This is a genomic window from Ekhidna sp. (assembly GCF_039940915.1).
Classification (GTDB): Bacteria; Bacteroidota; Bacteroidia; order Cytophagales; family Cyclobacteriaceae; genus Ekhidna.
On sequence record NZ_JBDVFO010000003.1, the window covers coordinates 400,178 to 457,848 of the forward strand.

The window sequence follows — 57,671 nt, forward strand, 5'->3', positions numbered from 1 at the left end:
ATACATAAATCATTCCGATCGCAGGCTATTTACTGGGTTGGAAGTAGCTGCTTTTATGGAATGATAGCTTACGGTTGTAATCGCAATAATGGCTGCCAATAGGCTTCCAAGGACGAAAAAGTACCAGGAAAGATCTATTCGAAAAGCAAAGTTGGAGAGCCATTCATTCATAAAGTAATAGGCAATAGGTATACCCACTAAAACGGCTATTCCAACCAATTTTAAAAAATCTTTAGAAAGCATGCCTACTATGGTATGTTCGTGTGCTCCCAAGACTTTCCTAACCGCGATCTCTTTGATGCGCTGCTCTGCTACGAAGGAAGAAAGACCATATAGTCCCAGGCATGCAATGGCAATGGCAAGTAGGCAAAAGACGATGATGAATTTATTGAATTGCTCCTCGTCTTTATAGGCACCTTCAAAATAGGCATCTAAAAATTGATAATTAAAATCGGAAGGGACATTCCAGTTGTGCCATAAGTCTTCAATGCTGGAAATTATCTCGTTGGTTTTATCAGCTTGAACCTTTACCAATAACCTTCGACTAGGAGCATTGTGAATGACCAGTGGATCGATTGGGCGCTCCAGCGAATGATGGTGGAAGTCTTTTGCCACTCCGATGACCACTCCTTTTTTGTCTACAGCCCAGCTGCCACTGTGTGTGGTGTAGTATTCAATGGTCTTACCAATAGGATCTTCCCAGGATGCACCATAATCTTTGATTGCTTGCTTCCACGCACTTTCATTGAGGATGAATGCTGAGCTATCCGTTGGGATATCTTCTGAAAATGTGCGACCCAATACCATCTCTACCCCGAGCGCATCTAATGTGTTATGGCCTACATAATATCCTAGCCAGGCATCTCCATGCGGGTATTCATAGTCAGTGAAGCCTTCAAATTTATATCCCCAGTAAAAAGCGTTATCCCCTGGAATTTGTCGACTTGCCATAACGGATTTTACTCCCTGAATGGATTGCAGCTGATCTTTTACTATTGGCCATTTACTGCGCAGTGCATCGGTACTCCCAAAATGCATAACCAACGTATTTTCTGGTTCGAATCCCAAATCTTTCTGCTTTACAAAAAGCATTTGTTCATATACTACCAAGGCTCCAATGATAAGCGTAATGGAAATGGTGAATTGGAAAATCACTAGGGTTTTCCTTACCCATCCTTTCCCGCCACGCGCATCACTATTTCCGGATAAAATTGAGATCGGTTGGAAGGAAGAAAGGAACAAAGCTGGATAGCTGCCGGTAATCAGGATGGTAATAATTATGAGCGAAACCAAGCCAGCAAGAATTGAAAAACCATTGGTAAGGCCAAGAAGTAAGTCTATTTCTGCCAGCCTGTTGATAGGAGGGATAGCAACTAAGAGAATTAAAAGAGCCAGTATGACCGCAATGAACGTCATGATGGCGGATTCAGCAAAAAACTGGACAATTAGCTGTTTTCGAAAAGCTCCCATTACTTTCCGGACTCCTACTTCTTTGGAGCGTTTGGAAGCACGAGCGGTAGCCAAATTCATGAAATTGATGCAGGCAATCAATAAGATTATGATTGCTATTGCAGAAAATATACGTACCTGATTGATATTTCCATGTGTAGTATAGTCAGCTCTCAGATCGTATGATTTTAAGTATAAATCTTCGAGAGGCATGTAATCTATGGTGATCGAATCTGCTTCTGCATCATAGTACTTATTCCACATTTCCTGATACTTCTTCTCCATCATTTGAGGGTCTGTTCCAGGCTTGAGTTTTACATAACTTCCGATCCAGTCATTTGGCCAGAGGTTCATGATGTTTAGGGATCGATCATCGTGTAATAGTTCAAATGGCAGCACCATGTTGAATTGCAGGTGAGAATTGTATGGAATATCTTCAAATACTGCAGTCACTTTGAAAGGCATCTCCTCTCCATTGATAACGTTATCAATCTTGATTACCTGACCTATCGGATCATCATTGCCGAAAAATTTATCAGCATGAGATTTTGAAATGGCCACACTGTTTTTATTGCTTAAGCAAGTGTGCTTATTCCCTCGAAGCAGTGGAAAAGTGAAAAAATCAAAGAAGTTGGAGTCAGCGACCAATAGATCTTCGTAGTACGTTTCGGTATTGGTTAATGATACCTTAAGGTCGGTCTTCCAAAAATTGATGCGATTGAAAGCGACAACTTCAGAATAGTCCTTAGCATAGGTGGGAGCAGCTTGTGCATTGATGTATCCGTAAACATGCTGAAGTCGGTAAATATCCTCCCCACTTTCATGTTGCTTATCATAGCTCGTTTCAACTTTGATGAATAGAAATATCATGAAGACACATGCCAGACCTATTCCAAGGCCACTGATGTTAATCAGCGAGTATGACTTGTGTTTGAGGAGGTTTCTGAAGGCAATTTTTATGTAACTCTGTAGCATACTGAATGAGTTTGAAGATTGATAGGTTCTTTCGGATCTATACATGCGAGCATAGCGTATGACCTCTAACAGGTAAATTGCATTGGCAAATAGCCTCCCTTTTTCACGTGTATGTTCTTGGTATTCCTCTGCTAGGTCACCAGATATTTCCTCATACAACTCACTACTGATTAATCGTGCAAGCAAGGAGGAGGCAAACTTGGGAGGAGTGATTGGAGACATTCTTATTGAAGGTTAGGCATGAGTTGAATCATATTTCCCCAGAGGAGATCCCTCTTTGATTTGAGGACTTCAAGAGCTTTAAATCCCAGAGGTGTAATTTCAAAATAGCGTTTACGTTTGCCTCCCCGCTCAGGCGTAGACTCCCCGAAAGCACTTTTGACAAACTGCTTGTTTTCTAATCGATTGAGCACGGTGTGGATGGAGCTAAGAACCACTTTGCGTTCCATTTTTTCGGCCAATGCTTTTTTAATGGCAGGGGCATATGCTTCTGGATAAAGCGAACCAACAGTTAGCAGTACAAGCTCTTCAAGCTCTCCGAGATGATCTCCTTTCATGTAATTAAATTCTGATTTGTCGATTTAAATATACGGAGATAAAAATATAATGTTCTGATTTGTCGATAATAAGAAAGTAGCGTTACCAAAAAATCATCGGACATGCAGTGGGTATGTGAGGAGTTTGAACAGCGATCTGAAACGAATATGTGACAATACCATAATTGATCCAACGTCTTCCTCAATATGTGTATGTTTGAAAATATGAAAAAACTAGCCATTATTCTTCTCGTCTTGCTGGCTACATTGATGGTAGCATACTACACCTATTTGAAACCCAACTTTCTTGTGGTCAATGGATATGCGGCAAAAAATTTGTGTTCATGTGTGTTTGTGGCAGGAATCGATGAAAAGACAGTGAGACAAATCGATTTGGGTTTTTCTTTCATTGGGTTGACCAACACTCATGTGAATTACGCGACCCAATCTACAACCTCCAATGTGTGGGGTTTAGTACCCCGCAAGGCGGTATACAGAGACGGATTGGGGTGTGTTCTTGTGAATGAACTGCCTGAGGAAGAACTTAGAGAAAAGACCTTTGAAGCATCTATTAAACCAATGGATAGCCTAAAAAACTGGTTTGAAGATGATACAACAGCGGTAATTACAGGTGAGCAATCACGTCAAATCGAAAAGATCATAACCTCAGCTTTCGAAAACGATCCTGAAAACACCATCAATACGCGTGGAGTAGTTGTACTTTATAAAGGAAAACTCATTGGTGAGCAATATGCGCCGGAGGTTTCAAAAGATACACGCTTGTTGGGTTGGAGTATGACTAAGAGCCTGACGAGCACTATGGCAGGGCTTATGATTAGGGATAGTCTCTTCCGTCTGAATACGCAAGTACCTATACCCGAGTGGAAAAATACGGACAAAGAAAGCATCACCTATCAAGACCTTTTGCAGATGAGTAGCGGGTTGAGATTTGAAGAAGATTACGGTTCTTATTCAGATGCAAACATCATGCTTTGGATCAGTGATTCCATGGGGGAAGCGACAATAAGCAAGCCACTAGAAGCCGCTCCAGGAGAAAAATGGTACTACTCTTCCGGGACTACCAACCTGTTGATGCGACTGATGCGCAGTTACTTTTCGAATGATGATCAATACCTGGATTACCTCAATCAAGAGCTATTCAATCGCATCGGTGCTTATTCATTTCTCATTGAACCGGATGCTTCAGGGCACTTTGTAGGGTCTTCTTTTGGCTGGGCTACCGCCAGAGATTGGGCGCGTGTTGGGCAGCTTTATTTAAATGATGGTAGGTGGGGAGGTGAACAAATTCTTCCTGCTTCATGGGTTTCATTCGTGCAGCAGGCGCCTTTAGATTCAGAAGCGTTGGGACGATATGGTGGACAATTTTGGTTGCAGGCTTCCCACCCTGAGCTACCCAAAGACACCTACTACATGGGAGGATTTCATGGTCAACGAGTGTTTATAATTCCATCAGAGCAACTGGTGGTTGTACGCCTTGGTGTTACCTATAATGGTGATTTTGATTTTGACGATTTTGTGAACCGGCTGATTGATGTATTGGAAGAATAAAAAGTCAGAAATAGAAGACGACTATATGTCGTGATCATTCACTTCTCAGAATTTTCGCAGGATTCACTCGTGCCACCTTCAATAATTTATCACTTACCACAAGAAGAGTACAAATCAGGATTGTACCAATAGGCAGTAAGATGGAAAATAAGCCGGGCTGAATACGGTAGGCAAAAAGCTCAAGCCATTTGTTCATGAGAAACATTCCAATAGGAATTGAGATTGCAGAGGCAACCAGAATGAGCAATAGAAAGCGACTCAGCATGACTGAATAAATGTTTTGAGCAGAAGCACCCAGCACTTTTCGAATACTTATTGATTTAAGACTTTGCTGTACGGTGAAAGAAGTGAGTGCAAATATGCCTATGAGGCATAGGATCAGAGCAACAACTGTAAACAATACGATCACCTGACCAAATTTGATGTCTGTGACATAGCGCGCATTCAACTGTTGATCCAGAAAATCGAACTCAAAAGGAAGTGTAGGAAACATCTCATTCCAGCTTTTTTCCAGAGAGGAAAGAATTGGACGGTAGTCGTCTTTATCAATAGTTACGATAAGTGAACTCACACCTCTGCCTGGACGCATGGCAAACAGATAAGGTTCGATGGGACGATGGAGAGAGTTTGCATGGAAGTCCGCCACCACCCCAATGACACGATATCCGATGACGCCATCTCCTTCGGAGGTGTAAATCAATTGATCTACCACTTCATGTGTCTTTAAACCAAGTGCTTTAACGGCGGCTTCATTTAGGACAACCGATGAGTCGTTTTCTGCAAAATTCCGATCAAATGTTCTACCCGCCAAGACTTCAATGCCGAGTGTTTCTATGAGCTTAAAGTCAATGTCATTTTGACGAATAATCACCCCTTCGCCTACTTCAGAAAGTGTTGCTCGATAGCGATTATCACTTAAGACTACTTCAGCGGGTGTGTAGCTGGTTCCAGCCACGCTTTGCACGCCTGGCAGCGAAGAGAAAGCAAGCTTCACATTTTCCAACTGATTAATTGCTTCTTCTGCTTGAAGTGGTACTACTACCTGATTAGTACTTTGAAATCCTAGCTGTTTTGACTGTATGTAGCGTAGCTGATTGAAGGTAGTAAGCGAACCTACAATGAGTAGGATGCCAACGGCAAATTGAAATACCACCAAGACCTTACGTATCAGAAATGAGCCCGAGTTACCTGTAGACTTGCTGCCAAGGATGGATTGAAGCTTCATGGTGGAGAGGTAGAAGGAAGGGTAGCTACCAGCTAGCAAACTGGTAATTATCGCAATGGAAAGTAGCCAGGGAGTTTTTGAGAGAATGAGTGCAATTGGTACTTCTTTACCTGTTAGGTTGGTGTAATAAGGAGATAGAATGAAAATGCAAATCAGTGAAATGAACGTGGCTAGCAAGGTGATAATTGTAGACTCTCCCAAAAATTGAGCAATGATCATTTTTCGTTGTGCTCCAAAGGTCTTTCGCATTCCGATTTCCTTTGTTCTTTGAGAAGCCTGGGCTGTCGCCATGTTTGCAAAGTTTACGCAAGCCACGGCAAGGATTAGAATGGCGATGGTAATCAAAATGTAGATGTACTTGATGTCACCTCCTAAGCCTGCTTCATTTTGACTGTGGGAGTATAAATAAATATCAGAAACAGGTATAAAACCGTGCGTATGCTTAGCATCCTCAACATATTTAGCTAGAAAAGTAGGAACCTTATGCTTTAGCGCTGTGATATCTGTTCCTTCTTTCGTTTTGATGTATGTGAAGAGAAAGTTATTGCCTGACACCCGATCATTGTTGTACACAAATTCACCAATGGATCCACTATTCATGGAGCAGATGAATGAAGGGTTGAGATGAGATGAAATGCCTTCATTTTCGTAAACACCAGTCACCAGATAGTTGAAACTTCCATAGTCGTTGATTATGTTGATTACCCGCCCGAGCACCTCCGTGCTATTAAATATTTTCTTAGCGAGTGTATGAGATAAAACGATGCTTTGTGGTTTTTCCAACATGGTTTTTTTGTCTCCTGTAATGATGGGATAGGTGAGGATATCGAAAAAATTTGGATCGGCCAGATAACCTTTCTTTTCAAGAAAAGTACGATCATCGACTTTTAATATGTTCTTCTGAATACCAAGAAAGCCAACAATTCGGGTACTTGCTTCAATGTCGGGTAAATCTGAAATTAACCTTCTTGATAGACCTGGAGGGGAGGTTGCCATCTCTACAAATTTGCCATTGATGGTTGTCTCTGTGGATATCCGATATAGCCTGTCAACATTCTCGTGATGCTTATCATAATTCAGCTCCTTCTCGATGAAGATTAATATGAAGAATAGACTAACGATTCCTGTGGCCAGACCTGCAATATTTATAATTGCGTATGCTTGATTTCTTTTCAGGTTACGGAGGGCGATTTTTATGTAATTTCTAAACATATCTAAGCTGTTTATAGATGAAAGTTGAAATAGGTTTAACCCGATTAGATTAAGTCTTAGCAAAAGAATTACTTCCTTCATGTAGAGAAGATCAGCTACTTTTTGTGAGTGTTTGGATCGTTGCTTTTCATAGTATTCCTGTAAATCCCCACGAATGAATAGGTAGAGGTCTTTTCTACAAAACCATTTGAATAGCCAATCAGCAAAACGCTTAATCATAGCTGAGCTGTTGCGTTTTGCTTGGGATGGAATTCCAGAGATCAAGCCTGACGTTTTTGTTGTGGTCAAGCGCTTGCATACCATGCGCTGTTATATGAAAATACAATTTTGGCCTTCCTCCTCTAGCCGTGCTTCCTTCTCCCTTACGCGAAGTGAGGTATCCTTTGTCTTTCATTCGAGTGAGTGAAGATTGAAGTGCACCTATGCTTACAGATCGACCTAGCCGTGTCGAGATTTCTTCTTTTATGCTATAGCCATAAGCATTTTCATCCAGTACAGCTACGGTCAAGAGTACGATTTCTTCAAATTCACCAAGCTTAAACTTCTTCATGAGTTAAGTATTTTCCTATTTGTAGGAATACTAAGGTAATGGATTAATACGTATTTTCCTATTTGTAGTAATACCTATCATTTCGATAATGGTTTACATATGTCTTCTTGATATTTGCTCTCCATATTTGCTCTCTCTATTATTTGGGCTAAGCTGATTGGATACTTTGGGCCATCATGCCGGACTTGATCCGGCATCTTCTATTTCCCATCTATGAATTTTAAAATGGTTAACCTTGAGTTTGAGAAATCAATCCAATTGATGCTCTTACGCGTAATAAACTTTTTCACATCATTTCAACCAATTCATGCCACATTTTCTACTACACACAACCAAAGACACCATTTCTCCTGAGAAAGAAGAAGCCTTTTTGCAAGCAATTCATGAAGAGGCTGTTGCTAGTCAGTTGTTTGCTGAGCAGGACATTAAAGTGAGAATTGAGCGTTTTGAAAAGTCAATGGTGGGAGGGAAAGTAAATCAACCGTTTGTTCATGTATTTGGCTACATCATGCAGGGGCGTACGACAGAAAAGAAAGCAGCGCTATCTAAAGGAATAGTATCTAAACTGAACCAAATGCTCCCGGATGTGCCATCCATCGCCATGAATGTATCCGATTTCGAGGCGGCTACTTATTGCAATAAGGCGAAGTTGTAGAGAATACCACTTCCCTTTGCTATAGTCATTAAAGCGCATTTAAAAAGTTGATTAGATCATCCTCTTTCGCGAGATCCAGCTTTTGCTTAAGTCGATACTTAGATTTCAATATGCTGTCTGGGAGTACATTTTGCACTGAAGCAATTTCCTTTGTTGTTAGGTTCATGCGTAGAAAAGAAGCTAATCGAATTTCATTAAGTACCTGTCATCGCGAGGAATGCGAAGCGAAAACAACCGTTTCCATTACTCCTCACTTTTTTATCAATTGATAAACATGTAGTTTTACTAAAAATTTTAGTAAAACCATCATGAATATGCACATATCACGAAAGAGTGAAGGCCTGGATTTGGATGTATGGATCAATAAGGTGACTGAGACATATGATCAACATTCTTCCCTTTTTCCATTGGAACCGAAAGCTCTGATGCAATTGTACCAGCAGGACTACTCGGTAGAGGAGGCTGTTTTAAAATTTCGCTCAAAGGGAAGATTTTATACATACATGGAACTGCACGTTCATCACGAACATGGAAGATATTCTACTACATTTCGTACGGAAGATCAAGCACGTGAGTTTTTCAGTAAGTTTCCAGAGATAAGGAAGGGATTGGTGATGTGAGGTGGTCACCTGTTCTTTGTGAATTGTCGTGTTAATGGCTTTTAAGTAGATATCTATCTAACATTCTTAATATTTCGAATAAATAATGCAACACTGACGCTAGAATACGTTAATTATTCTCAGGACTAATTAATGGAATCATGAAGGCTAAGAAAATCTTACTCGTAGTATACCTCACCATACTTGCAATTACACTCTTTGCAGGGTAGTTACACCACTTAACTAATCAAGAAAAAGTTCATAGAGCCTCATTCTAAATGAAGCTCTAACTGATTTTTATCAGCCCAACTATTGGATAACATCATAACCTATGCCGTCGGTCTTTATAAGATTTGACGCCATGAAAAGATTAGCCCTCCTAACCCTATTCATTGCCTCATTCTTCTTCAGTCAGGCCCAATTCAAATTATCCGGTGAAATCCGCCCACGATCAGAATACCGTCATGGATTTCAGTCGCTCGTAGAGCAAGATCAGGACCCTGCTTTTTTCACTGAGCAGCGTACCCGATTAAATGCAGACTATTGGAGCGATAGATATTCCATCAAGATCGTCCTGCAAGACATCCGTGTTTGGGGTAGTCAAAGTCAGCTGGTGAATAATGGTGGAAACATTACAGCCGTCCACGAGGCCTGGGGAAAGTTGAAACTAGGCGAATCTTCTAGCATAAAGGCAGGTCGACAAGAAATTATTCTGGACGATTCCCGGATTTTCGGAAACGTAGCATGGGCTCAGCAAGCCAGGAGCCACGATGCATTGCTGTTCGAAACAAGCAAAAATGACTTTACTTTGAAACTGGCAGCTGCTTACAATCAGGATGGTGTTCAATCTGTAACCAACTTCTACTCTGTTCCCCGAAGCTACAAGACCTTACAATTTCTTTGGATGAAGAAGAAATGGAGCTCCATTACCGCCTCCTTTTTAATTTTAAATAATGGACAACAATCGGGTACACCTACAGATGGCGATACCTATTTCAGTCAAACGATTGGTGGGAATGCGGACTACCTGCAAGGGAAGCTTCAGCCAGGAGCTACCTTCTATTTCCAGGTTGGAGAAGATGGTGGAGGTAATGACCTTTCTGCTTTCCAATATCAGCTTGACCTTACCTATCAGATCAAAGAAGGTTCAAGTCTGATGCTAGGATATGAGGTGCTCTCCGGCAACAATGAGCTAAGCTCATCCACCGACAACAGTGCCTTCAACCCTTTCTTCGGCACCAACCACAAATTCAATGGGCTAATGGACTACTTCTACGTGGGTAACCACATTGGTACCGTAGGACTTCAGGATATTTTCTTACAGTGGAAAACCCCAATTGGCAAATGGAAATCAACCGTGGCGTATCATTATTTCGCTTCACAGGCAGATCAGCTGGATCCGGTTACCGCTGAAGCTGCAGACAAATATTTAGGGTCGGAAGTAGACCTTGTCCTTACCAGAAAGCTATATGAAGATGTACAGATCCACTGGGGATATTCTCAGATGTTTGGTTCTTCATCAATGGAACTTCTGAAAGGTGGCGATGGAGGGGCGAATAATAACTGGGCATGGGTGATGCTTACCATTAAGCCCACCTTCTTCCAAATAGACGGCAAGGAGTAGCTATCGCATGACAAATGTCATTTCATATGTTGAAAATGATTTACAACTTGAATAACAAACCTAACGCATGCCGATAAAGAGCTACATCATCATCCCTCAACCAGATCAAAAGCAACATTTGATGGAAGACATAGGGGGCATGAGTGGGTGTGAAATTCATCCTGCAGAAAATGAAGAGGTACTGGTCCTGGTTACAGATACTCAGGATGAAACAGCAGATAAAGTACTTCTTAAACAAATAGAGTCCAATCGAAACATCAAACACATTTCACTAGTGTCCGGATATGAATGATACAACAGAAAACAAAGAGCTGAGCAGGCGCCAGTTTTTACGAATGGCTGCACGTGCTTCTGCCATTGCCGCAGCTGCTACCATGTTCCCTGGAATTGTATTTGCTGAAGAGCAGGAGCGAATGATTGAAAAGCTGGGAGCTGCAGATGTGAAATGGACCAAGACTCCTTGTCGTTTTTGTGGCGTAGGATGTGGTTTAAAAGTGGGAATCACGGATGGCAAGGCGGTAGCCGTCAAAGGAGATACCAACAGCTCAGTAAACAAAGGACTATGCTGCGTGAAAGGCTATCATTCTGTGTTGGCCCTCTATGGCAATGACCGACTGACCAAACCTTTGATCAGAAAGAATGGAAGGCTCGTAGAATCGAGCATGGAAGAAGCGTTGGACCTGGTAGCTTCAAAAATGCAATCCACTATTGAAGAAAGTGGAAAAGATGCCATATCTATCTACGGCTCTGGACAGTGGACTATTCCTGATGGCTATGTGGCATCCAAGCTTTTCAAAGGGGCAATTGGAACGAACAACGTGGAGGCCAATGCCAGATTGTGTATGGCCAGTGCAGTAACTGGATTCCTTACATCGTTTGGACTGGATGAACCCATGGGTTGTTACGAGGATATCGATCACGCTGACGTATTTGTATTGTGGGGGAACAACATGGCAGAGATGCACCCGGTACTTTTTTCTCGTATCCTTGACAACCGGTTAAAACGACCGGTCAAAATCATAGATTTAGCTACCCGCACCACTCGTACTTCCCACGCTTCAGATAAGTCCATTCTTTTCAATCCACAGACAGACCTGGCCATCGCCAATGCGATTTGCTACGAGATTGTAAAGAAACGATGGGTGAATACAGGTTTCGTTGAAAAACATTGTGCGATTAAAGAAGGAAAGACCAACATCGGTTACGGCCTGGAGGAGCATTTCAAATTTAAGGATGAAGCAAAAAATATCGATTTTAAGGCTTTTGAAAACTTTCTCGAAGATTATACACCAGAGAAAGTAGCAGAATACAGTGGCGTTTCGGCCAAAGATATCAAGTACCTGGCATCTCTTTATGGCAATCCAAACAACAAGGTCATGTCGCTGTGGTGCATGGGTGCAAATCAGCATACAAGGGGTACATGGATTAATAATCTCATCTATAACATCCACTTACTTACCGGTAAAATTTCCACACCAGGGAATAGTCCATTTTCTTTGACCGGACAGCCGAGTGCTTGTGGTACGGTAAGAGAAGTAGGCACTCTCACACACAAGCTGCCGCATGGAGTGGTGATGAACGAAGAACACCGCAAGATGGCTGCTGAGATCTGGCAAGTGCCCGTGGAGAATATTCCTTCCAAACCGACCCATCACACCGTCTCCATGTTTAGAGCTTTAGATCGTGGAGACATCCGCTTCATGTGGATACAGGTGACCAATCCTATGGTGACTATGCCGCATCTTAATCGCTACCGCAATGGAGCCAAGAAAGATGATCGATTCATTGTAGTGTCAGATGTTTATCCTACTCCGACTACCGATATAGCAGACGTAGTGCTGCCTTCCGCGATGTGGATCGAACGAGAAGGGATGTATGGCAACTCGGAGCGAAGAACGCAACATTTTGATCAACTGCTGCAACCTCCGGGTGAGGCCATGAGTGATACATGGCAGCTCATCGAGGTGGCGAGAAGGCTTGGGTATGAGAAGCTCTTTCCCTGGAGTGAAGAGACACACATTGAAGAAATATGGAAAGAATATACCCGCTTCCATGAGGGCAAGAAGCATGCGATGGCACCATATGAAGAACTGAAGACGAATTCAGGTTTACAGTGGCCATATGTAGAGGGTAAAGAAACGAAGTGGAGGTACCATGGCAAGTACGACCCGGCTTGTAAGAGCGATACGTTTGATTTCTATGGTAAGCCTGAAGGGAAAGCCTGGATCTGGGCACGCCCTTATGAACCAGCACCGGAAGTTCCGGATGCCGAATATCCATTCTGGTTGAATACGGGCCGAGTGCTCGAGCACTGGCATACGGGTTCCATGACACGAAGAGTCCCTATTCTTCACCAGGCTGTACCTAAAAGCTATGTAGAGGTAAGCCCTGAAGATGCTAAGCGATTTAATATCCGCAATGGAGACCAAGTCAAGATCGTTTCTCGGAGGGGAGAAATTGTGATGGATGCTTCCGTGGATCAACGCGGTAAGCCTACCCCTGGACAGGTTTTCGTTCCATTTTTTGATGAGTCTTTTCTGATCAATGAGCTTACGCTGGATGCATTTTGTCCCATTTCCAAACAACCGGACTATAAAAAATGTGCGGTACGAATTGAGAAGGTATGAAGGGGAAAACAATCATATTCTTCATTATCCTCCTCATGATTTCAGCCATTGTGATCTTTGATTTAAGTATTCGTCAGTCCAATGTAAGTGCCTCGGTGATTCCGGAAGAGTCATCAGATGCTATACCTACCACGATGTTGGAAAGTGAAGTTTTCAATCTTCAGGATCTGGCGATTGACTTTAGCAAACTACAATCCATTGAAAGTGAGAAAACCCTCGCTGAATATTATGAGAATCGGGCGTATGACGGAGCTCCTCCAAAGATTCCTCATCCAGTGCTAAGTGAAAAAGGCATAGGTGGGAAGACGTGCTTGCAATGCCATTCTACCGGTGGATATGTAGATCGATTTAAAGCATTCGCTCCAATCACTCCACATCCAGATTTTCTGAATTGCAATCAATGCCATGTACCTAAGAAAACGGATCAATTGTTCGTTTCAAGTCAATTTAAAAGACCAACACCCAAGCGCATCGGGTCTGGTGTTTTGGATGGTAGCCCTCCACCCATCCCACATGATTTTCAGGTACGAGGCAGCTGCCTTTCTTGCCATGGAGCACCATCGGTTGCCAAAGAGATTCGGGTAAGTCACCCTGAGCGTGTCAATTGCCTGCAATGTCATGCACCTACAAATAGTCGTCAGATCACGTGGGAGCGAAAGTCCACAGAAGAAGAAGGGGGGACAGAATGAAAAATGTATTTACTTGTTTTATTCTGACGATTGTGAGTATTTCAATATGGAGCTGCTCCGGTGGACATAAGGAATCTAACCTGGACCTGATTGCAAGGCATACGGATACAATCGCTTATGATTTTGACAGCTTCGAGCGACTCGAGGATTTAGAAATAGCTACAGTGCTAACCAAAATTCAATCTCGGGATTCACAGTTTTTGGTGCCATCTCGCATTCAGGAAATGACCAAATTCCCATGCTCAAATTGCCATACAAAGCCAGTAGAGCAGTTAGAAAAGTTGAATGAAGGGAAAGGAGCACATTGGGATATTCAATTGACTCACGCCAACCCTGTTTCCATGAATTGCATGACATGTCACAACATGGACAAGCCCGACGAGCTTACTTCTTTGACGAAGACCAGCATCAGCTTCGATCATTCATATCAACAATGTTCACAGTGCCATTCGACTCAGTCTAAAGATTGGGAAGGAGGCGCTCATGGTAAGCGACTCAAAGGTTGGGTGCCCCCGAGGGTGTCACAAACATGTGTAGGATGTCACAATCCACACAAGCCGTCTTTTGAGAAGCGATGGCCTTCAAGATTAAATACGGAAAAAGTAAAAGCTGAAAATCACTAGACTATGGAAGAGAATAATTCATGTGGACATAACTGTAGCTGTGGAAGTAAGCAAGAACCTGCTCCGATAAATGATATGGGCTTCAGCCAGACAGGGGATGCTACAACGAGCCGAAGAGGAGCGCTGAAGAAACTCACACTCGGACTCTTGACGGGAGCAGGGATGGCCTCTACTTCCTGCAGCGTGGTAGGTGCTGATGATGTGAAAGAGAAAGGTGGTCTTCAGTGGGATGAGTTCTTTAAGAAAAACTACCGTGTGATGACCGAAAAGGAGCAGAAAGATACCGTGACACGCCTGGAAAGGCTCTATGAACTTAATACCGGGAAAAAGATCAGCGTGTCTTCCAAAGGCGCTACTGATAATGTCTTATATGGTTACGCATTCAATATTTCCAAGTGTCAGGGATACATGGATTGTGTCAATGCTTGTGTAGAGGAAAATAACCAGGATCGAAACTCGGAGATGCAGTACATCCGCATTCATGAGCATAAAAACGGACAAATCAATTTTGAGCTGGCCAAAGATGACTATTACCATGAAGTGCCTGCTGAAGGTCACTTCTATATGGGCACACAATGCTTCCATTGTGAGAATCCTCCATGTGTCGACGTGTGTCCGGTCAAAGCAACATGGAAGGAAGAAGATGGTATCGTTGTGATCGACTATGACTGGTGCATAGGGTGTAGATACTGCATGGCCGCCTGTCCCTACGATGGACGAAGGTTTAACTGGCAACAACCAGAGGTGCCAGAAGAAGAGGTCAATAAAGATCAACACTATTTAGGCAATCGATTGAGAAAGAATGGGGTGATGGAGAAGTGTACATTCTGCATTCAGCGCTCTCGAAACGGTAAAAATCCTGCATGCGTGGAAGCCTGTCCTACGGGAGCAAGGATTTTTGGTAACATTCTGGATCCTAAAAGTGAGATCAGGTGGGTGCTTGAAAATAAAAAGGTATTTAGACTCAAAGAGGACTTGGGTACAGAGCCTAAGTTTTGGTATTTCATGGATTAACAATTATGAACCAATTAAGAATATTCCGTTCTCTGGCTAAAGACAGCATCTCCAATGCGATGCAAGGTTCAAGATCCTATCATACGTGGATGGGTGTTTTAACATTCTTCATGCTCCTTGGTGCTTATTGTTATTACCAGCAGTTGAGTAAAGGGCTGGTAGTGACGGGTATGCACGACAATGTGAGTTGGGGATTATACATCTCTAATTTCACCTTTCTCGTGGGCGTAGCAGCAGCAGCTGTGATGCTAGTGATGCCCACCTACGTGCTTAAAGATGTTGATTTCTCTAAGGCTGTATTGATTGGAGAAGGACTGGCAGTAGCTGCGCTCATTATGTGTCTTGCATTTGTGACGGTAGATCTTGGAGGGCCTGGCAGGGCCTGGCACCTGATCCCGGGCATAGGTTTATTCAATTTCCCTCAGTCCATGCTTGCGTGGGATGTGATCGTGCTGAATGGTTATCTATTCATCAACATAACCATACCGCTCTACATCCTGATGTCCAGGTATCAAAACAAGGAGCCCAACAAGAATTTTTACATTCCCGGTGCAATGATTTCCGTTTTCTGGGCTGTTGGTATTCACATGGTGACAGCCTTCCTCTATGCGGGATTGCCGGCAAGACCCTTCTGGAATAGCTCCTTGCTCGGGCCGAGATTCCTGGCTTCTGCTTTCGCAGCAGGTCCGGCACTTATTATCATCATACTGGAGGTGATCAGCAGATATACTGATTATAAAATTGCTGAGAAGTCTTTTGCGAAATTGGCTATGGTGGTAACAGTAGCGGCGCAAGTCAACCTCATCATGCTCATTTCCGAATTATTCAAGGAGTTTTATGCGCAAACACATCACAGCTTGAGTGCGGTATACCTATTCTTTGGTCTACATGGTAAAACTGGCCTGGTACCATGGACCTATGCATCATTGACTTTGAATGTGGTTGCTACGGCTATTCTAACAATGCACCTGTTTATAAAAAGCTATCGCTGGCTTACGGTGGCTTGTGTCTGTCTGTTTATCGGCATTTGGATCGAAAAAGGTATGGGGCTCATTATTCCCGGATTCATTCCAGGTTCGTGGGGTGATATCGTAGAGTATGTACCCAGTTGGATAGAAGTAGGAGTGACAATAGGTATTTGGGCGATGGGTGCATTCATCTTCACGATCCTTGCTAAATCGGCTATTTCTATTGAAATGGGGAGAATGAGATACAAGGAGAAAGGAAAGGAAGCACCTGCAGCCGGTTAGCTTCATACTTTCCTCACATTCACACCTACAGACTTTGATGCTGGAGTATGGCTTCCTCGTGCATGCAGGTGCAATGGAACCAATGGATTTGCTTCAGGGAAATAAGTGGCAACACATCCTTTCGGAATCTCATAAGGCACCACACTAAATCCAGCTACTTTTCTAGAGACTTTGTAATTATTTGAGAGCTCAACGATATCGCCTTGTTTCATACCCTCGGCTTTCATGTCTTCCTGATTCATGAACACAACATTCCTACCACCAAATATCCCCCGATAGCGATCGTCCATTCCGTAAACAGTGGTATTGAATTGATCGTGGCTCCTGATCGTCATCATGATATATGAATGACCTTCTGGTATGGATTCAGCTAGTTGATTAATCGTAAAGACGGCTTTTTTAGATGGCGTGTTGAACTCGCCTATTCGGGAGCCATTGGGCAGCTCAAAACCATTGTCCTTTTTTAGCCTTTCATTGTAGCTCTCAAAGCCTTTTACTGCTTTAGCAATCAAATCACGAATGTTGTCGTAATCTTCAATCAGTCCAGTCCAGTTGATGTCTTCATTTTCCAAGGCGGAAGCAGCAATGGAAGCCACTATTTCGGGTTCACTCTTCAACTGTTTTGAGGGTGGAGTCAAACTGCCATGAGAACCATGCACGATACCCATGGAGTTTTCTACAGTCACTACTTGCTCCTTGCCATTTTGTATGTGCTTGTCGGTTCTGCCTAAGCATGGTAGAATGAGCGATGTTTTGCCGGGAGCTAAATGCGTACGATTAAGCTTGGTGCTGATGTGCACCGTCAACTCACACTTTTGAATGCCTTGTTCAGTATACATGGTATCTGGTGCTGCGGGGAGAAAGTTTCCACCTAAGGCCATGAAAAACCGAACCTTACCTTGGTTCATTGCCTCGATAGTTTCTACTACATTGTAGCCTGGAGATTCTGGTGGATCAAATTTGAATACCTCCTTCAGCCTATCTGTCCATGCTTTGGTGGGACGTTCCCAGATGCCCATGGTACGGTCGCCCTGCACATTGCTGTGTCCTCTTACAGGACAGGTGCCTGCGCCTTTTTTGCCAATACTCCCTTTTAGTAAAAGCAGGTTCACTATTTCTCTTATGTTGTCAACGGCATTTACATGCTGGGTAAGCCCCATGGCCCAGCAGGCAATGATCTTATCTTTTGCTGACAACCAATGTGCTGCAAGTAGTACATCCTCTTTCGGTAATCCCGTTTGCTGAATCAATTCATCTAATGAATGGTTTTCAAGATCCGCTTTTAATGCTTCAAATCCTGAAGTCTTATTTGTAATGAATTCATGATCAAGAGAGCCTTCATGTTTCAATAGTAGCTTAAGCCAGGCCTTGAGTAGTGCCACATCCTGATTGATTTTTACCTGTAAGTACAAATCCGCGATATCCGTTCCTTTACTGATCCACCCGTTGACCTTTTGAGGATTTTTAAACTTCATGAGTGCCACCTCTTTCAATGGATTGATCACGATGATCTTGGCGCCATTTCGCTTGGCTTTTTCTAAGGAGCTTAGCATCCGAGGGTGGTTGGTGCCTGGATTCTGTCCGAAAATTAAGATTACCTCAGCATGCTCAAAATCTTGCAGCTGCACAGACCCTTTACCAATTCCCAGCGTTTCATTTAATCCAACACCGCTAGACTCGTGGCACATGTTAGAGCAGTCGGGGAGGTTGTTCGTACCAAACTTTCTCACAAAGAGCTGATATAGAAAGGCCGCCTCATTGCTCGTTCTGCCGGAAGTGTAAAAGACGGCTTCATCCGGATGATTCAAAGATTTGAGGTGGGTTCCTATCATGTCATATGCTACTTCCCATGCAATAGGTTCGTACCGTGCACTTCCTTCTTTTTTGACCATTGGTTGGGCCAATCTACCTTGTTGTCCAAGCCAGTAATCGCTCCTTTTTCGCAGAGATTCAATGGTGTGTTGCTTGAAGAAGGCCTCTCCCACTAGTTTGTGTTGCGCTTCTTCGGCGATGGCTTTTACGCCATTCTCGCAAAACTCTCCAATTTTTGAGCGCTTGTCAGGATCCGGCCAGGCGCACCCTGGACAATCGATTCCTTTTTTCTGATTGAGCTTCCCCAAGAGCTTCAATGCTTTCCAAGGAGGCATGGCTTTAAAAATCATCCTGCTGGCATTGGTTACCGACTTTGGTCCAACAGAAACCTTTGGAGGTTTTTCTATTCGCAAGTGATGATGGTCAGACATATAGTTAAAGATAAGAATCTCTTTTATTAACCGAATAGCTACTTTTATAAATAGATGAATGAAGACTTGAATGGATTGATTTTGATCGGAGGGCAAAGCACACGGATGGGTGAAGATAAGTCGGCTATTCAATACCACGAAAAGCCGCAGGTGCAGCACCTCTTTGAACTGTTGAGTAGCTCCATTCCGGAGACCTACATTTCAATGAGAAAGGATCAAAAAATAGACTTTAGCAATAGACTGATCACGGATAATTTAGAAGTAAAAGGACCCTTGAATGGGCTACTGAGCGCCTATGAAGCATTCCCTTTTAAAGCTTGGTTAGTTTTAGCTGTGGATATGCCTTTCATTACCGACCTAACCATAGAAGAGCTAATTAGGGAGCGAGATATGGAGGTAATGGCTACATCATTGATTGGTCTGGAAAGCGGCCTTCCTGAGCCACTTGCGGCAATTTGGGAACTACAAGCCCTTAAAGCCCTTAAAAGGCATCATTTGAATGGTGATGAAATTTTCCCACGAAAATTCTTAACGGAGAATCAGATAAAATCTGTAAGGGTGAAAAGTGACAAAGAGTTATTTAATGTGAATGATAAAATGGATTTCGAAAAAGCAAAGTCCATAATTGAGCAAAATAAGTAAAATGAAACTACGCATACGAGGAAATTCCATTCGCATCCGATTGATGCAGGGTGAAGTAAAGCAATTTGCAGAGGAAGGGTTGGTTTCTGAGACGGTTGAATTTCCCGGGAATGTAGCTTTCACTTATTCATTAAAGGTCTCAGCTGGATTTGAAGCATCTTTTCAAGACAGTCATATGGAGTTCTGCATTCCCAAAAATGAAGCAAATCCCTGGATTGCTTCCAATGAAGATTTGGCTTTGACTGCATCTTTTGATCTTGTGAATGGTAATGCCTTGAAATTGTTGGTTGAGAAAGACCTTGCTTGTCTGACAGTACGTGATGGAGAGGACGAATCAGACGCATTTCCTAATCCTAAGAGTAATTGCTAGAAACTTGTCTATGATCAGAGAGTCATTTGGGAAACTCCAAGCAATAAAACAAGGGGCCGATACGGCCCCTCATAATTACCAACCAACTGAACAAAATATCCTACGATAGATATCTCCAATCTTGATCTTACTGCCAAAAAGAAGAACCTACATTGTCAAAGCTTCCGATGTAAGTGTATGGCGCAGTACCAGAGACGAAGTTGGCTGCATCGTTCCATCTTCCAGCTGTTACCGCTTGACCTACTCTTGGTTGATCGGCAGCTCCCCATTGTACATAGTCTTTTAGTATGTCAGGACTTTCCGATGAAAAGCTCGTGTCACTGAATAGTCCAAGTCCCCCTTGCGCTGGGAGGTCGTTCACATTCCCATTACTTGTTGCAAGATCTATCGTGACTTCTTCATTTGGAGAAAGGACGAAATCACCTGTGATGGAGGTATAATTAGTTATTCCGTTGTAATTACCTGGGCCAAGACAAAACTGGTATGCACTGATGTCCTTTTCAGAACCACCCAGATTTTTGATGGTCACAGATTCCGAATCAGGATTGATGGAGACTATTCTGATTGCAGCGGATGCTATCCAAAAAGAAGCACCTGTGTCATCGGTGGTGCCGGTGAAATTATATGGAGCGGCTCCCTCTACAAATTCTCCGGTTGTCCAAATGCCTTTGTCTACCGCAACATTCGCTCTGCCGTCAGCTCCAACATCTTGCCCAAACTGCATGAAATCAATCATGTTTTCAGCACTCGCAAATCCATTATTATTGAGATACAAAGCGACATCTGATGAAGCATCATTGATTGCTACCGGAAGCTGAACCTCTTCATTAGGGTCTAGCGTAAGATCACCGCTTACAGGTGTGATTGTGGATAGTCCAGGGTATACTTTACGCATACAGAAGAAGTAGTTAGAAAGATCCTCTACTTCAGTGCCAAAGTTCTTCAATGTCACCAAATCCCCAGCGGGATCTACAGTGATGATTCTCACGTTGCTTTCTTGTGGAGCCAGCGCATCCCCGATCCATTGATCTGCACCATTTTGATCTCCATCTCCATCGTAGGCAAATGAGGAAACACCTTCTACAAACTCACCTGCTGTCCAGATTCCTTTCGCTACCGCAACATCCTCACGTCCATTAGTGGTGTAGGATCCATTGAATTGCATGAAATCTACAAGAGCCGAAGAGGATGTAAATGATCCCCCGGTGTTATAGACTGAGACGTCAGATCCTGCATCGTTTACATCAATGGAAAAAGTGACAGTTTCATCTTCACCGAGTGTTAAATCTCCAGTTTTAATGGTTACTTGATTCAGCTGCACGTAGCTTCTTCTCAAGCAAAACCAGTATTCACTTAAGTCTGCTTCACCGTCTCCAAAGTTTTTCAAAGTTACTTCATTGGAGGTGGCATTTACTTCTACAATTCTTACATTGTTTTCTCCTAAGAGATCAACAGAGTCATCGTCTCCGCAAGAAGAAATACTTATTATAACAAATAACGTTATTAACGTTTTGACATATAACATGCCTGATCGGACATTTGTCCATTTCTCAATTTTCATTTTGTTTTAAAATTTAGTGTCTAAAAGCTGTATTTAAGGTGAAAGAGCACACCTGTGCTCTTTAGTCGGACTTGTCCCCAACCTACATCTCCAAGGGAGTTTTTAAGGAAGGGTTCGGCCTCTACGGAAATTTTTCTACTCACTTTTCTAGCAATACCTACCGATAGATTATACACACCAAAGAAGTGGTTGTTCTCATTGGATACTTCCCAACTTTCTGGTTGATTTCCATTGCCAATTCCATAGTCGTAATTGTATTCGTACTTTTCATTGAGCATCAAATAGCTACTTATCCCGGCACTAACGAAAAGTGAGTTTCTTTTCCCCTCAGTTAATCGATACCTTAGGTTCAGAGGGATATCTATGACTTTACAATTTGCTGCAATTTCTTCTGGAGCTGGATTGCCTCTCCAAAACCCTGCAGGAACAGTGTATTCGCTGGCATCAGTTGTGCTGTATAACTTGCGAGTCAGTATTGCCCCAGTTGTGACACTTAATCTTCTGGTGATGAAATATTCAACAGAAAATCCTAAATCAGTTCCTGGCCTTGTGAATTCATTCAGCTCACCAACTGTACTAAAGTCAGGTGCCAGCGTAATGCCCAGTGCCCAGCGACTGAACGGAAGAATAACTTCTTCTTTTGCCGCGGCAGTATCAGCATGAATAGTATGCCCTTCATCATCTTTTTGCATGGCAGGAATGAATGTTGGAAGCTCTGTTTTTGCCAATGAAAGTTCTATTGTTTTTGCTTGAATTGTTTTTAATTCAGCAACATTCACTGCAGCGGTTTCTTTTATTTTTTGAAGACCGGATGCAGGTGCATTGCTGGTCATAACTTCTTTAGTTACTGATTTGTCAGCCACAGGATTAGATGCGCTTTGTAAAGTCTCTTTCGCTCTGATGGTGTTTTCTTTTTCAGGATTTATTACTTCCGGTTGTTCTGCTCTTACTTTTTCTGCTTCAGCTCCTTTTGGCAGAATTTGGGTTTGGTCTGAATTAGTTGATTCATTTATGAGATCTGGGGTTGCTGTTTTTGCTACAGTCTTCTCTCTTGTAGAAGTTTGTGAGGAAGGAATTGATGGAGTTAGAGATGCAGTGTTGATATTGGATTTAACGTAAGGTTTCTGCGTTGAGGTGGTTGTGTCGGAAGGGAATACGGTTTCCATAGCAGATTCTCCATTGAGAAAAGCATCTTCCTCCAAGACCGCTTTGGACTCATTGAAATTTTGATAACCAAAATAGCCGGTGGTGGTGAGCAGGATGAGAATGCCAGGGATCAACCATTTCAAACTTAAGGCAGAAGATGATGTCCCATTTTGAGCAATTTTTTGTTCCATGGCCATCCAGGCTGACTTGTCAAAAGCCATGCCCTCAGGTTTCTTCAGGATGTTCCTGGTGTACCGATCAAATTCCTTATCCGATAGCTTCCGTGAACTCATAGTCTAGCGTTTTTTTTATCATGCCCTTCAATATCTGCCTCGCTCTCGAGAGGTTTGACTTTGAAGCTCCAGTCGTAATGCCCAGCGTTTTTGCAATCTCTTCATGTTTATATCCATCGATAGCGTAGAGATTGAAAACAGTCCTGTAAGAAGGGGAGAGCTGCTGTACCAAACCCAACAAATCTTCATATGATAGTTGTGCAGTAATCAGCTCTTCTGCGTAAATGGCATTTGCATTTCCAGCATCGTACCCTTCCAAAAAATCAAACTTTTTCATCTTTCGATAATGATCAGTGGCTGTATTAATGATAATTCTCCGGAACCATCCTTTGAATGTATCATTCTTAAAGTTTTTGATGGTTTTGAAAACTTTCATATAGCTATCGTTGAGAATTTCTACTGCCTCTTCATAAGTGGCGGTGTATCTCAAACTCACACTCATACCGTAAGAGAAAAAATGCTCGTATAAAGCTTTCTCACTGCCTTTTTTTTGTTTTTGACAGTCTTTGATCAATATGTTAGCTTTATTCTTCAAGTGTTCTGTGAATCACTTTGATCTTACTTTCTAGCCCGAACGCCAATTTTTTCGATATGGTTGCTTGGGTAATAGAAGGTATTGATTTTTTGTATTAAAAAGTGCATAAAACAAACAGAATCAATGATTTAGACTTTTTGTTTTTTTTAAATAATAAGCTTTAAACAATTCAATTTGATAGGAACCTTCATATTTCGGGAGGTAACTGAAGAAATTGGAATTCTTTTATGCTAACCTATTTGTTTTAAGATACTTTTGAGACTCAACTGGCCAAATGAAACTCTTTATTCACATGAGTGATGTCAGAATGGTCATTCTGCTGACGCTATTTTCTATTCGGTATTCCTATGCGCAGCAGGCTGATAGTCTCATCACGTCCTTACCTGATGAAATGGAGGTTGTCGATAAAATTGACACACTGAATAAATTGGGATTCAACCTGATTTTTACAGACCCCACAGAAGCCAGAACCATCTTCAATAAAGTAATATCTCTGGATAGCTCAATCGATTATACGCAAGGGATAGCCCAGGCACTAAAGAATAAAGCTATTTCGTATGACATTCAGGGCAATTCCAATCAGGCAATTGTATACTATCAGCAATCATTAGCCTTGCTAGAAGGTCTCAGAGATACATTGGGTATTTCAAAGCTGAAAAATAACCTCGGCATTGCTTATAAAAACCTGGAAGACCTTGAAACTGCTCGAAAGTTTTATGAAGAATCGATCGAATTGAAAGAGCTTTTAGGTGATGTAAGGGGAGTAGCCTATGGACTGAATAATGTTGGAGAGCTCTTTCAAAAAGAGGGGAAAAATGTAAAAGCACTAGCATATTTCACAAAGGCCAACCTTATCGTTGACTCGCTTGGTGACAAACGAGGAATGTCTATCACGCTTTCCAACATTGCCTATTCATATCTTGAATTAGGTGAGTACGCGCAGACAATTACATACCTGAAACAATCAATGGAGCTTGATGAGGCTTCTGAGGATTTCTACAGCTTATCTTATTCCTACATTCTCCTTGGTAAGGCTTATTCAAATATGAATAGACTGGCAGAAGGAATTAAAGCCGTGGAAAAAGGCGAAGAAATTGCCCAAAAAATAGGAGCATTAAAAGTCTATTATGATGGTCAGCTTTTAAAAGCTCAGTTGCTCAGGCAGATAAACAAGATTGAGTTGCTACCTGATTTATATGAAGAAATACTGGTGCTTAATGACAGCTTAGCGAGACTCAATTTGACGGAAGAGACGGCAAAAATGAGAGCAATCTATGAGAGTCGGGAAAAGGAAATAGTAATTGAGGACTTGCAAAAAGAAGCTATCCTTAGCCAGAACTTACTCGAGGCACAGAACAAAATGTTTAGGTTGACATTCGCAATAGCCATATTGTTGATTGTACTGCTTGTCGTTGTTTTCGTTTTCTATAAAAAAGTGACTGGTAAAAACAGTGAGCTAGAAATCAAGATAATTGAGAGAAATCTTGCAAAAGAGGAGGCAGAGCATGCAAATCAGGCGAAATCGCAGTTTTTAGCTCAAATGAGTCATGAAATTCGAACTCCCTTAAATGCTATCATTGGCTATACAGATCAGATTCTGGAAACAAATTTAGACGATACTCCCAGGAAGCACTTAAGCATTGTAAATCAGTCTGCTCTTGGTCTTCTGGGTATTATCAATGGAATTCTGGATTTATCTAAGTTGGAGGCAGGAAAGCTGGATCTGGTAGTTGAGCATACAGATCTAATTGAGCTTTGCAAGCATGTGATGCAAATGACCAGCTATAAGGCCGGTAGAAAAAACATTGACTTAAAGCTTTCATTGGTTGATGAAAAATATCAATATGTTTTAGCTGATGATATTCGACTGAGACAGATACTTGTTAACCTACTGGCAAATGCAGTGAAGTTCACCAATGAGGGAGAGATTGAGTTGAAAGTTGAGGTATTAGAATCAAAGGATAAGAAAGTAAGTTACAGGTTCTCTGTCAGGGATACGGGCATAGGAATAAAGCCTGAAAATCTTGAAAAGATTTTTGAAGCATTCTCTCAGGAAGATACTTCTACAACCAGAAAATATGGAGGTACTGGATTAGGGCTATCCATATCAAACACATTGTTGTCGTTAATGGATAGCAAATTGGAGTTAGAAAGTGTGCATGGAGAAGGAAGCATTTTTTTCTTTGAGGTGGACTTTGAGCTGTCGGATAGCAAGGTTTCGAAAAGTCAGTCAGATTCGAGTAAATCTGGAGTGAATACACTTAAAAGAGTGATTTCTACTGAAAAGCTTAAGATTCTAGTTGCAGAAGATAATACTAATAACATGGTCATTGTTAAAATGATGTTGAAAAAAGCACTGCCAAATGCCAAAGTAATTGAGGCCGTCAATGGAGTGGAAGCAGTGACGATGTTTGTTGATAAAAATCCCGATATCATTTTGATGGATGTACAGATGCCTGAAATGGATGGTTATGATGCAACACGAAAAATCAGAGAAATCGAGACGGGCAACCAAACACCAATCATTGCATTAACGGCAGGATCAATGAGAGCCGATAAGGAGAAGTGTTACAATGCCGGAATGGATGATTTCGTAAGTAAACCGATTGTTAACAATTCGCTTTCCCTTGTCTTGGAAAAGTGGATTTCGATTTAGTTGATGTTGAATCCAAAATGTCTTGTTATGCCAGCCATGTATGGCAATCCATGACAGCAATTATTTAATTACCTTCATGATTTTAGCATATTATCAAACCATGCGATACATCTCTTTCTTTTTGCTCACACTACTTGCGATTGATGCAAATACCCAAGACGTAAGTTGGACGCAAACGGCATTTGGTAATGAAAAGAGAAGGTCTGCCTCAATAAGTGGTGGTGATCTCGACAATGATGGAGATATGGATGTAGTGATTGCCAATGGACGTCATTGGCCAGATCAAAATGAAGTTTATTTGAATGAAGGCGACGGGACATTTCTTACGCAATACTGGATAGATAGCGCATCCACTACCTATGCGGCAGAACTCGGGGATTTGGATGGAGATGGAGACCTGGATATGGTTGTAGGAAATGATAAAGCACTGAATCATTTATTTATGAATGACGGGGCAGGGAAGTTTTCATACGCTGGCACGTTCGGTTTTAAGAAATCAAACACCCGAAATATCATACTTTCTGATATTAATACTGATGGATTTCCTGACATCATTGTTGTCAATCGATTTTACAAAAATGAAATATGTCTGAATAATGGCAAAGGACAATTCAACGAGGTTATTCCATTTGGTATTGATGGAGAAGCAACCTTGGACATCATTGTATATGATATTGACAATGACGGGGATAATGACCTGATAGCAGCCAATAGAAATGATCAACTTAATGCTATTTACTTCAACGAAGACATGCGTTTTGTGAAAAGGAAAGAAATAGGTTCTGAAGCAAGAGACACTCGATCCATTGCCATAGCTGATTTAAATAATGATGGATATATGGATATAATTAGTGGGAACATCAGGTCAAAAAATACCATTGCTTTTGGGGATGAAAGTTTGAGCTATCAACTGGAAAAAGAATTCACTAAACTGAAAAGTAGAACTTTTGCGATTGAGGTGGGTGATATAGATAATGACGGAGACATGGATATAGTTGCTGGAAATGGTCGAGGAATAAACATGTGCTATTTGAATACTGGCGACGGGACAGCATACGATGCGATTCAGATTTCAAAGAAAAAGCTGGACACCTATGATATTCAAATTGTTGATCTAAATCATGATGGTTTATTGGATATTGTCACAGCAAATTCGGATGGTTTGAATTTGCTTTTTCTTCAGAATCCTGATTAGTGCGAGTGAATACGAATCATGCCACAGTCACATGATCCTCGGTAATTTCCTCGTACAAATGGTGAATGTCAAAGAGCTGCTGAGCTCCTATTTTTTGCCCAGCCTGCGCTGAAATGTAGAGAATAAGCGCAATTGCCGCAAAAATGGGAATAGACCAAAGTACACTAGCGTCCAGCCCTAAACTCCACCTTGTGAGCCCCCACATGCCTAAAAACAAGGATAGTATACCCAGTGCAACATAGCTGAAAAAGAAAATGGCCCAGACCGTAGGATTAGGCCCATAAAGTCCTCTGACAATGATATTATCCTCTTCCTGCTCAAAAGATAGGTGCAGTTGAGGTGACCAAAAATGCTGGTTGTCTGGATGAATCCTGATGTAAAGATGACCGGGGAGGTGGTTGGAAACGAAGTGAGCTTCTTTTTGCTTAATACCCGCCAATAGCTTTTGCTCCAGATCATCTTTTTTGCCTTTGATTACTTGCTTAAAGCGTGGACGTATTTTAAAGCTTGACACGATTTTAATTTAATCACTATCTGTTAAAACTTGATTGTTTCTGTAAACTCTTTAGAGTTTACAATTTTCATTTGCTTATGAATCCCTAAAAGAAATGTGAAAACGAGTGCCCTTCAATGGTTCGGATTTTACAGAAATGACACCGTTATGGTCTTCAATAATTTTATAAGCTATTGAAAGACCAAGACCAGTTCCTGTTCCTGGACTTTTTGTTGTAAAAAATGGAATTCTAATCTTGGAAAGATTTTCTTGACTGATTCCAATACCTGTATCTGATATTATTAACTCTTGATTTTCATTGACCGTACAAGTTTCAATTGTAATAGTCCCTTTATCATGAATAGCCTGCTCTGAATTTGAGATAATATTAAGTATCGCTTGATGAAGTTGCCCCTCATTTCCAACGATTGTGAAAGGTCTGTTATCGCAATATTTTTTCACAATTTCAACTTCGAAATTGAGCTTATAATTGATCATTGTTAAACAGTTATCTATTATCGAATGAATGTCGCAAACCTCATCTTTTGATGAAGTATTTCTGCTAAAATGTCTTAGACTATTGACAATTGAACTAGCCCTTTTTACTCCTTCATCTACAGCATGGATAAATGGCTGAGCTTCTTTGGAATCTGAAAGTTGCATTGATAGCATATCTATGCCACCTCTAATGAAATTTAATGGATTGTTTATTTCATGCGCTACACCAGCAGACATCATACCTAAGGAAGCCATTTTTTCAGACTCAATTAATTTCTCAGATGTGTCTTGAAGATCTTTGTAAGATTTCCTGAGCTGTCTATTTTTCTTACCGATTGAATTACGAAATATGAAGATATAGAGCCCGACTATTCCAAAAACAAAAAATGTTGAAATTATACTATTTTCTATTGCACACTCTTGCGGAAAATAGTCTTTGACATACCCTAAAGTTGTAAGTGGCCACATGCTTATTACACACAGCACTGCTAGAATCATGAAAAAATACCGATCACGAATTGGCTTATAAAAGAAGCCGATTACTGGAGGTATGATAAACTCTGCCAATGAGGGCGAAAGGGCACCGCCGGTAAAGAAGATTTTAAAATAAAATGCATGAAAGGCCGTCAGAGTGGCCAATCTAAATAGTAAAGTTCTTTTAGGTGTGAAATAGCTGGCAACACCGTAAACAACATACAGTAAAAAACAAATTAAACCATTATAAGCAAGTATGTAAACTTCATGCAGGTATAGAAAAATGCTGAATCCCAAGGTAGATGTATAGGCTATGATCATTAATAGCCTAAAAAAAGTACGCTCATTGTCAATAGCTTTTGTTTCTATCACAGTAGTGAATTTTATGAATCAAGAATTGTCCGCTATTTGATGAATTATAGAATTTTACTCGGTAGAATTCATTAGATAGGTCAAGGTTTTCGCTATATAATATTATCAATTGATAATATTATATCCAAAGTATTTCTTCTTACGCTTGAAATTCAAAGATTAACAACCAGTCTTCTTCGATTGAATTATCAGTTGATACTTTTTTAATAGTGTAGCCATGACGGGATAAGAATGACATCTTTAGAGTAGGAACGCCAAGTCTAGATTCAAGTCATTTTCGTACTTAGGGATTAACTAATGTATTTCTGCGTTTTGTTACTTCCCAACAACCTCGTTTCTTTAAATCGCTGGTCTCGCATTCGGTAGGCATTCATTGCCACCTTGCCCAGCTTGTTTGTCAGCTTATGATTCACCAATGCACCTGCAATCGCACCTACTCCTGGAATCAATTGAAGCAGTTTGGCCAAATCTATGTAATCTCGGTACTCCAGCTGGAAGGTTCGCCAGTCGAACGTATTCAGATCATCAGGTAGTTGTTCTTTGATGAGCTCCCAATTCTCCATTTTTTCGAATACCTCATTTCTCCTTTGCTGGCTGGAGAAGGTCAGCTGGAAAATGTATAAAATGTATAGACGTTCCTTGTAGTCTTTGGTATCGTAACCGTACCTGGATGCTATTTCAAAGAGCAATTTCATTTTAAGCGTCAACCATAAAGGAAAATCAGCCAGACTGAGCAAAAAACCGCCAAAACCCGTAGCGGCACCTTCAACGGCAGCTGAGGAGGAATAAAAGTTGATCCGTTCTTTCACTTTGATTTCGACTTCTTCGATAGTTTTCACGTCCTTTCTTGTGCGTGTCGTGAACCCCGACCCAAAAATCACTGCTCTTGTGATTTCTTTAATTGCTTTAGTGATGGCGCGATGGACTTTTTCCGGAATGATGCCATTTACTTTTTTCTGAACCTTCTTGGTCGTCCGATTCCAAAAAGAAGGCTTTCGTCGCATTGCTGCGCGCCATTCGAGTAATTCTGTAGCTACCAGCCTGTGATAAATGGAGTTAGATTCGACGTTTTTCATCCATGGTGTGTATCTGTCAAAATTAAAAAAAGAAAACCAGCCCCCTAGGAGCTGGTTCAACTAACTACCATAGTTAGCCTGCCTTAGTTAATCTTTAATTAAGCGATTGACGGAAATGATTTTTTGATCGATGTTCTTCATGAGTATCAGGTAGAGGCCGGTGTCCAGATCACTCACTACAACTTTTTCTTGATTGGGGACAGATTTAATGAGCTTACCGCCCAAATTGTAGATAGCTATTTGGTCAACGTCTTTTGAATCGACATGAAAATAATTGGAGACCGGATTTGGAAATAGTTTGATCTCTTCTGCGACATCCGTCAGTCCAAGTATGATGGAAAACTCGTCTGACTCAGTTACACAACCATTGGCATCTCTGACACGAAAGGTGTAGTCTCCAACATCGAGATTTGAAAATGTTCCTGAGCTTTGAAATGTCACTCCGTCAGTGGAGAATTCATATGGGCTGAGCCCTCCGCTTGCAGTTATCTCAAAGCTCTTATCATTTTGTACCACAGTGATTTGAAGGGCGTCGGGCTCTGTCAATGTTACATTTTCGATACCCAGACAGCCATCCGCGTCCCTAACCGCAACCTGGTACGAACCTGCTGACAACCCGCTAAATACATTGGACCCCTGAAAGGCCTCGTTATTGATGCTGAACTCGTACGGACTTGTTCCTCCAGTAGCAGTAACGCTAATTTCACCTGTAGAGCCCGACGCACATAGAATATGAGTGGTTGATAAGGTCGGAATTATTGAGGTAGTTGCACCAACGGTCACATCAGACAATGTCACGCCACAACCATTTGCATCTGTTACGAGAACGGTATAGGTGCCTGGGTTTAATTGATCAAAAACATTGCTTGCTTGACCTGCTCCTCCATCCAGTGAATAAGCTAATGGGGTAATGCCATTGGCTTGAGAGACTGTGATCACTCCGTCAGCACTTCCCTGACAAGTTGCATCCGTTACTGCAGCAGTTGCAGTAACCTCTAGCGGGTCAGTCAGTGTTTCTGAAAGCTGCACAGTGCAGTTGTTTGAATCGCGAATAGTAAGGGTATAGGTTCCATCCGTGAGGTTGCTAAATGTTCCCGCAGCTTGATAATTGGTATTGTCTATGCTGTATTCATAGGGAGAGACACCGCCTGAACCGATTACCTCGATGGCGCCATCATTTTCTCCAAAACAACTCGGATCATCTTTGGTTTTAGAACCAACCAATTGTGTTGGTTCAGTGATCGTTGCAGTTACAGATTGTGTACAACCATTGGATTCTTTTACATAAACGCTGTATGTATCAGCTGTTAGGTTTGGAAATGCATTGCTCGCTTGATAGTTGACTCCATCTAAAGAATATTCAATGGGAGAGGACCCGCCTGTTACCAACACCTCAATGGTGCCTGATGCATCACCATGACATAGTATGTTGGTGACAGAAGTTGAAATGGTAGCCGTAGCGGGATCATCCACCGATTCATTGATTTCCAGTTCACACCCTTGACTATCAATCAAGGTAACCGTATACGCTCCCGATGGCAATCCAGAAAATGTAGCGGATGCTTGTGTGGTTGTTCCTCCATCGAGGCTGTATTGATATGGAGAAGTACCCCCAGAAGAAGCTACAGTTAGTGTTCCGTCAGATAGTCCGCAAGAAGATGTACCGGTTGCTGTTAAGGTTCCGGTCAGCAAATCGGGTTCAGTCACGGTCCAGTTGAGTGAAATAGCACATAAGTTGCTATCTCTGATGGTCAAGGTATAGGTTCCAGCCGTCAAGCCTGTCATTAGGGGGGATGTCTGAAAGTTAACTCCATCCAAGCTGTACTCGTATGGTGCGGTTCCTCCTGAGCCTTCGAATGAGAAAGAGCCGTCAGAGCCACCATAGCAATCTACATGGGAAGCTGAAATAGCAACACTCCCAAGTGGTGAAGGTTGACTGATGCTTTCATTGAAGGTTGAAATACAATCGTTGGCATCTTTAATGCTAACGGTGTAATTTCCGGCAGCTAAATCCGTGAAAATGAACCCAGCCTGGAAGTTGATTCCGTCCAGGCTGTATGAGTAAGGGGCCGTACCTCCGGATGCAATAATTTCAATCGATCCGTCCGTATCGTTATGACAATCCACATCCGAGCGGATGAAAGATGATGTCAATACGCTTGGCTCGGATAGGATAGTAGTTGTTGGATTTGTAAATGAACAGCCATTCCCGTCAACAATGGTTACCGTATATGATCCGGGTGTCAGGTTTAAGATTTCTATGGCAGCTGTAAACTGGGATGAAACAAAAGTGCTTCCACCATCAAAGCTCACTTGATAGGGGGTTGCCCCTCCTGTTACTTCAATGGATAGTAATCCATTATTTGCCCCATTGCATGAAATGTTTGTAGGCACCAGCGAAGAAATGCTAATCTCTGATGGTTCGGTAATTGTGAATGATTCTGCATAGGTGCAAGAATTGGCCTGATCCAATAGGGTAATTGTATATGTACCTCCGCTCAGTCCGCCGAAGACGGAATTAGTTGAAAAGTTCACGCCATCAATGCTGTACTGGATGGGTTGGGAACCTAACCCACCCCCGCCATTGACATTTATCTGGCCATCAGTTAGGCCATTGCATGTGACATCCTCTGTTTCTACTGCGGCGAAAAAAAGAGGAGTTGTTTGAATTTCGTAAGCACCCAAATCTACATTGGTACCAAATGTTCTAGTGTTTCCGGCCAGGTCTACCGTGGAGTTTATTGGAATGGAATTATCACCTGCATTAACAATTGGGGAGCAATGCTGAACAGTGAAATCCTGATTGGCGGCATCATTAAACTCTGGATCATCCGTAACTACCAGGCTCGTGGAGGATGGAAATCCGCCTTCAATGAGATTGGGTCCGTAGGTAGGATTGGCTGGTGTGCCAGATCCGTAAAAAACTCTTATTTGATTATCGAAAGAAGCTGAGTTATTCCAAAAAACATTGTTTACTAAAATAGGATCCACGTCTGGAGTGGAGGTTACATTCCAAAAGACGCCACCCCCCTGACTGAGGGCAGAATTGTTATGGAATGTATTGTTGTACATACCTACCCGATAGTTATAGACATAGACTGCTCCTCCGATCGACGATGCAGTGTTATCATAAAACAGGCAGTTGGCGATGACTGACTCTATGGTATGTGAAAAGGCGCTTGCAGGACTTCCGAAAGTTATTGCAGGACCATTGTGAGCAGAATTGTCATGAAATATGCTGTTGTAAATGGCTGGGTGTGATTCTCCGCCATTGTATATCGCAGCTCCGCCACCAGTTGTCGGAGTTGTTGTGCTTACATGATTTCTAAACGTACAATTTCTAACTGTAGGACTGGAATTGTTGTTTCTCATGCCCGCTCCGCCAATAAAAACAGGATCATCTAAGTATCCATCCTCAACAATAAAGCCGTCCAGAATAGCAGTCAAGGTTAAGGGTGTAGAAGGAAAATTACTATTCGATATGATGATTTTTGAGTTATCCGTGTTTACACCTTGAACACCAATGTCGCCTGATAAAATGGTTATGTTAGCGTTCCAGTCTCGCTGCGATAGCAAAGTTTCTGTGCCTGCAAACCCACCATATATTTCTACCTCATTCTTCATATTAAATGAAATACTTCTGTCAGTTCCGGCGGTGGGGTAATAGGTATCTGCTTTCACCCATACTTGAATGGGGTTTGCAACAGTTGAGACAGTAGAAGCTGCATCAATGGCACCTTGCAGATTAGTAAATGCATTTGTCCAACTTGCTCCATCCCCTGTTCCAGAGGCTCCCTGGTCTACATAAACTACTTGAGCATGTGTGTATGTGATAACAAGTGATAGGCAAATGGTTAGTACGGTGGCTATTTTGTTCATCATCAGATATTTAATTTTTTTAATAATTAATTGTAAATATCTAACATGCACACCTCCATTTTTTACAATTTGGATGTGCGACAGCACCTTTTGAAGCACCGTAGTACTTTATCGAGTTATCGTTAAAATTTCAGGATGAAATATGAATGAGGAATTACTTCCAGCGGTCGAAAACTTTCATGAACTCTTCCTTTTTTCGCACAGCGACGGGAATCTTTGCTCCATCGGACATGATAAGAAAACCACCTTCTTTTTTATGAAAAGCTGAGAGATGATCCAAATTCACAAGGTAGGATTTATGTACCCGCATAAAGCCATATCCACTCAATTGAGCATCGTATTCTTTGAGTGTTTTCGATATCAGCAGTGTGTTTCCATTGATAAGTCCAAAATTTGTGTAATTCCCTTCCGATTGACACCAGATTATCTCATTGAGTTCTACCAGATGTACCATATCCATCGTGGACAAGACAAGTTTTTTGTGCTTTCTGTCATCTTCAGAAAGGTTATGAACGAGCACATCCAAATTGCTTTTGAGGTCTTCATCTTCCAACTGCTGCGTAGCTCTTTCCACCGCGCCCACCAATAAATCAGGATCCACCGGCTTAAGAATGTAGTCGACAGCAGAAAATCGAAAAGCATCCACTGCATACTGCTCAAAGGCAGTCACAAATATGATTTTGTGCTCCGCATGATTGATTTCTTTTAAAATAGAGAAAGAGCGTTCCTCGCCTAGTTGAATATCCAGAAAAATGATGTCGGGTTTGCTTGCTTTGATCTTTTCGATGGCCTCCTGCACTGACTCGGCCTCATCAATAATTTCCAAATCAGGGCATTCGGAAGATATCAGCTTACCTAAGAGATTACGTGCTTTTTTTTCGTCTTCAACGATTAGTGCTCTGTATTTCATTTTAGGTAAGCTTTATGACTGGAAGGTTAAAGGTCACACTTGTCCCTTTATTTGCCTGATCATTTGTGAACTGATCTTTGATTTCGAACAACACTTGATTGATCGGACGTCTGTTGAGACTTGCCAACCTTTCCTTGGTTATCTGGATAGCTAATGATTTTTCTTTCTTATCTGCTTCGCTCGAGGTGTACCCAATTCCATCATCCAGGATATTTACTTGCAATAACTCAACCTGCTTTGTGATGGATATGATAATGGTTCCTTTATCCAATCCAATGAATCCATGCTTAATGGCATTTTCTACGAAAGGTTGAATGAACATGGGTGGGATGAGTAAATCTTCTGGGTCGTCGATTCCTTCCAGTTCGATTCTTAATTGAATTTCCTTTTCAGATCTGAGTTTCTCCAACTCAAAGAAATTTTCAACCATTTTTATTTCCTTGGCCAGTGATATTTCCTCTTGCCTCGATCCTTCCAGTATATCTCTGACAAGCTCCCCGAAGCGTGCTAAAAACTTGACTGCTTCTATTGGTTTTTTTTCCATTATATAATCCTGAACAGAGGCGAGTGCATTGAAAAGAAAATGTGGATTCATTTGTGACCTAAGCAATTGCTGTTTATTCACCGCCGCTAATTCTTTCTGCCTGTGGGCGCGCTTTTGATAGAAAAATACAATAGCCAGGGCTGCTGAGATTACACTGATTAGCAACAATATGCTAACCAGTAGAACTCGGGAATTTCGCAATTCCTGAATTTCATTTTGTTGAGTGAGCTGCAGCAGTTCTTGCTCTTTCTTCTCGGAATCATAGCGAACTTCCATTTCAGTTATGTGTTCATTGTTTTGCCAGGTCGTAAATTCTTTAAAAGACTCGAAGTACTTGCGGTGGTATTCCAAAGCTTTTTGAGGCATTCCCTTGGCATCATAAATAATCGTATTGATCATTCTTCTCAAACAAAATAGAAATGTTTACCAATGTAGGAAGCAAGGTGTTTGTTAAGCTTAACCGCTTTGAAATCTCCAGTGACTTCTTGAAATAGGTTAGGGCTTTTTCGTCAGAATCCGATGTATTGAGGACCATGCCTATGTTGGTGTACGCAGCTGCTTGTCTAGATTCCAATTCAAGCTTTTCGAAGATCACTGCGGCTTCTAAAAAATAACTGAGTGCGCCATCCAATTCCAGGGTAGCATACTTAATGCCACCCACACCCATTTTCACATTACCGGTCAGTTCCGGATCATTTGTCAGAGTTAGTGCTTTTTCAAAATAATACTCACTTGAATCCAATTCATTAAGCATTCGTTTGCCAATGCCAAGCAACCAGGCAGCAGTGCCTCCTTCTTGATCTGCATTGGTTTCAAGGGCGACCTTCAAAGCACTCCTGCTGTAATTGATGAGTGAGTCTGGAGGGCCAGCAGCATAGCTCTCCGCTTTTTCAAGAAAAAGCTTCAAGCTATCCGCATTGGATTGACCGTAACCATTCAAAGCAAGGAGTAAGAAACTCAGTGTTACCAATCTGATCATATGGTGGTTTACTTTTCTGAAAGAAACAGGAAGTTAAAAAAGAGATACATGAAAAGAGATAAATCTCACAGGCTAAAGCTGGGAAGATATCATATCTGACACATTCTGTTGCTTCTTTTGATCTACCGTCCTTCTCTTTTGATTGAGAGAAGGCTTTTTTTGAGTGAACGCCACGATTTGCTGGTCACTGAAGAGTTTCCTATCGTTATTCAGTTAACATAATCTTGAAATAATGAGGCTTGCTGGAGTGTAAAGGAGGTGAGAGAACCACTGATGAGGGAAATGCGTTACTTCGATCAATTAATCGATGAGAAACTTAATATAGACTAACGAGATGATCGCAAGAATATGGGAAGGTAGAACGAATGCCGTGGACTATGAAAAATATACGGCGTTTATGAAGGAGAGGGCACTACCCGATTACAAAGAAACCACGGGGTTTATAAGTCTCCGTTTCCTTAGAAAGCTTGAAGGCGACATAGGCCACTTTAAACTCATCACTTATTGGGAAAGTATGGAAGTGATTAAAAACTTTGCGGGAGATGATTTCAGCAAGGCAAAATATTACCCTGAAGACCAGCAATTCCTTCTGGGATTTGAAGAATGTGTGCAGCATTATGAAGTCTTCGCTAGTTGATTTGAAAGTGAAATACATCCATGTTTTTCTGCGAATTGGGTTGATGCTATTTTGCATAGGACTTGCACCATCTCTGAAAGCTCAAAATGAAGGATTGGTAAAGCGCGTGTGGAATTCAGTATTCAACGATACTACTTCGATTGAACAGCCCAAGTTTATAGCTTATCCCACCATTGCATTTGCACCTGAAACCAAATGGGAATTTGGCGTTAGCGCAGTGTATGTCTACTATGCGAATCAAGATATCAACAATCGATTGAGTGAAGTCACTGCTTTTAGCTTCATCACTCTTGAAAAACAATACGGACTGTGGATGGATCATGCGCTCTATAGTGACAAGAGCTTGTGGTTTCTTTTAGGAAGAATCCGGCTACAGCAATTTCCCTTGCTTTATTTTGGCGAGGGCATAGACACAAACGGCGAGGAGTTGGCACAAATTGACGCAGGTAGTATCAGTATACGAGAACGTGTGCTGAGAAAGGTTCATGGTAGCCTGTACCTTGGCTTTGAAACAGATTTTCATCGCTTGTCTAATGTCGGCTTTAATCGTTTGGTCGACGATCCTTTTGATGCTCCAGAAGGAATCAGAAAATTCAGTAATCTGGGATTAGGGCTTGGATTGGTCTATGATGACAGGCACAATGTGCTAAACGTAAGGGAAGGCTTTTTTGGAGAAATGGGGTTCCTCCGGTATGATGATGGATGGGGAAGTGATTTTGAATTCACTTCGTACTTTTTTGATGCCCGCTACTATTTACCAACTACGGAATCGCAGGTGTTAGCAACGCAAGTTTATTTTTCTGAAGTTCAGGGAGGTGCACCATTTAGTCAGCTTTCACTTATGGGTGGAGAATCCCTCATGCGAGGATACTACCTGGGCAGATACCGGGACAATACATTACTTGCTGCTCAAGCAGAATATCGATTTTTGCCATTCCCGTTTAGCAAACGGTGGGGAGCAGCAGCATTTGTAGGGTTTGGAACCGTGAGCGATGGCGTACGCAGTTTAGATTTAAGCAAATTTAAAGTAGCTGGAGGCACTGGTGTGCGATTTCTGATCTTTCGAAGCAAAGATATTTTCACCCGTCTAGATGTAGCGGTTTCTGAAGATGGCCTGGGCTATTATTTCTTCATTGGAGAAGCCTTTTAGGTTGAAAATAATCGAAACAAGAGCTAAAAATGCGGAAGGAGCGACTACATTCCTTCCGCTTAACAACTAACCTATACGTATTGCTTTATAACCAGTGCCAGACTCAAACTGGTCAGTGTCTATTTCTTGATAGTAGACATCATTCCACACATAGTATTCTATGCCGTCTACCTCTTCTACAGTATATCCCTCTGGGAGACCATCTACCATGGCACCTGATGGCGCATCAACTACTTCATAATCAGATCCGATCTGTTGGTAATAGGTGCCGTAATAGTAGTAATAAGTGCCGTTTGGAATAACAACTCTCACGTGTCTTGTAGGGAGTGCTTTTAGTCGTATGCCAGTTGCTGGTCTAACCACCATGTATCTATCCCCTGTAGATCGATAGAATAGCCCTTTGTGATAATGATAGACCATATTGGATTTGTGAACGATGATGGCTCCTTTTGGAGCTACGGTCACAATTGCCCCATATCTGGGTAACGATGCGTATCGAGCGTGAGCATTTCTTCTGACACGCTTGCGAATTTTGCGTTTTGTCCTTTTCTTTTTTTTAACTCTTTCTTTTTTTACTTTTTGCGCCTCAGCACTTGGTAGTATAGCAGGAGTTGCCATTAGCGCGGCAAGAAAAAACAATATATAAATTCGTTTCATAGCATTACATTTTCTACTAAGACAGCTGTAATGCGCGAAGGTTTAATTGACGGGTTAGCTTTGGTTGATCCCTTCTTTTGAGAGCGTGGCAAGCAGCACCCAATTATTTTGCCCAACTGAAGTGTTTTTCAACCAATCGCTCTTTATTATCCTCCATGTATTTGATAAGCTCGCCCTGCGCAGGAGTCAAAGCTTTGCCCTTATTGTAGATCAAATTCCAGCGTGTGGTCATCGGCAAGCCGCTTAGCGGATAAAGCGTGATATCTTCTCGGGCAAGTGCTGTTCTTAAACCTATAAGCGGAACGATAGAAACACCCAGTCCAGCATTAATGGCCTGCTTCACCGCTTCGTTGGAAACCAACTCCATGGATTTACCAACTTTGATGTTTTTACTTTCCAAATAATTTTCCATTGCATTTCGAGTAGCTGATCCTTCTTCTCGAAACAGTAGGGTTACTTTTTCTAAATCCTTAGGCTTCTTAATTTTTCCTTCATACTCAACACTCCCCACCAGGTTCAGCTGATTTTCCATCAACTCTACTTTGCACACATCTAAATTATCTGGTACCACTGAGACCAAAGAGAAGTCACTTTCATTTTTGTGCAAGCCTTCCATTACCTTATTCTTGTTAGATACGTCAATGGATATTTCCACACTCGGATAGCGATCCATGAAGTCTTTCAAGAAATAAGGAATCACATACTTGGCTGTGGACACCACGGAGATTTTTATTTTACCTGTGAGAAGGCCTTTGTACTGGTCGATGGTGTACCTGATTCCGTCAGCTTCTTCCAGGATTCGACGACTCCTGATTGCGATTTCCCTTCCAAAATCTGTCACATAAAGTTGCCTTCCGATCACCTCTGTTAAAGGTAATTCAAACTGCTCTTGCAATTTTTTTAGTTGAATTGAGATGGCTGGCTGAGTTAAATGGAGTTCTTCTGCTGCTTTCGTAATACTCTGAAAATCAGACACCTTAAGAAATATTTTTAACTGATGAAGTGTATAATGCATATACTAATGTTTATGTATTTCATAATAAAATTAAATAAAAATTAATGAATAACCACCACTACTATTGCAGTATTAATTTTAAAAATTTATTCGATATGTCACTTTTAATGAAATCTATTCCAGTAAGCGATACTCCAGTTGAAACACCTGCTGTAGAGCGTCCAAAAGTCAGTGGAAAAAATGACGAAATGACCTTGGTTACTCAAACGATCAACACGCAAGTCAGCTCCATGTCCGAAGAGCTTAAGAAAATAAAAAGAGATGCTACACCCCCACTTCAAGAGCTCTTCAAGGAGACTGTTGAGAATAAGGGTGAGTTGGATGCTCTTAAATCCAGATGGACTGCAGATGATGAGCTTATGGTTGAGGGTCTTTCACAAATGACTCTTCACAGTTTTTTACTAAAAGCCGAAGAGCTTGGCAAGAACATTACCTATACGCGGACGCTAAAAGTTGAAATCACAGACTAGTCTGCTGTCAGCATTCTCTAGCTTTTTCAAAAACAAAACTTAAACGTAAAAAAATGAAAAACTTAAGATTTCTTCTCATTGGTGCTGTCGCGGGAGGCGCATTTGGTGCCAAAATTGGCGGTTTCCTTTCTACGACTATGGAAGTAAGTACTTCATCGCTCTGGATTGAAGCAGGGTTCGTAAATGGGGCTTTGGCGGGTTTGTTCACAGTTGGTGCCTTTTTAATTGCATTTGCTGTGGCTGGATATCAGAAACAACCTCCTGCCTACACTCCTAAAAAAATGGCCAGTGCATAAGCATCTCAATAAAATCAAATGAAAATGCAAGCAACTATGCTAAGTCTTATTCCACTCATCGCTCCTTTTCTGTTATTGATATATGCGGGATTCCTTTCGATGAACACCCCGCAAAAATCCAGGGTGTTTAAGGTGCGTGAGGAGGTCATTGGTCTGGTGGGGATACTCATTGCACTGATAAGCTCGGTGCTGGTATTCCGATACGGCACTTTGCAATCAGCAGTGCTAGGTTGGAATGAACTCGGGTTTGCCCTAAGGTTGGATGTACTAAGTGTATCCATGTTTGTGATGATTTCCATTCTTGGCTTTGTCATACTCAGGTTCAGTTCAAATTACCTGGAAGGCGAAAAGAGAAAGGGAGCCTTCTTTAGTCGGTTGGCGATAACCATTGCTTCTGTAGAGTTGCTGATTCTCTCTGGAAATGTATTTCAGATTTTCTTTTTCTGGGTAGTTACCAGCATGTGCTTGCATTCTCTGCTGATTTTTTATCGAAACAGACCGCAGGCTGTCGCGGCTGCACGAAAGAAATTCATTGTGGCTCGACTTGGAGATGCCAGCTTATTAGCAGCTATCATATGCATCTACCTTTCCATGGGAACGGGTGATCTGGAGGCCATCTTTAGCACAACTCAACATCCAGACTTTGTCATGGATGGATTGTTAAACTGGGCCACGGGCTTGCTTGTGATTGCTGCTGCACTTAAATCAGCACAATTCCCAACACATGGGTGGTTGATTGAGGTGGTTGAAACGCCAACGCCTGTTTCAGCATTGCTCCATGCCGGGTTACTCAATGCTGGACCATTTTTGATGGTGCGTATGAGTTTCCTGATGATTGAATCCTCCACTGCCTCAATGATGCTTATCGTGATCGGTGGGTTAACCGCACTATTGGCCTCCGTTATTTTCCTTACCCAGCCTTCAGTGAAGGTAGCACTTGGCTATTCCAGTGTTGCCCACATGGGATTTTCATTGCTGATATGTGGGTTTGGTGTCTACACAGCCGCCATTTTGCATGTGGTAGCTCATTCATTTTACAAAGCGCATGCATTCTTATCTTCAGGGAGTGTCATTGATGTAGTGAGGTCTCGAAAAATCAAGCTCCCTAAACGCAAGGGTAGTATCCTTCGTGTCACCTTAAGTATATCGCTGGCACTCGGTATGTACTTCTTTTTCTGCTTCTTAACTGGCATACATCCGAATCAAAACTTCAGTCTCATGGCGATCGGGCTTATCATCGTGATGGGTCTAAGTCAGATGTTGGTGGCCACAGTAGACTCTCATGGAAGGGTAAAATCGATGCTTCTAGCCATGGGTATGGCGCTGCTGGTATCAACCTCATTTTTCACACTGGAACATGGGACACGCGTCCTGCTTACCTCGCAAATACCCGAGCTTAGGCAACCAGATTTTCTGGTGCGATGGACGATCATGGGACTACTCGCCTGCTATGGGGTGGTTATTCTCATGCAGTTATTCGCACCACGCTTAAAGGCCACCGATTTTGGATTTCGCTTGGGTATTCATTTAAGAAACGGCTTCTACGTAAATGTGATTTTTGATCGCATGATTGGGTCGCTAAAGAATGAAAAGTTCAAATGGGTCAACCTTACGGTGAAAGAACAGTCACCTTCTGGTGCTGGCACATCAACGGAGCAAATCAAAACCCCCAGAGCAGAATTACTACTCAACAATTAAAAAATTAGAACCAGTGATAACTCAAGAAACATCCATCCGATCAGAAGTTAGGAAACTTCTCAAAAAAGGAACCCGGTCTATTGCGCCACTCTGGTCATTGGAAAATTTTGTAGCGGTCAATCCATACTTGGGATTGTCTGACATGAATTTTGATCGAGCCATGGACTTTTTAAATAAAAGTGCCGGTGCTGAAGCGACTCTACCTGTGGCATTCTACCTGGAAGCATTGGAGAATGGACGCTTATCTAAAGAAGATATATCTGAAGTGTTGAAGGATAATGCGCTTGATATACCTATAGACGTGGATATGTTTATTGAGCAGCTCTATACAGATCAGGAGTCGACCCGATTTCCTCAGGTCTTAACCTTGGTGGATGTAGCTAGCAATATCAATGGGAAGAAATGGCGCAGATTCATGGTGGATCGTATTTCACTGTGGGCATCTGCTTACTTTGACGAAAATCAGGCGACATGGAAAACTACAAAAACATCCGGTTCTCTATTTAGTGCTTGGAAGAAAGAGTCTGAAGTGGACTTTAGCCCGGAAGCAATGGGCCTCAAGGGGTTTCGGACGTTTGTAAAAAATCTTCCGGATGATCATCTGCTGGCTGCAGATCAGGCATTGAAAACGCTGGATCTGCCTGAAAATATGCTGGACTACTACCTCAGCAGCTTGTTGATGAAAATGAATGGGTGGGCAGGATATGCTTCGCGCATCGACTGGGATGCAGGATTGAAGGGTAAAGAAAGCAATGTGCTTGAAGAATTTTTGGCCATACTGCTTGCATGGGAAATGAGCTTAAAGGAGTTATTACCCTACAATGACCTGACGCTTCATTGGCGGCATGCAAAATCTGAAGCGATGGGAATGATTGCTACGGGATTATTGAATGAGTCACTGTCTAGAAAACTCATTTTACAGAAAGCTTTTGATCTCGCCAATCAACGCAAAATCATTACTTCCATCAACAATGCTGAAAAGGGACAAACCCGAGATAAGAACCCTCAAGTACAGGCAGTTTTTTGCATCGATGTACGATCTGAAGTTATCCGCAGGAACCTTGAGGCAGCGCTTAGCGACATTGAAACATTTGGGTTTGCAGGCTTTTTTGGATTCCCAATCAAGCATAAATCGATGGCATATGAAACAGGCACTGATCAGTGTCCAGTACTGTTAACGACCTCACATACCATAAAAGAGCAGCTATCAGATCCGAAGGCAGATAGCAAGGCGATCAAAGGGCGAAAATTACGCGCACACTTAAATAAATCGTTGAAGGCATTCAAATCTGGCGCTATCAGCTGCTTTAGCTTTGTAAGTCCACTGGGTATCTTCTTTTTGCCGAAGCTTCTAACAGATTCTTTTGGCTTGACAAGACCGGTGTCCCAACCCAACCAATCCGGACTGTCGAAAAGACAAAACCTTGATAAAGTCATAGAACTGGATTATAACCCATTGGTAAAAGAGCAAACAGGAATCCCGCGTGATGAACGTGTGAATATGGCTGCTGCTGCCTTGAGAGGGATGTCGTTGACGGAGAATTTTGCGCCCATTGTCCTTCTTGTAGGTCATGGTGCATCCACAACCAATAATCCTCATGCCACTGGGCTGGATTGTGGAGCTTGTGGCGGGCACTCAGGTGAAGCAAATGCTAAAGTGGCAGCTGCTATCTTCAATGATTCCTATGTAAGGAAAGAGCTAACCAAGCAAGGGATAGAGATTCCGAATTCGACAATTTTTGTGGCAGCTCTGCATGACACGACCACAGATGCTATCACGACGTTCAACACTGATCGATTGTCTTCCTGGCATCAGAAAAACTTAACAAAATTGAACCATGCAATAAACATCGCTGGAGAAGCGAGCCGTCATGAGCGTGCTTCTCGCATGAATGTGCATGGAAAGGATATCAATAAACAAGTGATCAGCCGAAGCAAGGATTGGTCACAAGTACGCCCCGAATGGGGACTGGCCGGATGCTCATCTTTTATCGTAGCACCGCGTGAACGAACCGAAAACCTGAACCTGGGAGGCAAAGCATTTATGCATAGTTACTCTTGGAAGAATGACAAGGGGTTTGGGGTACTCGAGCTGATCATGACTGCTCCAATGGTGGTTACTTCATGGATCAACTTGCAGTATTATGCTTCCACGGTTGACAATAAGCAATTTGGGTCAGGCAATAAAACACTACACAATGTTGTGGGTGGGCTTGGAGTGCTGGAAGGATTTGCAGGTGATCTGCGCGTAGGTCTTCCGTTGCAGTCGGTACATGACGGACAGCAATTTCAACATGAACCTCAGCGCCTAAACGTCATCATCGAAGCTCCGGTAGATGAGATGAGCAGAATACTTGAAAAACATGATTCGATTCGTAATCTGGTAGATAATCAGTGGATATTTCTCTATGCCATGAACAAAGAAGGCAAAGTCTCTTATAAGTACATTGGAGACTTGGAATGGGAAGTGATTTAAGTATACGATGCAGTAGTTAGCCTGGTCAAGGGTGGAGTAATCAGTTATTTATTAAATTTATAACTGAACCAATTTTACTCCACCATGAAAGCTTTGAGCACAGGCCTGTTCTTCTGCATAAGTACCATTTTGTTTTCTCAACCAGGCAATGGTTACAAGCCCATCAAGCTAGACCCCAACTACAATCATTCCAAATGGGAAACCTCACCTTCAGATCTTGTCTATGAATTTGGAGCCTTTACGAGTTCCTTTGATAGCAACGACGACAATGATGGTGACGGTAAAGGGGAGTCATGGGGTATTCCTGAGTGGGTTTCTTATGAAATTAAAAGCGTCCCAAATCAGACGGAAAGCGGCAATAGACCCTCTAGGTGGCTGACAGATAAGCAAGGAAATAAGGATGGTTTTGTACCCAATGACGCCACGTATGCGGTCTCTGGTGTTAGATCCATGAAGGAGGTTAAAGATGACTATCGCTATGTTAGGGGGCATTTATGCATGAAAAAGATCGCGGGTAGAGTCAGTCTCGATGCAGAGTACAATACACACACCACCTTAAATGCCGTGCCTCAACTTCAGTGGCAAAACCGCGGCATTTGGTTGGCGTTGGAATACAAAACCGTCGAATGGGCAGAAAAGCATGGTAGTGTATGGGTGGTTTGTGGACCCGTATTCTTTGGCAAGAAACCAGCAGTTTGGTTAGGACAGGAAGGAGAGGTGAAGGCCGCTGTTCCTGATGCGCTTTATAAAATCGTCATCAAAGAGGTAAACGGTGTTCCGGAAGCTCTTGCCTTCTTAATCCCCAATGTTATCCCTTCAGATAAAGACGAATACTCCGAGTTCGTCACCAGTGTGGATCGCATAGAGAAACTCACTGGGCTGGATTTTATGAGCAATGCCGATATTGATGAAATGGAAACGCAAAATGAATCCTTGTCAGCAAATAAGAAAAAGACCTTGATTAGGAGTTGGTAGGGATTTCAACCAGTTGCATTACTTTCTTAAGGTGAAGTGGAAAGTGCACCCCTTCCCAGGGGTTGATGCTACAGAGACAGTTCCGCCCTCTTTCTCAACAATCTTCTTTACAAGGGCAAGCCCAATCCCGCTTCCGCTTGTATTCCTATGTTGCAGTGTTTCCATGAAACCGAATATTTTTTCCTGATCATTTAAGTCGATGCCTGGCCCATTGTCTTGAATAGAAAATGTGTAAAAAGAGTCGCTTTCATTAAAATCTACCTCTATGAACGTTTTTTTCTTATCACAATGTGTGATGGCATTTTTTATCAGATTGATGAGAATTTGATCTAATGCTGCAACACGCACATGAATGGTAACGTCCTCTTTCAACAATCGAAACTCGCAACTATCCTGTGGGTCTATTAATGCCAGAATTTTCTTCAGCGATGAATGTACCGATACTTCCTCTTTCTTGTGCGTAGATAACTTGTCGCTTTTGTAGTAGTCCAAAATGCTACTCACATAGTCCGTCAACTTATACCCAGAATCGATCATTTTTGATGCGAATGATCTTGTTTCTGTATCGATGTGTGGTTGACTCTCCAATAGCTGAGCCAGGGAGATGATTGAATTTATCGGGGAGTTAATGTCATGCGCCACCGCATATGTAAACTTCTCCAGCTCTTCATATTGCATTTTCACGTGCTGCTTGATTTTGTTGAGCAAGATGTTGTTCCTGCGGTGCTCAAGTAGCTTGATTACCTGATTTCCCAAAGAATGGAGTATTTCAGATTGACGATCATTTATTGTGTTTGGCTTGTGATCAACGACACAGATAGTGCCCAAAACAAACCCTTCAGAATCTACTAGTTTCACTCCAGCATAGAATATCGTAGGTGTAGAACCCTGAGTGGCTGGGCTATCAATAAAACGGACATCTTTTCGTGCATCTTCTACAACCATGATTTCTTCGTCATATACTATGGTATGAGAGCATACTGCGATTTCTCTCGCCATTTCTTTCGAGGCAATGCCAAAAGTTGCTTTATACCATTTTCTAGTCTCATCAATAAAACTCACCATTGCTACAGGCATGTTGCACACATGCGCTGCTATCCTGGCAATGTCATCATATTCTTTCTCAGGATCTGTATCTAGAATGTCGTATCTGACCAGAGCTTCAAGACGCTCTATTTCATTGATTGGGTTTTCTGCATGAATCATTTTAATGGATGGTTACGTGAATGGTGAGGTGTCCATAAGCTTTGTCAACTGCACCCATAACGGAAGAGGATCGTGGAAGGCTGCCTGGTCACTACGTATAAAATCCAAAGTGTCGCGAGATTTACCTTACGTCGGTTTTAATTGCGATATCTGCAGCTAATGGAATGGTTGGTTGAGAGAATGCAACAGGCGGAATATTTCTCAACTTGTAATTGATGTGTTTGAACTCCTTTAACTGTTGGATGGACGAATAAGTAAGCTAGGAAGGATACCTATAGGTATCATTGCCAAATGAACGAAGCGTATTTATTGAACCTGAAATTAATGAAGGGTCAACTTATTTTGATCCACCTTTTATCAGGTGTCGCTATTTGCGGATCTTATCGTGACAACTATGACGCTGATAAACTTGAATTTGACTTTGAGAATCACCGAAGCGGCGAAGTGGAGAAAGTGAAGCTGGCTGAAATTGACGAGTTGGTTACATAAGCCTTAATTCTACGCGCTCCTCAAGTGTGGCTTGCTTGTTAAGCTGATAAAGGAGAAAAATAAAAGATGAAATCGAATCAGGATTTTGCAACTTTTGATGCAATCCCACCATCTTTCATAAAAACCTGACCTGCACACCATATGATCAATGCAGCACGCTACCTTGTTTTAAATAATGCAAATTCAAAATTTAGGCATCAATTGCAGTTCTTGCTGCATTTTTTGCTGTTGGTATTTCTTCTAAGCTTTGTGCTATTTGCTGTTGAAGGATTTCTGTTCGATTTACAAATCTCCAGCGTAGTTGAATTGCTATCAATGATAGAAATTTCATGGGTAATTTGCAGCGCTTCAGTGCTGATCGGAATTCTTTATGCTATTCTCCTCAATGTAAAACGGGAAACTTCTTTAGAAAAACCTTTTCTTCGACAAGGCCTGTTCGCCATTTCTTTGATTGTGGTTTTATACATCTACGGTGAGCAGGATCGATTCTTCACTAGCATAAGCCCTAAGGAAGACTTAACTGATTTTAGTTTTATTCTATTTATGGTCACCTTTCTATGGATACTGACCTCTCTTATTTTTAGATTCTTCGAAAACAAATTCAGTAAGCTTAGCAAACCGATCTTTCTCCTGATCCGGGGAGCGACCTTGTTGCTGACGTTGATTCCCCTCGATGTATCATTGAATTATCTATTTCTGGATCTTGCCTACGATTTGCCCCTTTATGAAGATTACTGGGTGCTTGAAGTTCCATTCAAAATACTTGTAGTCTTGTTGGTTAATTTTCTTGATGTTATTCAGAGCAAATCAGAGGCTGCGACTAAGCCGTTCAATATAAAGGTGAGAAGTGGAAACAGCTATCGGATTATTGAGTTGAATCAAATCGCTTATTTTTCAGTTAAAAATCAGATCAGTTACCTCTATACCATTACCGGTGAAAAATATGTAACAGACCTAACGTTAGTTCAGCTGGAAAAGAAACTTCGTAACTATGACTTCTTCCGCGCAAATCGACAGCTGCTGATAGCAAGAAAAGCGGTCGAAGGATATCGATCTGTAGATGGAAAAAAAATAGCATTAAGTCTTTCAGGAACGGAAGGTTCTACCACTTCATATTGCATAAGTCGCCTTGGTGCTCCATCCTTTCGGAAGTGGATTAAGCACGAAGTGGGTACAATTCAGCCATAAAAAAGGTACAGCTCACCCTATTTCATATTTTTTTCAAGGTCTCTTCTACCGAATGGCCGTAAACTGGCCATCTAATTGTTGATTAATATGAAACGATTCTTGATAGTCTTGACAATACTTATTCTGACCTCATGTAGCCCAAAATCAGAAAATGCTCACACGGATGAAAAGAGCTTAACATCAGAGTCCGAGCGTATCGATGAGTTTATTTCTCAAACAATGAATGACTTTGAGATAGGTGGTGCAATTGGAATCGGAATTGTGAAAGAGGGGGAAATCGTTATGGAGAAAGCTTTCGGCTATAGAGATGTCAGTAGGAAACTCCCGGCTACAGCAGAGACCCCTTTCTATATCGCTTCCATTACTAAATCTTTCATGGGAACGCTTGCTGTTTTGCTTGATGAAACGGAAGAAGTTAACATCGATGATCCACTGGTAAAGAGTTTAGGATTTACACTTCCAAAGGATATAAACATTGAGGACAAAACCATCGAAGATCTGTTTACTCATACTTCTGGAATTGGCAATCCCGCTGTGGGTATCAAAACAGCTTACAAAGGAAATTTTTCAGAAACGGAAATTTACAAGGATCTTGAAAACCTGAGTTACCCCATATCACAAGGATACAGGTATTCCAATCTTGGATACATAATAGGTGCTTTGATTTTTAAGCAAAAATTGGGAGATGACTGGAAGCAATTGTTGAAAAGCAGACTCTTGGAGCCCTTGAAAATGTCAAAAACATCTGCAAGGATATCGGATTTTACCTTGGACGAAATAGCCAAACCGCACATGCTTTCAGAGGGAGTTATGAAGGTTGGCCCTTTCCTGAAGCAAGATGATACCATGCATGCGGCGGGTGGAATACTTACGACGGTAGGAGACATGAACAAATGGATGAATTTCCATCTCAATAACGGACAAGCCTTGCTATCCGAGGAGGCGCTTGATCACATCCACTCTGATCTGGTCGGGTTTTACGAAAAGAGGGGCACGCTGAATAGCTATGGATATGGAATGGGCTGGAATCAAGCAGATTGGAATGAATATGAAATTACCTGGCACGGAGGTGGTTACCCCGGCTACCGATCATTATGTCTTCTTTCCAGAGAGGAGAATCTTGGGATTACCATTCTCATGAATCAGGAAAGTCCAGCCATGAACCTCATTGTAGATTTCCTTCTTGGTTGCTTTTTGGAAATTTCAGATTTTGAAACGTTTATTTCCGATAGAAAAGACCTGATAACCAGTCGATGGAAAAGGTATCAGTTTGTTCGAGACAGCATCCTTAATGAAGGCAATAAAATATACAGATTCACAAGGAAAGCAGCTGAATATGAAGGTGTATACCTAAACGAAGAGTTAGGAGAGGTAGTAGTTAAGTCAGAACAATCATCAGTGAAATTCACTATGGGGAATTTGACTTTCAATACGAACTATACAGGGGACGATAGCTTCTTCTATTTCAGCGATGCGGATCAACTATTTGGTACCATAGATTTCTATACACAGAAGATCGGAGATGACATCAGTTCCCTGGATTTCTCAGGATTGGAGTTTAAAAAGATTAATGAAAGGTCAAATAATTAAAAATGAAAAATCTTGCAACATTCATAATGGTGATAGGTACGTTACTGATAAGTACGGAGAGTGCCTCACAATCGCATATCAAGCTTGCTGGTCAAGTAGTCACATCTACTGGAGAGCCTGCATCATTTGCCCATGTCTACATCAAAGACAAAAACATGGGTGGAACAACGGATGCAGAAGGTTTTTTTAAGTACTTCATCTCCGAAGAATATGCGAATGATCAACTTCAAATCACATTGGTGGGATTCAAAACCTACGGAATTGAGGTGGAAGAACTAGTTGCGAATCCTGGGAAGATTATTACACTTGAGGAGAACGTGATAGAACTTGAAAGTGTGACCATCTATGCCCCACAAGATATCATGCGGTCTGCCTTGAAAACCATCGTTGAAAAGAACGATCCTGCCAAGTATTACTCCAGGTTAGGTATCATAACACTCGATAGAAAACAAGGCGAAGATTACACGTTGTTCGAGGAAATTGCTTTCAACTTTTACTATAGAGGAATGCTCGATGATAGACCCCTGATTGGGTATGAACCCATTGCGCAGCGCCGGTCCATTGACTATTCTACTTTTTTGTATTTGAAGCCAAGGGGAGGGACTCGAACCTCAAGTGCTGGATACTTCTTTGGTAGTTTTGTTGAATCATCTTTGGTTCTGATGGCTAAACAGCTTGACAGCCTGGATCTGGATATCACTGATATTGTGGAAGAAGGGGAAGAAAAATTGTATGTGATTACGAGGCGTCAAAAATCAGGGGGACTGATTCACTATTACGTAGACATTGATCAAAGTCGCTTGCGCAAAGTTGAGTATATATCCAATGCGAGTCAGATGTCATTATATGTAGGAGGATCTCCATTCAATAGCTCAAAATACAATCGCTTTCGATATCTATTTATCGACACGTACCACTTTGAGAACCTCGATGGGCGGCCTGTGATTTCAGAAGTTCAACACAGAACCAAAACCCAATACATCGAAAGACTCACCGGATACATCCATCGAGTATATGATGATAACTTCTCTGTTAAGTTTTTTAACCTTACTTCAAAAGCAGAACAGCCAAAGAAATATAAAGATGAGTTCAGGCTTCCACTTACCATAAAGTATGATCAAGTTTTTTGGGATCAAATGAAGGATGAACATGCCCATGAAATTGACCCTCGGATAGCAATTTCTCTTGGCGAACAAAAAACGCTGGAGGGTCAGTTTAAGGAAACAGATGGAAAAGTGGTTAGAGGCAATGCACCTACTGGTACTTCTTTTCAGAAAAAAGATCAAAAAATACAAGCAAAGATCGATGACGTAGATCGTTTCATCAGGGATCTGGAGAACAATAACTACAAAGCGGACTATCCTCCAGCGCTAGGTTGGGAAGACATTCCGAAACTACTTGAAATAGCAGATTCCAAGATTGTCATTGATCGATTTCCCAGGAATATTCTAAGTCGGCTTTATCTACAAGATTGCCATACGGGAATCGTTGCGCTGTGGCTAATCGACTCCATCCGCAAAAGTGAAGGAAAAAGAGTGCGCAAAGCATGGTATGTTTCACCCATGCCTTTGTTGCAAGACGAAAAAGATCGCGAAAAGACAAGAGCTCGTGGTGGTCGCAACGAATTCATCCCAACAAACTCTGATGAGAAACTAGTCAGCGCATACGAAGCCTTTGATTCATGGTGGAAAAATGCGCAAAATATGAGTAGAAGTAAGTCGAAAAGGGTGAACCCGCTTCAGGAGTCTGGGTTGAATTGGCTTTGGAGATAGGGGACAAGGTCATAAATAAGTAATGATTATAAGTTCGCTTGTTGATCAGGCCGAGCTCCAAAGGCTTGATCTGTACTCTTCTGCAGTTATTTGTTAACTTTGAATAGAAGAGAACTCAAATGAATAAGGCACTCATTCTAGTCACTTTGTTTTTAGCGGTATCATCTTGTAATGATGATGATATAAGTACGTCAATCGGACCTGTGCGTGAGTTCGAGATTTTGGCGTCTGATTATGATGAAAACAGACATTTTTTCCTTGGACATTTTTTTAGAGATAACTATGAAAGGTGGCTTGAATCTATCCCGCAAGTCACTTCTGGGGTAGACTTTAGCCATTTGGAAGCCTATGTACTTAGGAGATCCACAGAATCTCTCAATACACGAAACGTAATAGCGTTGACGGACTTAGGAGAAGCTAGCAGAATTAACAGTATTGATATTGAAGCGAATGAAAATCAGCCATTGGGCAGTCCGGCAAGCAATGTAGCAAATGATTTATTTAGTCAACTCACGCAATATGATTATGAATCTGCAGAGGATTACCTAAAAGCGACATTCCCAAGCTTCGAGAAATCCAAGGATTATTTGAAAATTGCACAAGCGCGAAAGCTTGATGAGACCGAATATACCATCAGCGAAGCGTTTGGTTATTTATCCTTGAAGAGGAAATTGGCCGATGATGAAGTACTTGCCGTATCATATAAATACTCATTCAACGGGGTGCCTTATCAGGTGGGCGAAATGGAGTGGGATTATATCAATAGAGCTGAAGGTGATGTGATCTATCTCAAGCTGTTACGCCCAGATAGAATAGATACACAATCCAATACCTGGGATTTGATGATGAAAAACATCTATCGTCTCAATACAAATCGGATTTCCAGTGATGGATTTGAATTGGAAGTGATCTACCGAAATGATGTAACAGGCCAAGATCTCTCCTCGCTGCCAGAAGGGCAATTACTAAGCGATGTTTCATTGATAGAAGTAACGAAGCTTGATCAACTCTCAGAAAGTAATGAACTCATTCCAGACGGTCAATTCGACTTTATTGAACAATTGACCATTGATTCGGAAGAGGGAATTATCATCTTTCCTGTCTTGGAACCATATGGCAGTCATCTGAAATCTTGGTTTCAAGAAGGTACAGAAGATCATTTAATTGATAAATATGTATACGACGAACTGTACAATAATAATCAGGCTATTGCTAAACTATTAAGTGCAAAAAACAAATTCGTGATCGTTGGCCAGCTTCCGCGATAACTTTTATTCATACATCTCCACTTCAGCGTAACCGTACTAGAAGTTTTCTGCGGTACTTATCAGCGAGTTCTGGATACTTGATTCTTTCTGATTGCTGGCCACCAAACAAGGACGATTTCCGTAATTAGCAACGGAAATATCCAACACATCCACTCATAGAGTGTGTCTCGCATGACTGCATCAGGAATAAAGGAGAATGGATTGAAATCTAATCTTTCCAATCTGTTTAAGAGCCTGATGAATACGAATGCAAGCCCAAGGACATAGCTCCTTATCATGAAATGTTGATGATTTTTGATGTCCATTTTTTTAATGCAATACCAGGCGGCCACCAATACAAAAATCCAGAGACAAGCCAAGACGAATAGTGACGGAATAGCCCCCATGAGAGGGTAGCCATTAAATAAAAGGTAGAAAACCATCAAAGCCCCAATCAGCGATCCGATGATGTAGGCTTTGCCAAACAACCTGTGAAGGTGCAGATACCTCTTTCTGAAAGTAGGCCAAAACTGGATAGGTCCTAGAAAAATTGTGCAAAATACACCTACGAAATGTGCAATTAGAAAAGGCTTAATCTTTGCTTTTCTTGGCGCTAAATCATCGACTATGTAAGGGACTACACTTTCATAGAAAAAATATGCACTCAACAGTATGAGTAAGACCCATCCAGCTGCTGTAATGGTTCTTATAATTTTTTTGCCCATGCTGGACTCACTGCTTTTCATCGATACGATCTAATACGATTAGATATCTTCATCCAATTCGTACACCTGGACATAGCCACTACCACCGCCATCAATAGATGCTCCACAAGCAAGAATCTTTCCATCGGCGCTTAGGCTTACAGAAGTTCCTAAAGCATCACCCTCCATTTTGCCAGCTATATCGAGCCCAACCTGATTCCAGGAGTCTGATTCATTTTTGAAGACCCTGACTTGACCAGTCCTATTCGCATGAAAATATGAACCAATGGCCACTGAAGACCCATCAGCGCTCAAGCTTAGTGAATAACCGGACTGATCACCTGCAGTTTCGCCATCGATGTCCGAGCCAATTTGTACCCATTCGTTTGCTTGATTTCGAAATACACGTACATGCCCTTCGTGATCGGTACTGACGGTATTGAGTGGGGCTCCAATTGCAATGGTGGACCCATCAGCGCTTAGGCTTACAGAATAGCCAAATTGATTCTTTTCCATCTCTCCGTCAATGTCTTCTCCGATTTGATTCCACACTCCGGACTCATCGCTGAATACCCTGACATGACCAGAATCCTGGCCATTTCCATCGTTTCTTATAGCACCTACAGCGACAACTGATCCATCTTGATTAATGCTGACTGACCAACCTGACTCATCGAAATTGGCCTCACCGTCGATATCTTCTCCCACTTGACTCCAAGTACCAGAGACGTTTTCAAAAACGCGAACTTGTCCTCTTTTTGTACCTACCTCTTTATGAAAATGACCTCCTACGGCTACTCGTGTACCATCACCGCTGATGCTTACGGATTGACCTACCTGATCATTGTCAGCGTCAGCATCAATGTCTTCGCCAAGCTGCACCCAATTATCGGCGACATTTTCGTAGACACGAACGTGACCAGCGAATATACCAGACCCACCGTTTAAGCGAGCGCCAACAGCAAGTATCGAACCATCATCACTTAAACTTATCGCCCATCCTGCTAGATCGCCTGCAGCCTCTCCGTCTAGGTCACTGCCGATTTGCGACCAAACTCCGCCATTGTTTCTGAAGACTCGAACATGACCGGAATTGGAACCGTTTCCATCGTTATTCCTGGCACCAACTGCCAATACTGTCCCATCAGCACTTAAGCTTGTAGACCAACCGAATTGGTCACTTGCAGCTTCTCCTTCAATATCTTGTCCAATTTGTTTCCAAATATTGTCAATGGGTGGATCTACGGTTTCGTCGATATCTGTCAGCACTACCTTCACATCAGCAGAGGCAGAGACATCACCGCTGGATGCCGTTATCGAAGCAGTCAGCTCCGGATTGATTTCATAATCGAATTTGGCAGAGTCGAGCACCGTGATTTCGCCGGTTGTACTGTGAATGAGCATTGCACCTGCGATACTTTGGGATGTGATAGAAAATTCCAGTGGCTCTTCATTGGTGATAGAAGCCGTCATGGTAAGAAGTGCTAGCCCATTGAATGGATTCTCTGCAATGGTAAGCTCGGCATCTTCGATGGTGATGGTTGGGAGTTCTTCGTCAGGCATTGGACATTCCTCATCTTCACATCCTGTGAGGACAAGTAGAATGCCAGGTATGATGAGATAGATAAACGGATGTAACGCCTGCTTTAAGTGATTTTTAGCTGTCATGGTGAATGTTATGGTGGAAATGGATTACCTCTGCAAGTTCACCACACCTAAAAAATCATGATTGAAAATATGTAACTATTCTTAGCTCATATGTAACAATATCTATAGAGAAAATACTGATCGGTGAGCATTAAAGTTGCCCAGCCATGAATTCCGAAGGTGAGGTATTAAACTCCTCCTTAAACATTTTGGTGAAATAGGAGAGGCTATTGAAACCCACTGCATAGGCGGCTTGAGAAGAAGTTTCTCCGGAGGCTAATAGTTTGGATGCCCGCTGCAATCTGAGCTGTCGAATGAATGCAGAGGTTGATTTACCAGTCAATGCCGTCAGCTTTCTATGCATCTGCATTCGACTAATGCCCATTCGCATGCACAACTCTTCTACATTGAACTCTTCGTTGTGCATACTGCTTTCGATGGTGGTAATGAGCTTTTTGATGAAGATTTCATTCACACTTGTGATCACAATGTCCTTTGAATCTAAAGAAATGATTTGACTGAACTTATCCTTGAGCTTTTTCCTCAACTTCAATAGGTTTTCCGTTCGGATCTTAAGCTCTTCGGCACTAAATGGTTTGACGATGTAATCGTCAGCTCCTGAATGCAGCCCGTGAAGTTTATCAGCTTCATCTGCCTTAGCCGTCAACAGAATGATGGGAATGTGACTTGTGAGTTCATCCTCTTTTAATGTCTGGCATAGCTCAAATCCATCTGCATGCTGCATCATGATGTCGCTAACGATTAGATCCGGTAGCCTTTGCTTAGCAACTTCAATTCCGTTCGTTCCATCCGAAGCGTGAATTACCTGGTAGTCAGCTTGAAAGATTTCCATAATGTAATTGGCTACCTCTTGATTGTCTTCTACCACAAGCACAAGATCACCTTTGACTTTGTGGGGATCAGCATCATCCTTACCTGAATAAGTATTTTGTGGTTTTTCAGGAGGTGCTTCAGTTGGCTCTGCCTCAGCTTTTTCAAGTGGTAAGGACACAATAAATGTTGATCCTTTTCCAGGCTCACTTTCAATGGTGATGCTGCCACCATGGAGTTCTACAAGCTCTTTTGTAAGGGAAAGCCCAATACCGGTGCCTGAGGTTCTGTGCTGGTTTGCCTGATAATAGCGATCAAAAATTTTGTCAATTTCTTTTTCAGGAATTCCAAGTCCCTGATCCGAAACCTTCAAAATCAGCAACTTTTTTTCATAACCTGCTGTGAGTGCTACAGTAGAGTTATTGGATGTGAATTTTATAGCATTGGAAAGTAGGTTGAAGAGAATTTTTTCAAGTGCATCACTGTCAAATTTCAGCCATACTTCATCAATAGGTATGATCTCCTGAAGGGTGATTTGTCTGTTGTAGGTTAGGGAAGAAAATAGCGACAAAGTGACCCTTAGAAACTTCATGACATCACCGGGCTCTTTCTGCAGTTTGTATTCACTGGCTTCAATCTTAGATAAATCCAGCAGTTGATTGATGAGCCGAAGCAATCTGTCTGTGTGCCGTCTCAACACCTGCCAATCATCACTTGCACCAGATTGAAGATGCTTATCAATCGTACCCATTATCAAAGTGAGTGGCGTCCGTAACTCATGCGACACATTGGCAAATAGTTTAGACTTTAATTGATCAAATGCTTTGATCTTATCTGCTTCGATTTTGATTTGTATAGCTTGCTCTCTTTGCTGATCCGCCATTGCCTTAGCTACTTTATTGGCGCATAGTGAAGAGATAATTTTAAGCACGCTCAGATGTCGTTCAGTAAAAAAATCCTTATCAGGATGTTCAGAGTCAATTACTCCAATCACCTTCTTATTGTAAATCAGCGGCACTGCGAGTTCGGATAATCGACGCTGATCATCGGCTATGTATCTTTTGTCTATGGATGTATCGCTAACGCTAATTGCATCTCCCGTCTCGGCCACTCTGCCAACGATTCCTTTGCCCATCGGTATATCCAAGGGTTTGTATATT

At 41.9% G+C, this 57,671-nt stretch carries 48 protein-coding genes (1 of these 48 cut by a window edge); 26 read left to right on the plus strand and 22 right to left on the minus strand.

All coding sequences use genetic code 11. The annotated features are described in order from the left end of the window. Positions 1-9 precede the first annotated feature (9 nt). Positions 10-2,646, minus strand: a complete 2,637-nt coding sequence (locus ABJF57_RS16725) for an ABC transporter permease (RefSeq protein WP_462232479.1) — start codon at positions 2,644-2,646, stop codon at positions 10-12. Positions 2,647-2,648: 2 nt separating this feature from the next. Further along, complete coding sequence (locus ABJF57_RS16730; RefSeq protein WP_462232480.1) at positions 2,649-2,981, minus strand: PadR family transcriptional regulator; 333 nt, start codon at positions 2,979-2,981, stop codon at positions 2,649-2,651. Between the two features lie 204 nt (positions 2,982-3,185). Here ABJF57_RS16730 and ABJF57_RS16735 point away from each other — a divergent pair, with 204 nt between their 5' ends. Further along, positions 3,186-4,529 carry a serine hydrolase domain-containing protein gene (locus ABJF57_RS16735; RefSeq protein WP_462232481.1) on the plus strand — a complete coding sequence of 448 codons (1,344 nt, stop codon included), beginning with the start codon at positions 3,186-3,188 and terminating at the stop codon, positions 4,527-4,529. Positions 4,530-4,563: 34 nt separating this feature from the next. On the opposite strand, the gene ABJF57_RS16740 is transcribed toward ABJF57_RS16735, so the two are convergent. Both ABJF57_RS16740 and ABJF57_RS16745 read right to left on the minus strand, forming a co-directional pair. Next, positions 4,564-7,185, minus strand: a complete 2,622-nt coding sequence (locus ABJF57_RS16740) for an ABC transporter permease (RefSeq protein ID WP_462232482.1) — start codon at positions 7,183-7,185, stop codon at positions 4,564-4,566. Beyond that, the gene (locus tag ABJF57_RS16745) at positions 7,178-7,516 is read right to left on the minus strand and encodes a PadR family transcriptional regulator (RefSeq protein WP_462232483.1); all 339 of its coding nucleotides are present in this window, start codon (positions 7,514-7,516) and stop codon (positions 7,178-7,180) included. The genes ABJF57_RS16740 and ABJF57_RS16745 overlap by 8 nt, the downstream gene beginning before the upstream one ends. A gap of 307 nt (positions 7,517-7,823) precedes the next feature. On the opposite strand from ABJF57_RS16745, the gene ABJF57_RS16750 reads away from it, so the two are divergent. After that, a complete protein-coding gene (locus ABJF57_RS16750) occupies positions 7,824-8,171 on the plus strand; it encodes a 5-carboxymethyl-2-hydroxymuconate Delta-isomerase (RefSeq protein ID WP_462232484.1) in 348 nt (115 codons plus the stop codon). 28 nt (positions 8,172-8,199) lie between these two features. Here the strand turns inward: ABJF57_RS16750 and ABJF57_RS16755 are convergent, their stop codons facing one another. Next, positions 8,200-8,337 (minus strand): hypothetical protein, encoded by a 138-nt coding sequence (locus ABJF57_RS16755; RefSeq protein WP_462232485.1) that lies wholly within the window; start codon positions 8,335-8,337, stop codon positions 8,200-8,202. A 148-nt stretch (positions 8,338-8,485) separates the two neighbouring features. Between ABJF57_RS16755 and ABJF57_RS16760 the strand changes: the two genes are divergently transcribed. From ABJF57_RS16760 to dsrP, 8 genes are all read left to right on the plus strand, one after another. Then, complete coding sequence (locus ABJF57_RS16760; protein ID WP_462232486.1) at positions 8,486-8,791, plus strand: hypothetical protein; 306 nt, start codon at positions 8,486-8,488, stop codon at positions 8,789-8,791. A gap of 340 nt (positions 8,792-9,131) precedes the next feature. Continuing rightward, positions 9,132-10,394, plus strand: coding sequence for an alginate export family protein (locus tag ABJF57_RS16765; RefSeq protein ID WP_462232487.1), 1,263 nt, complete (start codon positions 9,132-9,134; stop codon positions 10,392-10,394). A 67-nt stretch (positions 10,395-10,461) separates the two neighbouring features. Further along, positions 10,462-10,686, plus strand: coding sequence for a chaperone NapD (locus ABJF57_RS16770; RefSeq protein WP_462232488.1), 225 nt, complete (start codon positions 10,462-10,464; stop codon positions 10,684-10,686). Next, positions 10,679-13,021: a molybdopterin-dependent oxidoreductase gene (locus ABJF57_RS16775; protein ID WP_462232489.1), complete on the plus strand. Its 2,343-nt coding sequence runs from the start codon at positions 10,679-10,681 to the stop codon at positions 13,019-13,021. The genes ABJF57_RS16770 and ABJF57_RS16775 overlap by 8 nt, the downstream gene beginning before the upstream one ends. Then, positions 13,018-13,710 carry a multiheme c-type cytochrome gene (locus ABJF57_RS16780; RefSeq protein WP_462232490.1) on the plus strand — a complete coding sequence of 231 codons (693 nt, stop codon included), beginning with the start codon at positions 13,018-13,020 and terminating at the stop codon, positions 13,708-13,710. Before ABJF57_RS16775 ends, ABJF57_RS16780 begins: the two co-directional genes overlap by 4 nt. Continuing rightward, the gene (locus ABJF57_RS16785; RefSeq protein WP_462232491.1) at positions 13,707-14,333 is read left to right on the plus strand and encodes a hypothetical protein; all 627 of its coding nucleotides are present in this window, start codon (positions 13,707-13,709) and stop codon (positions 14,331-14,333) included. The genes ABJF57_RS16780 and ABJF57_RS16785 overlap by 4 nt, the downstream gene beginning before the upstream one ends. A 3-nt stretch (positions 14,334-14,336) precedes the next feature. Continuing rightward, a complete protein-coding gene (locus ABJF57_RS16790; RefSeq protein ID WP_462232492.1) occupies positions 14,337-15,347 on the plus strand; it encodes a 4Fe-4S dicluster domain-containing protein in 1,011 nt (336 codons plus the stop codon). A 5-nt stretch (positions 15,348-15,352) separates the two neighbouring features. After that, entirely contained in the window at positions 15,353-16,597 is a 1,245-nt protein-coding gene (gene dsrP / locus ABJF57_RS16795) for a sulfate reduction electron transfer complex DsrMKJOP subunit DsrP (protein ID WP_462232493.1), read from the plus strand. A gap of 2 nt (positions 16,598-16,599) precedes the next feature. Here the strand turns inward: dsrP and ABJF57_RS16800 are convergent, their stop codons facing one another. Then, positions 16,600-18,840 carry an FdhF/YdeP family oxidoreductase gene (locus tag ABJF57_RS16800; protein WP_462232494.1) on the minus strand — a complete coding sequence of 747 codons (2,241 nt, stop codon included), beginning with the start codon at positions 18,838-18,840 and terminating at the stop codon, positions 16,600-16,602. Between the two features lie 54 nt (positions 18,841-18,894). Here ABJF57_RS16800 and mobA point away from each other — a divergent pair, with 54 nt between their 5' ends. Together mobA and ABJF57_RS16810 are read left to right on the plus strand one after the other, a co-directional pair. After that, the gene (mobA, locus tag ABJF57_RS16805) at positions 18,895-19,482 is read left to right on the plus strand and encodes a molybdenum cofactor guanylyltransferase (protein ID WP_462232495.1); all 588 of its coding nucleotides are present in this window, start codon (positions 18,895-18,897) and stop codon (positions 19,480-19,482) included. A 1-nt stretch (position 19,483) separates the two neighbouring features. Further along, a complete protein-coding gene (locus tag ABJF57_RS16810; RefSeq protein ID WP_462232496.1) occupies positions 19,484-19,852 on the plus strand; it encodes a DUF7009 family protein in 369 nt (122 codons plus the stop codon). A 127-nt stretch (positions 19,853-19,979) separates the two neighbouring features. Here the strand turns inward: ABJF57_RS16810 and ABJF57_RS16815 are convergent, their stop codons facing one another. The 3 genes from ABJF57_RS16815 to ABJF57_RS16825 are packed head-to-tail and all read right to left on the minus strand — an operon-like array spanning position 19,980 to position 23,387. Beyond that, positions 19,980-21,413 (minus strand): hypothetical protein, encoded by a 1,434-nt coding sequence (locus tag ABJF57_RS16815; protein WP_462232497.1) that lies wholly within the window; start codon positions 21,411-21,413, stop codon positions 19,980-19,982. Between the two features lie 20 nt (positions 21,414-21,433). Then, positions 21,434-22,852: a porin family protein gene (locus ABJF57_RS16820; RefSeq protein ID WP_462232498.1), complete on the minus strand. Its 1,419-nt coding sequence runs from the start codon at positions 22,850-22,852 to the stop codon at positions 21,434-21,436. After that, positions 22,827-23,387: an RNA polymerase sigma factor gene (locus tag ABJF57_RS16825; protein WP_462232499.1), complete on the minus strand. Its 561-nt coding sequence runs from the start codon at positions 23,385-23,387 to the stop codon at positions 22,827-22,829. The genes ABJF57_RS16820 and ABJF57_RS16825 overlap by 26 nt, the downstream gene beginning before the upstream one ends. Positions 23,388-23,661: 274 nt before the next feature. On the opposite strand from ABJF57_RS16825, the gene ABJF57_RS16830 reads away from it, so the two are divergent. Together ABJF57_RS16830 and ABJF57_RS16835 are read left to right on the plus strand one after the other, a co-directional pair. Further along, complete coding sequence (locus ABJF57_RS16830) at positions 23,662-26,043, plus strand: ATP-binding protein (RefSeq protein WP_462232500.1); 2,382 nt, start codon at positions 23,662-23,664, stop codon at positions 26,041-26,043. 76 nt (positions 26,044-26,119) lie between these two features. Beyond that, positions 26,120-27,238: an FG-GAP repeat domain-containing protein gene (locus tag ABJF57_RS16835; RefSeq protein ID WP_462232501.1), complete on the plus strand. Its 1,119-nt coding sequence runs from the start codon at positions 26,120-26,122 to the stop codon at positions 27,236-27,238. Positions 27,239-27,254: 16 nt separating this feature from the next. Here ABJF57_RS16835 and ABJF57_RS16840 read toward each other — a convergent pair whose 3' ends face one another. The 7 genes from ABJF57_RS16840 to ABJF57_RS16870 all read right to left on the minus strand — a co-directional run bounded on the left by ABJF57_RS16840 (position 27,255) and on the right by ABJF57_RS16870 (position 36,463). Then, positions 27,255-27,752: a hypothetical protein gene (locus ABJF57_RS16840; protein WP_462232502.1), complete on the minus strand. Its 498-nt coding sequence runs from the start codon at positions 27,750-27,752 to the stop codon at positions 27,255-27,257. A gap of 75 nt (positions 27,753-27,827) precedes the next feature. Continuing rightward, the gene (locus ABJF57_RS16845; protein ID WP_462235964.1) at positions 27,828-29,000 is read right to left on the minus strand and encodes a sensor histidine kinase; all 1,173 of its coding nucleotides are present in this window, start codon (positions 28,998-29,000) and stop codon (positions 27,828-27,830) included. A gap of 365 nt (positions 29,001-29,365) precedes the next feature. Continuing rightward, the gene (locus ABJF57_RS16850) at positions 29,366-30,151 is read right to left on the minus strand and encodes an EcsC family protein (RefSeq protein ID WP_462232504.1); all 786 of its coding nucleotides are present in this window, start codon (positions 30,149-30,151) and stop codon (positions 29,366-29,368) included. A gap of 87 nt (positions 30,152-30,238) precedes the next feature. Continuing rightward, positions 30,239-34,033, minus strand: coding sequence for a T9SS type A sorting domain-containing protein (locus tag ABJF57_RS16855; RefSeq protein WP_462232505.1), 3,795 nt, complete (start codon positions 34,031-34,033; stop codon positions 30,239-30,241). A 151-nt stretch (positions 34,034-34,184) separates the two neighbouring features. Beyond that, entirely contained in the window at positions 34,185-34,940 is a 756-nt protein-coding gene (locus ABJF57_RS16860) for a LytR/AlgR family response regulator transcription factor (protein ID WP_462232506.1), read from the minus strand. 1 nt (position 34,941) lies between these two features. Next, positions 34,942-35,883 carry a sensor histidine kinase gene (locus ABJF57_RS16865; RefSeq protein WP_462232507.1) on the minus strand — a complete coding sequence of 314 codons (942 nt, stop codon included), beginning with the start codon at positions 35,881-35,883 and terminating at the stop codon, positions 34,942-34,944. Next, the gene (locus ABJF57_RS16870; protein WP_462232508.1) at positions 35,861-36,463 is read right to left on the minus strand and encodes a tetratricopeptide repeat protein; all 603 of its coding nucleotides are present in this window, start codon (positions 36,461-36,463) and stop codon (positions 35,861-35,863) included. Before ABJF57_RS16870 ends, ABJF57_RS16865 begins: the two co-directional genes overlap by 23 nt. 334 nt (positions 36,464-36,797) lie before the next feature. On the opposite strand from ABJF57_RS16870, the gene ABJF57_RS16875 reads away from it, so the two are divergent. Further along, complete coding sequence (locus tag ABJF57_RS16875) at positions 36,798-37,100, plus strand: antibiotic biosynthesis monooxygenase family protein (RefSeq protein WP_462232509.1); 303 nt, start codon at positions 36,798-36,800, stop codon at positions 37,098-37,100. Next, a complete protein-coding gene (locus ABJF57_RS16880) occupies positions 37,081-38,250 on the plus strand; it encodes a BamA/TamA family outer membrane protein (RefSeq protein WP_462232510.1) in 1,170 nt (389 codons plus the stop codon). Before ABJF57_RS16875 ends, ABJF57_RS16880 begins: the two co-directional genes overlap by 20 nt. 66 nt (positions 38,251-38,316) lie before the next feature. Here ABJF57_RS16880 and ABJF57_RS16885 read toward each other — a convergent pair whose 3' ends face one another. Continuing rightward, the gene (locus tag ABJF57_RS16885) at positions 38,317-38,907 is read right to left on the minus strand and encodes a DUF6515 family protein (RefSeq protein WP_462232511.1); all 591 of its coding nucleotides are present in this window, start codon (positions 38,905-38,907) and stop codon (positions 38,317-38,319) included. Positions 38,908-39,010: 103 nt separating this feature from the next. Next, a complete protein-coding gene (locus ABJF57_RS16890; protein ID WP_462232512.1) occupies positions 39,011-39,922 on the minus strand; it encodes a LysR substrate-binding domain-containing protein in 912 nt (303 codons plus the stop codon). Between the two features lie 95 nt (positions 39,923-40,017). Here ABJF57_RS16890 and ABJF57_RS16895 point away from each other — a divergent pair, with 95 nt between their 5' ends. The 5 genes from ABJF57_RS16895 to ABJF57_RS16915 all read left to right on the plus strand — a co-directional run bounded on the left by ABJF57_RS16895 (position 40,018) and on the right by ABJF57_RS16915 (position 45,837). Continuing rightward, positions 40,018-40,392: a hypothetical protein gene (locus ABJF57_RS16895; protein ID WP_462232513.1), complete on the plus strand. Its 375-nt coding sequence runs from the start codon at positions 40,018-40,020 to the stop codon at positions 40,390-40,392. Between the two features lie 53 nt (positions 40,393-40,445). Beyond that, positions 40,446-40,688 carry a hypothetical protein gene (locus ABJF57_RS16900; protein ID WP_462232514.1) on the plus strand — a complete coding sequence of 81 codons (243 nt, stop codon included), beginning with the start codon at positions 40,446-40,448 and terminating at the stop codon, positions 40,686-40,688. 24 nt (positions 40,689-40,712) lie between these two features. Further along, positions 40,713-42,386 (plus strand): proton-conducting transporter transmembrane domain-containing protein, encoded by a 1,674-nt coding sequence (locus ABJF57_RS16905; RefSeq protein WP_462232515.1) that lies wholly within the window; start codon positions 40,713-40,715, stop codon positions 42,384-42,386. A gap of 13 nt (positions 42,387-42,399) precedes the next feature. After that, positions 42,400-44,862 carry a YbcC family protein gene (locus tag ABJF57_RS16910; RefSeq protein WP_462232516.1) on the plus strand — a complete coding sequence of 821 codons (2,463 nt, stop codon included), beginning with the start codon at positions 42,400-42,402 and terminating at the stop codon, positions 44,860-44,862. A gap of 84 nt (positions 44,863-44,946) precedes the next feature. Continuing rightward, a complete protein-coding gene (locus ABJF57_RS16915; RefSeq protein WP_462232517.1) occupies positions 44,947-45,837 on the plus strand; it encodes a DNA/RNA non-specific endonuclease in 891 nt (296 codons plus the stop codon). Between the two features lie 18 nt (positions 45,838-45,855). Here ABJF57_RS16915 and ABJF57_RS16920 read toward each other — a convergent pair whose 3' ends face one another. Beyond that, positions 45,856-47,043: a sensor histidine kinase gene (locus tag ABJF57_RS16920; RefSeq protein WP_462232518.1), complete on the minus strand. Its 1,188-nt coding sequence runs from the start codon at positions 47,041-47,043 to the stop codon at positions 45,856-45,858. Between the two features lie 324 nt (positions 47,044-47,367). Between ABJF57_RS16920 and ABJF57_RS16925 the strand changes: the two genes are divergently transcribed. From ABJF57_RS16925 to sov, 5 genes are all read left to right on the plus strand, one after another. Continuing rightward, entirely contained in the window at positions 47,368-47,532 is a 165-nt protein-coding gene (locus ABJF57_RS16925; protein WP_462232519.1) for a hypothetical protein, read from the plus strand. A gap of 315 nt (positions 47,533-47,847) precedes the next feature. Then, positions 47,848-48,720: a LytTR family transcriptional regulator DNA-binding domain-containing protein gene (locus tag ABJF57_RS16930; RefSeq protein WP_462232520.1), complete on the plus strand. Its 873-nt coding sequence runs from the start codon at positions 47,848-47,850 to the stop codon at positions 48,718-48,720. A gap of 87 nt (positions 48,721-48,807) precedes the next feature. Next, the gene (locus ABJF57_RS16935; protein WP_462232521.1) at positions 48,808-50,310 is read left to right on the plus strand and encodes a serine hydrolase domain-containing protein; all 1,503 of its coding nucleotides are present in this window, start codon (positions 48,808-48,810) and stop codon (positions 50,308-50,310) included. Positions 50,311-50,312: 2 nt separating this feature from the next. Next, positions 50,313-52,082, plus strand: a complete 1,770-nt coding sequence (locus ABJF57_RS16940; RefSeq protein WP_462232522.1) for a DUF4943 family protein — start codon at positions 50,313-50,315, stop codon at positions 52,080-52,082. A gap of 119 nt (positions 52,083-52,201) precedes the next feature. Further along, on the plus strand, positions 52,202-53,350 hold the full coding sequence (gene sov, locus ABJF57_RS16945) for a T9SS outer membrane translocon Sov/SprA (RefSeq protein WP_462232523.1): 1,149 nt from the start codon (positions 52,202-52,204) through the stop codon (positions 53,348-53,350). Between the two features lie 59 nt (positions 53,351-53,409). On the opposite strand, the gene ABJF57_RS16950 is transcribed toward sov, so the two are convergent. From ABJF57_RS16950 to ABJF57_RS16960, 3 genes are all read right to left on the minus strand, one after another. Then, positions 53,410-54,075: a DUF2306 domain-containing protein gene (locus ABJF57_RS16950; protein ID WP_462232524.1), complete on the minus strand. Its 666-nt coding sequence runs from the start codon at positions 54,073-54,075 to the stop codon at positions 53,410-53,412. Between the two features lie 18 nt (positions 54,076-54,093). Then, complete coding sequence (locus ABJF57_RS16955; RefSeq protein WP_462232525.1) at positions 54,094-55,701, minus strand: hypothetical protein; 1,608 nt, start codon at positions 55,699-55,701, stop codon at positions 54,094-54,096. A gap of 130 nt (positions 55,702-55,831) precedes the next feature. Beyond that, positions 55,832-57,671: the 3' portion of an ATP-binding protein gene (locus ABJF57_RS16960; RefSeq protein ID WP_462232526.1), read on the minus strand. 794 nt of this gene lie beyond the right edge of the window; only the last 1,840 of its 2,634 coding nucleotides appear in the window; the start codon falls outside the window, past its right edge; its stop codon occupies positions 55,832-55,834.

Excerpts from the sequence above, each read along its gene's own strand:
- ABJF57_RS16725 (WP_462232479.1), bottom strand. The coding sequence starts at position 2,646 with ATGTCTCCAATCACTCCTCCCAAGTTTGCCTCCTCCTTGCTTGCACGA.
- ABJF57_RS16730 (WP_462232480.1), bottom strand. The coding sequence starts at position 2,981 with ATGAAAGGAGATCATCTCGGAGAGCTTGAAGAGCTTGTACTGCTAACT.
- ABJF57_RS16735 (WP_462232481.1), top strand. The coding sequence starts at position 3,186 with ATGAAAAAACTAGCCATTATTCTTCTCGTCTTGCTGGCTACATTGATG.
- ABJF57_RS16740 (WP_462232482.1), bottom strand. The coding sequence starts at position 7,185 with ATGATTAAGCGTTTTGCTGATTGGCTATTCAAATGGTTTTGTAGAAAA.
- ABJF57_RS16745 (WP_462232483.1), bottom strand. The coding sequence starts at position 7,516 with ATGAAGAAGTTTAAGCTTGGTGAATTTGAAGAAATCGTACTCTTGACC.
- ABJF57_RS16750 (WP_462232484.1), top strand. The coding sequence starts at position 7,824 with ATGCCACATTTTCTACTACACACAACCAAAGACACCATTTCTCCTGAG.
- ABJF57_RS16755 (WP_462232485.1), bottom strand. The coding sequence starts at position 8,337 with ATGAACCTAACAACAAAGGAAATTGCTTCAGTGCAAAATGTACTCCCA.
- ABJF57_RS16760 (WP_462232486.1), top strand. The coding sequence starts at position 8,486 with ATGCACATATCACGAAAGAGTGAAGGCCTGGATTTGGATGTATGGATC.
- ABJF57_RS16765 (WP_462232487.1), top strand. The coding sequence starts at position 9,132 with ATGAAAAGATTAGCCCTCCTAACCCTATTCATTGCCTCATTCTTCTTC.
- ABJF57_RS16770 (WP_462232488.1), top strand. The coding sequence starts at position 10,462 with ATGCCGATAAAGAGCTACATCATCATCCCTCAACCAGATCAAAAGCAA.
- ABJF57_RS16775 (WP_462232489.1), top strand. The coding sequence starts at position 10,679 with ATGAATGATACAACAGAAAACAAAGAGCTGAGCAGGCGCCAGTTTTTA.
- ABJF57_RS16780 (WP_462232490.1), top strand. The coding sequence starts at position 13,018 with ATGAAGGGGAAAACAATCATATTCTTCATTATCCTCCTCATGATTTCA.
- ABJF57_RS16785 (WP_462232491.1), top strand. The coding sequence starts at position 13,707 with ATGAAAAATGTATTTACTTGTTTTATTCTGACGATTGTGAGTATTTCA.
- ABJF57_RS16790 (WP_462232492.1), top strand. The coding sequence starts at position 14,337 with ATGGAAGAGAATAATTCATGTGGACATAACTGTAGCTGTGGAAGTAAG.
- dsrP (WP_462232493.1), top strand. The coding sequence starts at position 15,353 with ATGAACCAATTAAGAATATTCCGTTCTCTGGCTAAAGACAGCATCTCC.
- ABJF57_RS16800 (WP_462232494.1), bottom strand. The coding sequence starts at position 18,840 with ATGTCTGACCATCATCACTTGCGAATAGAAAAACCTCCAAAGGTTTCT.
- mobA (WP_462232495.1), top strand. The coding sequence starts at position 18,895 with ATGAATGAAGACTTGAATGGATTGATTTTGATCGGAGGGCAAAGCACA.
- ABJF57_RS16810 (WP_462232496.1), top strand. The coding sequence starts at position 19,484 with ATGAAACTACGCATACGAGGAAATTCCATTCGCATCCGATTGATGCAG.
- ABJF57_RS16815 (WP_462232497.1), bottom strand. The coding sequence starts at position 21,413 with ATGAAAATTGAGAAATGGACAAATGTCCGATCAGGCATGTTATATGTC.
- ABJF57_RS16820 (WP_462232498.1), bottom strand. The coding sequence starts at position 22,852 with ATGAGTTCACGGAAGCTATCGGATAAGGAATTTGATCGGTACACCAGG.
- ABJF57_RS16830 (WP_462232500.1), top strand. The coding sequence starts at position 23,662 with ATGAAACTCTTTATTCACATGAGTGATGTCAGAATGGTCATTCTGCTG.
- ABJF57_RS16835 (WP_462232501.1), top strand. The coding sequence starts at position 26,120 with ATGATTTTAGCATATTATCAAACCATGCGATACATCTCTTTCTTTTTG.
- ABJF57_RS16850 (WP_462232504.1), bottom strand. The coding sequence starts at position 30,151 with ATGAAAAACGTCGAATCTAACTCCATTTATCACAGGCTGGTAGCTACA.
- ABJF57_RS16855 (WP_462232505.1), bottom strand. The coding sequence starts at position 34,033 with ATGATGAACAAAATAGCCACCGTACTAACCATTTGCCTATCACTTGTT.
- ABJF57_RS16860 (WP_462232506.1), bottom strand. The coding sequence starts at position 34,940 with ATGAAATACAGAGCACTAATCGTTGAAGACGAAAAAAAAGCACGTAAT.
- ABJF57_RS16865 (WP_462232507.1), bottom strand. The coding sequence starts at position 35,883 with ATGATCAATACGATTATTTATGATGCCAAGGGAATGCCTCAAAAAGCT.
- ABJF57_RS16870 (WP_462232508.1), bottom strand. The coding sequence starts at position 36,463 with ATGATCAGATTGGTAACACTGAGTTTCTTACTCCTTGCTTTGAATGGT.
- ABJF57_RS16875 (WP_462232509.1), top strand. The coding sequence starts at position 36,798 with ATGATCGCAAGAATATGGGAAGGTAGAACGAATGCCGTGGACTATGAA.
- ABJF57_RS16880 (WP_462232510.1), top strand. The coding sequence starts at position 37,081 with ATGAAGTCTTCGCTAGTTGATTTGAAAGTGAAATACATCCATGTTTTT.
- ABJF57_RS16885 (WP_462232511.1), bottom strand. The coding sequence starts at position 38,907 with ATGAAACGAATTTATATATTGTTTTTTCTTGCCGCGCTAATGGCAACT.
- ABJF57_RS16890 (WP_462232512.1), bottom strand. The coding sequence starts at position 39,922 with ATGCATTATACACTTCATCAGTTAAAAATATTTCTTAAGGTGTCTGAT.
- ABJF57_RS16895 (WP_462232513.1), top strand. The coding sequence starts at position 40,018 with ATGTCACTTTTAATGAAATCTATTCCAGTAAGCGATACTCCAGTTGAA.
- ABJF57_RS16900 (WP_462232514.1), top strand. The coding sequence starts at position 40,446 with ATGAAAAACTTAAGATTTCTTCTCATTGGTGCTGTCGCGGGAGGCGCA.
- ABJF57_RS16905 (WP_462232515.1), top strand. The coding sequence starts at position 40,713 with ATGCAAGCAACTATGCTAAGTCTTATTCCACTCATCGCTCCTTTTCTG.
- ABJF57_RS16915 (WP_462232517.1), top strand. The coding sequence starts at position 44,947 with ATGAAAGCTTTGAGCACAGGCCTGTTCTTCTGCATAAGTACCATTTTG.
- ABJF57_RS16920 (WP_462232518.1), bottom strand. The coding sequence starts at position 47,043 with ATGATTCATGCAGAAAACCCAATCAATGAAATAGAGCGTCTTGAAGCT.
- ABJF57_RS16925 (WP_462232519.1), top strand. The coding sequence starts at position 47,368 with ATGAAGGGTCAACTTATTTTGATCCACCTTTTATCAGGTGTCGCTATT.
- ABJF57_RS16930 (WP_462232520.1), top strand. The coding sequence starts at position 47,848 with ATGATAGAAATTTCATGGGTAATTTGCAGCGCTTCAGTGCTGATCGGA.
- ABJF57_RS16935 (WP_462232521.1), top strand. The coding sequence starts at position 48,808 with ATGAAACGATTCTTGATAGTCTTGACAATACTTATTCTGACCTCATGT.
- ABJF57_RS16940 (WP_462232522.1), top strand. The coding sequence starts at position 50,313 with ATGAAAAATCTTGCAACATTCATAATGGTGATAGGTACGTTACTGATA.
- sov (WP_462232523.1), top strand. The coding sequence starts at position 52,202 with ATGAATAAGGCACTCATTCTAGTCACTTTGTTTTTAGCGGTATCATCT.
- ABJF57_RS16950 (WP_462232524.1), bottom strand. The coding sequence starts at position 54,075 with ATGAAAAGCAGTGAGTCCAGCATGGGCAAAAAAATTATAAGAACCATT.
- ABJF57_RS16955 (WP_462232525.1), bottom strand. The coding sequence starts at position 55,701 with ATGACAGCTAAAAATCACTTAAAGCAGGCGTTACATCCGTTTATCTAT.